59 protein-coding genes, 1 tRNA gene, 1 other RNA gene and 1 pseudogene (1 of these 62 cut by a window edge) are annotated in these 54,613 nt (G+C 60.8%); 29 read left to right on the top strand and 33 right to left on the bottom strand.

Annotation, left to right across the window (positions count from 1 at the left end; all coding sequences use genetic code 11):
- From ASE04_RS09810 to ASE04_RS09800, 3 genes are all read left to right on the top strand, one after another.
- A protein-coding gene (locus ASE04_RS09810; RefSeq protein WP_056815842.1) for a MerR family transcriptional regulator crosses the window boundary here: on the top strand, nt 1-514 show its 3' portion. 293 nt of this gene lie to the left of the window's left edge; only the last 514 of its 807 coding nucleotides appear in the window; its start codon lies beyond the left edge, outside the window; the stop codon is at nt 512-514.
- 74 nt (nt 515-588) lie between these two features.
- Nucleotides 589-1,215, top strand: a complete 627-nt coding sequence (locus ASE04_RS09805) for a ribonuclease D (protein WP_056815839.1) — start codon at nt 589-591, stop codon at nt 1,213-1,215.
- 226 nt (nt 1,216-1,441) lie between these two features.
- Entirely contained in the window at nt 1,442-2,983 is a 1,542-nt protein-coding gene (locus tag ASE04_RS09800) for a hypothetical protein (protein ID WP_056815836.1), read from the top strand.
- Between the two features lie 85 nt (nt 2,984-3,068).
- Here the strand turns inward: ASE04_RS09800 and rpsA are convergent, their stop codons facing one another.
- The 3 genes from rpsA to ASE04_RS09785 all read right to left on the bottom strand — a co-directional run bounded on the left by rpsA (nt 3,069) and on the right by ASE04_RS09785 (nt 6,235).
- Nucleotides 3,069-4,769 (bottom strand): 30S ribosomal protein S1, encoded by a 1,701-nt coding sequence (gene rpsA, locus ASE04_RS09795; protein ID WP_056815832.1) that lies wholly within the window; start codon nt 4,767-4,769, stop codon nt 3,069-3,071.
- Nucleotides 4,770-4,937: 168 nt separating this feature from the next.
- Nucleotides 4,938-5,585 (bottom strand): (d)CMP kinase, encoded by a 648-nt coding sequence (gene cmk, locus ASE04_RS09790; RefSeq protein ID WP_056815830.1) that lies wholly within the window; start codon nt 5,583-5,585, stop codon nt 4,938-4,940.
- Nucleotides 5,586-5,593: 8 nt separating this feature from the next.
- A complete protein-coding gene (locus ASE04_RS09785; protein WP_056815827.1) occupies nt 5,594-6,235 on the bottom strand; it encodes an FMN-binding negative transcriptional regulator in 642 nt (213 codons plus the stop codon).
- Between the two features lie 228 nt (nt 6,236-6,463).
- Between ASE04_RS09785 and ASE04_RS09780 the strand changes: the two genes are divergently transcribed.
- From ASE04_RS09780 to ASE04_RS09770, 4 genes and pseudogenes are all read left to right on the top strand, one after another.
- Entirely contained in the window at nt 6,464-6,856 is a 393-nt protein-coding gene (locus ASE04_RS09780) for a TIGR02300 family protein (protein ID WP_056815824.1), read from the top strand.
- A gap of 150 nt (nt 6,857-7,006) precedes the next feature.
- A tRNA-Ala gene (locus ASE04_RS09775) sits at nt 7,007-7,082 on the top strand.
- A gap of 172 nt (nt 7,083-7,254) precedes the next feature.
- Nucleotides 7,255-7,341, top strand: a pseudogene (locus ASE04_RS31490) (DUF1275 domain-containing protein); the annotation flags it as partial.
- 133 nt (nt 7,342-7,474) lie between these two features.
- Nucleotides 7,475-8,260 carry a YdcF family protein gene (locus ASE04_RS09770; protein ID WP_056815935.1) on the top strand — a complete coding sequence of 262 codons (786 nt, stop codon included), beginning with the start codon at nt 7,475-7,477 and terminating at the stop codon, nt 8,258-8,260.
- 5 nt (nt 8,261-8,265) lie between these two features.
- Here ASE04_RS09770 and ASE04_RS09765 read toward each other — a convergent pair whose 3' ends face one another.
- Complete coding sequence (locus ASE04_RS09765; RefSeq protein WP_056815821.1) at nt 8,266-8,748, bottom strand: hypothetical protein; 483 nt, start codon at nt 8,746-8,748, stop codon at nt 8,266-8,268.
- 121 nt (nt 8,749-8,869) lie between these two features.
- Here ASE04_RS09765 and ASE04_RS09760 point away from each other — a divergent pair, with 121 nt between their 5' ends.
- A complete protein-coding gene (locus ASE04_RS09760; RefSeq protein ID WP_056815817.1) occupies nt 8,870-9,505 on the top strand; it encodes a trimeric intracellular cation channel family protein in 636 nt (211 codons plus the stop codon).
- Between the two features lies 1 nt (nt 9,506).
- On the opposite strand, the gene irrA is transcribed toward ASE04_RS09760, so the two are convergent.
- Nucleotides 9,507-9,926 (bottom strand): iron response transcriptional regulator IrrA, encoded by a 420-nt coding sequence (gene irrA / locus ASE04_RS09755; protein WP_056815813.1) that lies wholly within the window; start codon nt 9,924-9,926, stop codon nt 9,507-9,509.
- Nucleotides 9,927-10,230: 304 nt separating this feature from the next.
- On the opposite strand from irrA, the gene fabA reads away from it, so the two are divergent.
- Genes fabA through fabI form a run of 3 tightly spaced genes read left to right on the top strand, consistent with a single transcriptional unit; the run spans nt 10,231 to nt 12,839 of the window.
- Entirely contained in the window at nt 10,231-10,746 is a 516-nt protein-coding gene (gene fabA, locus ASE04_RS09750; RefSeq protein ID WP_056815810.1) for a 3-hydroxyacyl-[acyl-carrier-protein] dehydratase FabA, read from the top strand.
- Between the two features lie 58 nt (nt 10,747-10,804).
- On the top strand, nt 10,805-12,028 hold the full coding sequence (gene fabB, locus ASE04_RS09745; RefSeq protein WP_056815807.1) for a beta-ketoacyl-ACP synthase I: 1,224 nt from the start codon (nt 10,805-10,807) through the stop codon (nt 12,026-12,028).
- Between the two features lie 4 nt (nt 12,029-12,032).
- Nucleotides 12,033-12,839, top strand: coding sequence for an enoyl-ACP reductase FabI (fabI, locus tag ASE04_RS09740; protein WP_056815803.1), 807 nt, complete (start codon nt 12,033-12,035; stop codon nt 12,837-12,839).
- A 27-nt stretch (nt 12,840-12,866) separates the two neighbouring features.
- Here fabI and ASE04_RS09735 read toward each other — a convergent pair whose 3' ends face one another.
- The 11 genes from ASE04_RS09735 to rimP all read right to left on the bottom strand — a co-directional run bounded on the left by ASE04_RS09735 (nt 12,867) and on the right by rimP (nt 25,861).
- Nucleotides 12,867-13,637: a sulfite exporter TauE/SafE family protein gene (locus ASE04_RS09735; RefSeq protein ID WP_056815800.1), complete on the bottom strand. Its 771-nt coding sequence runs from the start codon at nt 13,635-13,637 to the stop codon at nt 12,867-12,869.
- A gap of 24 nt (nt 13,638-13,661) precedes the next feature.
- Nucleotides 13,662-14,678: a class I SAM-dependent methyltransferase gene (locus ASE04_RS09730; RefSeq protein ID WP_056815796.1), complete on the bottom strand. Its 1,017-nt coding sequence runs from the start codon at nt 14,676-14,678 to the stop codon at nt 13,662-13,664.
- A 75-nt stretch (nt 14,679-14,753) separates the two neighbouring features.
- Nucleotides 14,754-16,895 (bottom strand): polyribonucleotide nucleotidyltransferase, encoded by a 2,142-nt coding sequence (gene pnp, locus ASE04_RS09725; RefSeq protein ID WP_056815793.1) that lies wholly within the window; start codon nt 16,893-16,895, stop codon nt 14,754-14,756.
- Between the two features lie 316 nt (nt 16,896-17,211).
- Nucleotides 17,212-17,481: a 30S ribosomal protein S15 gene (gene rpsO, locus ASE04_RS09720; protein ID WP_025659731.1), complete on the bottom strand. Its 270-nt coding sequence runs from the start codon at nt 17,479-17,481 to the stop codon at nt 17,212-17,214.
- A 157-nt stretch (nt 17,482-17,638) separates the two neighbouring features.
- Entirely contained in the window at nt 17,639-18,490 is an 852-nt protein-coding gene (locus tag ASE04_RS09715) for an alpha/beta fold hydrolase (protein ID WP_056815790.1), read from the bottom strand.
- Nucleotides 18,491-18,620: 130 nt separating this feature from the next.
- Complete coding sequence (gene truB, locus ASE04_RS09710) at nt 18,621-19,553, bottom strand: tRNA pseudouridine(55) synthase TruB (protein WP_056815787.1); 933 nt, start codon at nt 19,551-19,553, stop codon at nt 18,621-18,623.
- 12 nt (nt 19,554-19,565) lie between these two features.
- Nucleotides 19,566-19,976 carry a 30S ribosome-binding factor RbfA gene (gene rbfA, locus ASE04_RS09705; RefSeq protein WP_056815785.1) on the bottom strand — a complete coding sequence of 137 codons (411 nt, stop codon included), beginning with the start codon at nt 19,974-19,976 and terminating at the stop codon, nt 19,566-19,568.
- A gap of 75 nt (nt 19,977-20,051) precedes the next feature.
- Nucleotides 20,052-22,799 (bottom strand): translation initiation factor IF-2, encoded by a 2,748-nt coding sequence (gene infB, locus ASE04_RS09700; RefSeq protein WP_056815782.1) that lies wholly within the window; start codon nt 22,797-22,799, stop codon nt 20,052-20,054.
- Between the two features lie 102 nt (nt 22,800-22,901).
- Nucleotides 22,902-23,591: an RNA-binding protein gene (locus tag ASE04_RS09695; protein WP_056815779.1), complete on the bottom strand. Its 690-nt coding sequence runs from the start codon at nt 23,589-23,591 to the stop codon at nt 22,902-22,904.
- Nucleotides 23,591-25,195, bottom strand: coding sequence for a transcription termination factor NusA (nusA, locus tag ASE04_RS09690; protein ID WP_056815775.1), 1,605 nt, complete (start codon nt 25,193-25,195; stop codon nt 23,591-23,593). Before nusA ends, ASE04_RS09695 begins: the two co-directional genes overlap by 1 nt.
- A 60-nt stretch (nt 25,196-25,255) precedes the next feature.
- The gene (gene rimP / locus ASE04_RS09685) at nt 25,256-25,861 is read right to left on the bottom strand and encodes a ribosome maturation factor RimP (protein ID WP_056815772.1); all 606 of its coding nucleotides are present in this window, start codon (nt 25,859-25,861) and stop codon (nt 25,256-25,258) included.
- 223 nt (nt 25,862-26,084) lie between these two features.
- On the opposite strand from rimP, the gene ASE04_RS09680 reads away from it, so the two are divergent.
- The gene (locus ASE04_RS09680; RefSeq protein WP_056815770.1) at nt 26,085-27,716 is read left to right on the top strand and encodes an MFS transporter; all 1,632 of its coding nucleotides are present in this window, start codon (nt 26,085-26,087) and stop codon (nt 27,714-27,716) included.
- Nucleotides 27,717-27,724: 8 nt separating this feature from the next.
- Nucleotides 27,725-28,180, top strand: a complete 456-nt coding sequence (locus tag ASE04_RS09675) for a GNAT family N-acetyltransferase (protein ID WP_056815766.1) — start codon at nt 27,725-27,727, stop codon at nt 28,178-28,180.
- Nucleotides 28,181-28,182: 2 nt separating this feature from the next.
- Here the strand turns inward: ASE04_RS09675 and ASE04_RS09670 are convergent, their stop codons facing one another.
- Nucleotides 28,183-29,436, bottom strand: a complete 1,254-nt coding sequence (locus ASE04_RS09670) for a lytic murein transglycosylase (protein ID WP_056815763.1) — start codon at nt 29,434-29,436, stop codon at nt 28,183-28,185.
- An 8-nt stretch (nt 29,437-29,444) separates the two neighbouring features.
- Nucleotides 29,445-30,050, bottom strand: coding sequence for a recombination mediator RecR (gene recR / locus ASE04_RS09665; RefSeq protein WP_056815760.1), 606 nt, complete (start codon nt 30,048-30,050; stop codon nt 29,445-29,447).
- 57 nt (nt 30,051-30,107) lie between these two features.
- Here recR and ASE04_RS09660 point away from each other — a divergent pair, with 57 nt between their 5' ends.
- Complete coding sequence (locus ASE04_RS09660; RefSeq protein ID WP_056815757.1) at nt 30,108-30,728, top strand: MOSC domain-containing protein; 621 nt, start codon at nt 30,108-30,110, stop codon at nt 30,726-30,728.
- On the opposite strand, the gene ASE04_RS09655 is transcribed toward ASE04_RS09660, so the two are convergent.
- Complete coding sequence (locus ASE04_RS09655; RefSeq protein ID WP_056815755.1) at nt 30,725-31,261, bottom strand: RBBP9/YdeN family alpha/beta hydrolase; 537 nt, start codon at nt 31,259-31,261, stop codon at nt 30,725-30,727. The two genes, ASE04_RS09660 and ASE04_RS09655, sit on opposite strands and share 4 nt — an antisense overlap.
- A 112-nt stretch (nt 31,262-31,373) precedes the next feature.
- Between ASE04_RS09655 and ASE04_RS09650 the strand changes: the two genes are divergently transcribed.
- Together ASE04_RS09650 and ASE04_RS09645 are read left to right on the top strand one after the other, a co-directional pair.
- Nucleotides 31,374-31,856, top strand: coding sequence for an Lrp/AsnC family transcriptional regulator (locus ASE04_RS09650; protein WP_056815932.1), 483 nt, complete (start codon nt 31,374-31,376; stop codon nt 31,854-31,856).
- 69 nt (nt 31,857-31,925) lie between these two features.
- A complete protein-coding gene (locus ASE04_RS09645; RefSeq protein ID WP_056815752.1) occupies nt 31,926-32,456 on the top strand; it encodes a DUF992 domain-containing protein in 531 nt (176 codons plus the stop codon).
- Here ASE04_RS09645 and ASE04_RS09640 read toward each other — a convergent pair whose 3' ends face one another.
- The 4 genes from ASE04_RS09640 to ffs form a co-directional block, all read right to left on the bottom strand.
- A complete protein-coding gene (locus ASE04_RS09640) occupies nt 32,457-33,068 on the bottom strand; it encodes a LysE family translocator (protein ID WP_056815749.1) in 612 nt (203 codons plus the stop codon).
- A 66-nt stretch (nt 33,069-33,134) separates the two neighbouring features.
- Nucleotides 33,135-33,458, bottom strand: coding sequence for a YbaB/EbfC family nucleoid-associated protein (locus tag ASE04_RS09635; RefSeq protein WP_007799011.1), 324 nt, complete (start codon nt 33,456-33,458; stop codon nt 33,135-33,137).
- 22 nt (nt 33,459-33,480) lie between these two features.
- Complete coding sequence (locus tag ASE04_RS09630; protein ID WP_056815745.1) at nt 33,481-35,349, bottom strand: DNA polymerase III subunit gamma/tau; 1,869 nt, start codon at nt 35,347-35,349, stop codon at nt 33,481-33,483.
- A 46-nt stretch (nt 35,350-35,395) separates the two neighbouring features.
- Nucleotides 35,396-35,492, bottom strand: an RNA gene (gene ffs, locus ASE04_RS29890) — signal recognition particle sRNA small type.
- An 89-nt stretch (nt 35,493-35,581) separates the two neighbouring features.
- Between ffs and ASE04_RS09625 the strand changes: the two genes are divergently transcribed.
- The 5 genes from ASE04_RS09625 (at nt 35,582) to ASE04_RS09605 (ending at nt 38,425) form a co-directional block, all read left to right on the top strand.
- Nucleotides 35,582-35,992 (top strand): HIT domain-containing protein, encoded by a 411-nt coding sequence (locus ASE04_RS09625; RefSeq protein ID WP_156408746.1) that lies wholly within the window; start codon nt 35,582-35,584, stop codon nt 35,990-35,992.
- Complete coding sequence (nudC, locus tag ASE04_RS09620; RefSeq protein WP_056815743.1) at nt 35,989-36,951, top strand: NAD(+) diphosphatase; 963 nt, start codon at nt 35,989-35,991, stop codon at nt 36,949-36,951. Before ASE04_RS09625 ends, nudC begins: the two co-directional genes overlap by 4 nt.
- 21 nt (nt 36,952-36,972) lie before the next feature.
- Nucleotides 36,973-37,656 (top strand): helix-turn-helix transcriptional regulator, encoded by a 684-nt coding sequence (locus ASE04_RS09615; RefSeq protein WP_056815740.1) that lies wholly within the window; start codon nt 36,973-36,975, stop codon nt 37,654-37,656.
- A gap of 71 nt (nt 37,657-37,727) precedes the next feature.
- Nucleotides 37,728-37,952, top strand: a complete 225-nt coding sequence (locus tag ASE04_RS09610) for a hypothetical protein (RefSeq protein ID WP_056815738.1) — start codon at nt 37,728-37,730, stop codon at nt 37,950-37,952.
- A 104-nt stretch (nt 37,953-38,056) separates the two neighbouring features.
- Nucleotides 38,057-38,425 (top strand): VOC family protein, encoded by a 369-nt coding sequence (locus ASE04_RS09605; RefSeq protein ID WP_056815735.1) that lies wholly within the window; start codon nt 38,057-38,059, stop codon nt 38,423-38,425.
- 36 nt (nt 38,426-38,461) lie between these two features.
- Here ASE04_RS09605 and ASE04_RS09600 read toward each other — a convergent pair whose 3' ends face one another.
- Nucleotides 38,462-39,328, bottom strand: a complete 867-nt coding sequence (locus tag ASE04_RS09600) for a prephenate dehydratase (RefSeq protein ID WP_056815732.1) — start codon at nt 39,326-39,328, stop codon at nt 38,462-38,464.
- Nucleotides 39,329-39,338: 10 nt separating this feature from the next.
- Nucleotides 39,339-40,094 (bottom strand): 3-deoxy-manno-octulosonate cytidylyltransferase, encoded by a 756-nt coding sequence (locus tag ASE04_RS09595; protein ID WP_056815730.1) that lies wholly within the window; start codon nt 40,092-40,094, stop codon nt 39,339-39,341.
- 154 nt (nt 40,095-40,248) lie between these two features.
- Between ASE04_RS09595 and ASE04_RS09590 the strand changes: the two genes are divergently transcribed.
- Nucleotides 40,249-40,824: a c-type cytochrome gene (locus tag ASE04_RS09590; RefSeq protein WP_056815727.1), complete on the top strand. Its 576-nt coding sequence runs from the start codon at nt 40,249-40,251 to the stop codon at nt 40,822-40,824.
- A 55-nt stretch (nt 40,825-40,879) separates the two neighbouring features.
- On the opposite strand, the gene ASE04_RS09585 is transcribed toward ASE04_RS09590, so the two are convergent.
- A complete protein-coding gene (locus ASE04_RS09585) occupies nt 40,880-41,827 on the bottom strand; it encodes an AEC family transporter (protein ID WP_056815724.1) in 948 nt (315 codons plus the stop codon).
- 391 nt (nt 41,828-42,218) lie between these two features.
- Here ASE04_RS09585 and ASE04_RS09580 point away from each other — a divergent pair, with 391 nt between their 5' ends.
- Together ASE04_RS09580 and ASE04_RS09575 are read left to right on the top strand one after the other, a co-directional pair.
- On the top strand, nt 42,219-42,989 hold the full coding sequence (locus ASE04_RS09580; protein ID WP_056815925.1) for an adenylate/guanylate cyclase domain-containing protein: 771 nt from the start codon (nt 42,219-42,221) through the stop codon (nt 42,987-42,989).
- A gap of 173 nt (nt 42,990-43,162) precedes the next feature.
- The gene (locus ASE04_RS09575; RefSeq protein WP_056815721.1) at nt 43,163-44,155 is read left to right on the top strand and encodes an adenosine kinase; all 993 of its coding nucleotides are present in this window, start codon (nt 43,163-43,165) and stop codon (nt 44,153-44,155) included.
- Here ASE04_RS09575 and ASE04_RS09570 read toward each other — a convergent pair.
- Nucleotides 44,148-44,687, bottom strand: coding sequence for an SH3 domain-containing protein (locus ASE04_RS09570; RefSeq protein ID WP_056815718.1), 540 nt, complete (start codon nt 44,685-44,687; stop codon nt 44,148-44,150). The two genes, ASE04_RS09575 and ASE04_RS09570, sit on opposite strands and share 8 nt — an antisense overlap.
- Nucleotides 44,688-44,873: 186 nt before the next feature.
- Here ASE04_RS09570 and ASE04_RS09565 point away from each other — a divergent pair, with 186 nt between their 5' ends.
- Nucleotides 44,874-45,875 carry a 2-hydroxyacid dehydrogenase gene (locus ASE04_RS09565; protein ID WP_056815716.1) on the top strand — a complete coding sequence of 334 codons (1,002 nt, stop codon included), beginning with the start codon at nt 44,874-44,876 and terminating at the stop codon, nt 45,873-45,875.
- Here ASE04_RS09565 and ASE04_RS09560 read toward each other — a convergent pair.
- From ASE04_RS09560 to recF, 3 genes are read right to left on the bottom strand one after another with little or no spacing between them, the layout of a single operon-like run.
- Nucleotides 45,872-46,345, bottom strand: coding sequence for a GNAT family N-acetyltransferase (locus ASE04_RS09560; protein WP_056815713.1), 474 nt, complete (start codon nt 46,343-46,345; stop codon nt 45,872-45,874). The two genes, ASE04_RS09565 and ASE04_RS09560, sit on opposite strands and share 4 nt — an antisense overlap.
- On the bottom strand, nt 46,342-47,166 hold the full coding sequence (locus ASE04_RS09555) for a molybdopterin-synthase adenylyltransferase MoeB (RefSeq protein WP_056815710.1): 825 nt from the start codon (nt 47,164-47,166) through the stop codon (nt 46,342-46,344). The genes ASE04_RS09560 and ASE04_RS09555 overlap by 4 nt, the downstream gene beginning before the upstream one ends.
- Nucleotides 47,163-48,287, bottom strand: coding sequence for a DNA replication/repair protein RecF (gene recF / locus ASE04_RS09550; RefSeq protein ID WP_056815707.1), 1,125 nt, complete (start codon nt 48,285-48,287; stop codon nt 47,163-47,165). The genes ASE04_RS09555 and recF overlap by 4 nt, the downstream gene beginning before the upstream one ends.
- Before the next feature lie 187 nt (nt 48,288-48,474).
- Here recF and ASE04_RS09545 point away from each other — a divergent pair, with 187 nt between their 5' ends.
- The 3 genes from ASE04_RS09545 to ASE04_RS09535 all read left to right on the top strand — a co-directional run bounded on the left by ASE04_RS09545 (nt 48,475) and on the right by ASE04_RS09535 (nt 50,647).
- On the top strand, nt 48,475-49,188 hold the full coding sequence (locus tag ASE04_RS09545) for an LssY C-terminal domain-containing protein (protein WP_056815704.1): 714 nt from the start codon (nt 48,475-48,477) through the stop codon (nt 49,186-49,188).
- A 60-nt stretch (nt 49,189-49,248) separates the two neighbouring features.
- Nucleotides 49,249-50,085, top strand: coding sequence for a carbon-nitrogen hydrolase family protein (locus ASE04_RS09540; protein WP_056815700.1), 837 nt, complete (start codon nt 49,249-49,251; stop codon nt 50,083-50,085).
- 94 nt (nt 50,086-50,179) lie between these two features.
- Nucleotides 50,180-50,647, top strand: coding sequence for a group III truncated hemoglobin (locus ASE04_RS09535; protein WP_056815921.1), 468 nt, complete (start codon nt 50,180-50,182; stop codon nt 50,645-50,647).
- Between the two features lie 6 nt (nt 50,648-50,653).
- Here ASE04_RS09535 and ASE04_RS09530 read toward each other — a convergent pair whose 3' ends face one another.
- Nucleotides 50,654-51,175 carry a GNAT family N-acetyltransferase gene (locus ASE04_RS09530; protein ID WP_056815697.1) on the bottom strand — a complete coding sequence of 174 codons (522 nt, stop codon included), beginning with the start codon at nt 51,173-51,175 and terminating at the stop codon, nt 50,654-50,656.
- Nucleotides 51,176-51,195: 20 nt separating this feature from the next.
- A complete protein-coding gene (locus ASE04_RS09525) occupies nt 51,196-51,765 on the bottom strand; it encodes a helix-turn-helix domain-containing protein (RefSeq protein WP_056815693.1) in 570 nt (189 codons plus the stop codon).
- A gap of 137 nt (nt 51,766-51,902) precedes the next feature.
- Between ASE04_RS09525 and lepA the strand changes: the two genes are divergently transcribed.
- Nucleotides 51,903-53,735: a translation elongation factor 4 gene (gene lepA, locus ASE04_RS09520; RefSeq protein ID WP_056815691.1), complete on the top strand. Its 1,833-nt coding sequence runs from the start codon at nt 51,903-51,905 to the stop codon at nt 53,733-53,735.
- A gap of 54 nt (nt 53,736-53,789) precedes the next feature.
- Here the strand turns inward: lepA and ASE04_RS09515 are convergent, their stop codons facing one another.
- Nucleotides 53,790-54,242: a GFA family protein gene (locus ASE04_RS09515; RefSeq protein WP_056815688.1), complete on the bottom strand. Its 453-nt coding sequence runs from the start codon at nt 54,240-54,242 to the stop codon at nt 53,790-53,792.
- Between the last annotated feature and the right edge of the window lie 371 nt (nt 54,243-54,613).

Here is a 54,613-nt window from a genome sequence, read left to right as displayed (position 1 = left end):
CCTGCGTCATGGGGCTGGAAAAACGCTCGATCAGGTTGCCGGTGATGTCGGCATTGCTACCTCGACCCTGTCGACGCTCGAACGAACTTCGCAGGGCGTGAGTTTCAAGACGCTGCACGACCTCGCCGAATATTACGACACCACCGTTTCCCGCCTCTCCGGGGAGGAGCGTGACGACGTGGCCGAAGTCGTTCGCGCCGGTGCCTGGCGGACATGGCCGGAAACGACGCCCGGCGTCACTGTCCAGCTTCTGGCCGAGGGGCGCACGATGATGGATTGCCACCGTTTCGTGCTCGCGCCGGGTGCTGCAAGCGAAGGCGCCTATCGACATGAAGGCGAGGAGTTCATGCACGTTCTCTCCGGTCGGCTCGAACTGGTGCTCGATTCGGACCAGTTCTTCGACCTTGGACCGGGCGACTCGCTTTACTTCGAAAGCCGCCGTTACCATTCCTGGCGCAACCGTCACGACGGCGAAACCATCCTCATCTGGATCAATACGCCGCCGACATTCTGAGCCTTGGCGGTATCGTCCGCGCCGCCTTTACGATATAGCGCCAGACGTCGCAGTTTGAGTGAGAGACGAAATCGATGGCAGCCACCATACGTTACCATGAAGGTGATATCTCCGCGGCGGATGCCGCGCGCTACACCGGAGCCATCGCCATCGACACCGAAACGCTCGGCCTGGTGCCGCGCCGCGACAGGCTTTGCGTCGTGCAACTCTCCTGTGGCGACGGTTCGGCGGATGTCATCCGCATTGCCGCCGGCCAGAAGGACGCGCCCAATCTCGTCGCCATGCTCGCCGATCCCGCGCGCCAGAAGATCTTCCACTACGGCCGCTTCGATATTGCGGTTCTGTTTCACACGTTCGGCGTCACGGCACAGCCCGTCTTCTGCACCAAGATCGCCTCGCGCCTCTGCCGGACCTACACCGACCGGCATGGCCTGAAGGACAATCTCAAGGAAATGCTTGAGGTCGACATTTCCAAGGCGCAGCAGTCGTCCGACTGGGCAGCAGCGACGCTGTCACAGGCGCAGCTGGAATATGCCGCCTCCGACGTGCTGCATCTGCATGCCCTGCGCGGCAAGCTGACAGAGCGCCTGCTGCGCGACGGTCGCATGGACCACGCCACTGCCTGCTTCGAGTTTCTCCCGACACGCGCCAAGCTCGATCTGCTCGGCTGGGAAGAAACCGACATCTTCGCACATAGCTAAGAAACCGCGATGCCGCTGCAGCCAAGCCGGCCACGGTTGCCCGTGTGTCGGCCATTAATGTTTTCTTAACGTCGTTTCGCTAGGATGCTTATTAATTTTTATGCATCCGTTGGCGCGATGCAGGCGTCAGGCAGGCAGGAGGAGCTGCCATTGAATGCAGAGAGCCGGATGAGCGCGGCTGTCCTGTAACCTGCTTTCATCGCACTTTACGAAAGAGGAGCATGCCATGTTGACTCCGGTTCGTGCAGCGTCAAATGCAAGCTTTTCATCCCAGAGCCAGCCCGTGGCCATCGCCGCCAATGGCACGATCCGCGTCGTGGATGCCGTTCCCCCGGTCCATCAGGTACAGAGCTCCGACCTGAACTCGGCCATCGCAGGCAAGCTCAACATATTGCTGCTGGCCGTGCGCGCCCGGATGGTGGAAGCGCTTCTCGATGTTCTCAAGGCCGCAGGCGACGCGCTCTCGCAGCCGCGCGGTGAAGATGAAACAGATCTCGCCTTCGCCTCCCGTCTTGCCTCCGCAATTCAAAAGCTGCCGCCGGCAAAGATCGAACAGTTGGAGCGCCAGCTGGCGGCGCAAGGCCATGCCGTGCCTCTTCGGCTGCTGGCGGAAGCGCTCAAAAATCCGGCCGGACCGGAAGCCGCACGTATAACCGCCTATCTGGAGAGCATGCGATACAAGGATCGCGACCTCGCCACCGGTGCTGTCGTCCGTTCGTATCGACAGAACGATGCATCGCCCCTGCGGCAAGAGCAGAAACCCGAAATCAATCTTCAGCGGGAGACGCTCTCCAACGTCTCTCCGAACGAGGCAGAGCCATCGGCCCCGACGGCCGCAGCCGTGACGGCCCTACCGCCATCCGAGGCGGAGCAGCCCCACCAGGCCACACCCCCTCCGCAACAATCGACCGTTATCGTGGAAGCGGAGGACGTCGCCGTCGTTCAACAGGAAACGATTGTCGATCTCTCCGACGATGAACAGGCTCCGACTGCAGCCCCCACCGAAGCGGAAACGAGCATACCGGGCAGCACCGTTGAGGACGTTGTTATCGCGGCACCGGATATCGATGCCAGCCGTACAGGCATCAAGGCCGACCCAGTCGTTCCCAAAATATGGCCCGGCATTCCCGCATCGATCACCGAGGAAACCACCGACCTGATCGTCGCGATAATACGTGATCAGGAAACCGAGACGCTGCTTGATGCTGCGGATGGCTCGCCGGTTGAGATCGATGTGTTCGCAGGCGATGCTCTTGCCGCGGATCTACCCGATAATCCGATGGAGCTGCCGGTTCAAACGCTGGCACAGGGTGCCGCTCGCCAGTCGACGCTGGTCAATCCGCAACAGGCTGCGGCCATGACGGACGCCGCTGCTCGCCAGGCGCAGGAGCAAGTTGAGCAGCATGACGTTCCGGATGCCGTCGAGGCAGCCTATGCGCCAATTCTGATGAGAATTGTCGAGGGCATTCCATATGCGCCTCGCGCCTACGATTTCGCCAAGGACGAGATCGAAGACGGCGGTTCCCACTCGATGAATCGCGAAGATCACGACGGCGGCATGCCTTCCGAGGACGAAGAGGAAGCGCCTGATGATGAAGACCGTTCCGAGCCGGAGGCCGTAGTGATGGCGGAAAGTTCGCAACAGGCGGGCGTGGACGAAAAGGCTGCTTCCAGCAGTGTGCCGCTCCTTGCAGCGCCGGGGCTCGCCATGCCGCAGCAGACCGAGGAAGCCTATGCGCTCTATCGGCGAATGGCGGGTTGGGAATAGTCGCCTCTCGCATCTGTCCAAAACAAAAGAAACCCGCCGGATCGCTCCGGCGGGTTTCTTCATTCTTCAAGCCTGAGGCTGACGATTATTCGCCGCGGTTCTTCAGAGCCGCGCCGAGGATGTCGCCGAGCGAAGCGCCAGAGTCGGACGACCCGAACTGAGCAACAGCTTCCTTCTCTTCTGCGATTTCCAGAGCCTTGATGGACAGCATGATCTTACGGTCCTTCTTGGAGAAGTTGGTAACGCGAGCGTCAACAACCTGGCCAACCGAGAAACGCTCAGGACGCTGATCGTCGCGGTCGCGTGCGAGGTCAGCACGGCGGATGAACGAGGTGATGTCTTCGTGTTCGACGAGCTTCACTTCGATGCCGCCATCGTTGACTGCGGTGATTTCGCAGGAAACGACTGCATTCTTGCGCAGGTCGCCAGAGGCAGCGGCGTCGCCGACTGCATCCTTGCCGAGCTGCTTGATGCCGAGCGAGATGCGTTCCTTTTCGACGTCAACATCGAGAACGACAGCCTTGACGACGTCGCCCTTGTTGAACTCTTCGATGACCTGTTCGCCCGGACGGTTCCAGTCGAGATCCGACAGGTGAACCATGCCGTCGACATCGCCGTCGAGGCCGATGAACAGGCCGAACTCGGTCTTGTTCTTGACTTCGCCTTCGACTTCAGTGCCGGCCGGATGGTTGCGAGCGAATGCCGCCCACGGATTTTCCAGCGTCTGCTTGAGGCCGAGCGAAATACGACGCTTGGACGGATCGACTTCGAGAACGACGACTTCGACTTCCTGCGTTGTGGACAGGATCTTGCCGGGGTGTACGTTCTTCTTGGTCCAGGACATTTCCGAAATGTGGATCAGGCCTTCGATGCCCGGCTCCAGCTCGACGAACGCACCGTAGTCGGTGATGTTCGTGACGGTACCGGAAATCTTCTTGCCTTCCGGATACTTGGCCTGGATGCCATCCCAAGGATCAGACTCGAGCTGCTTCATGCCGAGCGAGATACGGTGGGTTTCCTGGTTGATGCGGATGATCTGAACCTTGACCTGCTGGCCGATGTTCAGGATTTCCGACGGATGGTTCACACGGCGCCATGCCATGTCGGTGACGTGCAGCAGGCCGTCGATGCCGCCGAGGTCAACGAACGCACCGTAATCGGTGATGTTCTTGACGACGCCGTCAACAACCTGGCCTTCTTCGAGGTTCTGAACGATTTCAGAACGCTGCTCGGCACGGGATTCTTCCAGAACCGTACGACGCGATACGACGATGTTGCCGCGACGCTTGTCCATCTTGAGGATTTCGAAGGGCTGCGGGTTGTGCATCAGCGGAGTGACGTCGCGGATCGGACGGATGTCGACCTGCGAACGCGGCAGGAAGGCGATGGCACCGTCGAGGTCAACCGTGAAGCCGCCCTTGACCTGGTTGAAGATAACGCCTTCAACGCGCTCACCAGCTTCGAACTTGGCTTCGAGCTTGACCCAGCTCTCTTCGCGGCGAGCCTTTTCGCGCGACAGAACAGCTTCGCCGAGCGCGTTTTCGATGCGCTCAACGTAAACTTCGACTTCGTCGCCGACCTTGAGCGTGCCGTCCTTGGCCTTGGCGCCGAATTCCTTCAGCAGAATGCGACCTTCGACCTTGAGGCCGACGTCGACAACGGCGGAGTCCTTCTCGATTGCCGTTACGATGCCCTTGGTGACGTAGCCTTCGGCCAGGTCGTGCTTGGCAAAGGACTCTTCCAGAAGGGCCGCGAAATCTTCGCGAGAGGGAGTAGCTACTGACATGAAATCTCCTGCATATCCGAATCCGGATATGTATGCGCCGGTTGGTTCGTGTTGAACGGGCCTGAACCCAGTCCGCTTCCTCATCGGGAAGCAATCCGGCGCTTGGACGGAATTTCAGGCTTAGTCTTCAAAAGCGACCCAGGCATGGCCCGGGCAAATCGCTCGAATTCAGTTATTTCGGCTCAAAGCCGCATCGATGATCGATTTCGCAGCTTGAAACGCGGCCTCTATACTCATTTCCGACGTATCAAGCAAGTGCGCGTCTTCCGCTGGTTTCAAAGGGCTATCGGCCCGTCCCATGTCGCGTTCGTCGCGCCGCTTCACATCTTCAAAAATTGCGTCGAAATCGGCCGGTGCGCTCTTGCTGATAATTTCGTCGTAACGGCGCTTCGCCCTGACTTCGGGACTGGCTGTTACGTAAAGCTTCACCGGCGCCTGCGGGCAGACGACGGTGCCGATGTCGCGGCCGTCGAGAACGGTTCCCGGCGTCTTTTCCGAAAACCGGCGCTGCGCCTCGACCAGTGCGCGGCGCACGGAAGGCATCACGGCGATCTTCGAGGCAGCCTCGCCGATCTCATGTTGCGAGAGTATGTCGCGATCGAGCCCGGCCAATTCAACCTCGCGGGCCATCTTTTCCGCCACGATCTCGTCATCGAGCGTCTTGCCGGCATCGAGCAGGGCCTTTGCCGTCGCGCGGTATGTAAGGCCCGTATCGAGGTGATGGAAGCCGTAGGTCTCGGCTATCAGGCGTGAAAGCGTTCCCTTGCCTGCCGCAGCCGGCCCGTCGATGGCAATCGTGAAGTGTCTGGAATTCATCTAGCTGTTCATTTCTCCGTCAGTCCGCCATAGCGGCGGACAAGATCGATCATATCGGCCTGGCCTGCTTCGTGATCGAGGCCCGTTGCAACGCCCTGCCGATCGGCGACCGGTCGGTTCTGGCTTACCTTCCATTTCCCCTCGATCGCCGCAATGTCGATCTCGACGCCGATGATGCCCTTTATCTGCGCACGAATGAAATCGTCGGGAGCGTCACCGACGGCCCAAGGCCTGTCGCGCGGCTCCTCCTGCTGCGTCGTGAGTGCATCGATCTGCTGCAGAAGCCAGGCCGGATCGTCGATGACACGGCCCTTTCCGCGCGCCTGAACGATCGCGTAGTTCCAGGTCGGCACGACCTTCCCGGTCTCCTGCTTCGTCTGATACCAGGATGGGGTGATATAGGCATCGGCTCCCTGGAACACCGCAAGCACCTCAACGCCGGCCTCGATGTCGCGCCATTGCGGATTGGCCTTGGCGAGATGGAGGCGCAAAGTTCCCTTTTCGGATGCCGCGGGATCGAGATGAACGGGAACAGCGTTGGCCATCAGGCCCGAGGCGCCCGCCGTGATCAACAGGCTCAGCGGATGAGCGCGGATCAGGGCATGCTGGACATCAAGGTCTTCTTCGCGAAAATGCGGTGGCTGATACATCGTCCCGTACCCATTCCGGCAGCCGGCACCCCGCCGACCCGCCCTGCAAATGAACAATCGGCGGGTCACTATCACAAATGGCCGCGCCGCGCATCAGCGATACATAAAGTTTGGCTTTGACATGCCGGGCTGCAACGATTATGGGGACCGGCTTATAAATTCCGAATAGAACGCCGGTTTTCACGGCATTTGCCGAATCTTGATTCGGCCATTCTCATGAGGCTTACAGTGGCGAAAGCTGAACTTGGAACGAAGCGTACCGATCCGGAAACCGGCAAGAAGTTCTACGACCTGAACCGGGATCCGATCGTTTCCCCTTACAGCGGCAAGTCCTATCCCTTGTCCTTCTTCGAAGAAACTTCGGCTGCAGCCGCAGCGGAAGCCGCTCAGGACGAAGAAGAAGTGACGGAAGTCGATACCGAAAACACGGAAGTCGAAATGGTTTCGCTCGAGGATGCCGATGAAGGCGCATCCGGCGACGACATCCCTGACATGGGCGATGACGACGTAGAGATCGAAGGCGATGACGACGACGACACCTTCCTCGAAGCCGACGAAGATGACGATGACGATGACATGAGCGACATCATCGGCGTAACCGGCGACGAAGACGAAGCCTGATCGAATTAAGTGTCGGCCCGGACGATAAAAATTCGCCGGGCCGATCTTTTTGGCTTGCTATCTCCAAAAACCGGAAGTAATAAGCCGCCACTCCGCGAGGCAAGCGCTTCGCGAAGCATCCCAGGACCGGCCTAGCCGGACCGCCTTGATGGGGCTATAGCTCAGCTGGGAGAGCGCTTGCATGGCATGCAAGAGGTCAGCGGTTCGATCCCGCTTAGCTCCACCAAATTTTTTTCCACAACAGTCACAAAAATCGTACGTCTCTAGCGGCAGTTCGTCACCGCGAGCGCTCCGTTCCTTCGAACGCTTTGCCAATTCCTTAGCAAGGCAGGGTATGCCGGTAACAGGCCGGGCTGCTCGGTGGATCGGGTTCTCGTCGATGACACGACAGAAACGACATCATTCAGACGCGCAGAACCGCAGCGGGGCTCGTGCTCGCCGCTGCCATCTCATTTCTGGCGGGTATGACGGATGCCACGGGGCTTACGTGACGGGAGCGCTTTCGCGCTTTGGAAGAGGCATCGGGCGCGGCTCGACGCCTTGCGCCAATTGGCTATCACAATAAAGCCCTATCGAATCAGATAGAGGGCATCGCGCAATCGTGGAAAGGACGTGTTCTTGTTTCTCTTCTCAAAACTCGTCTGGGTGTTCGGGCAGCCCCTGTCGCTCGCTTTTCTTTTCGTCGCGCTTGCCCTGATCACCGGCCTTTTCCGCTGGCGCGCAACCAGCCTCGCCTCCTCGGCCGTTGCCGCCCTGATCTTGTTCGTGACGCTCTACACGACCGTCGGCAACTATCTTCTGCAGAACCTAGAGGATCGCTTCCCGAAGCCGCAGGACCCGGACAGTCTGCAATGCATGATCGTGCTCGGCGGCGCATTCGAGAACGAGGTGAACACGGCCCGCCACGGGATCGAACTCAATGCCGGCGGCGATCGTTTCGTCGAGGCGCTTCGACTGGCGCAGAAATACCCGCAGGCGCAAATCCTGATTTCCGGTGGTGACGGCTCCATGTCGGGCATCTACGAGGGGGATGCGGTCATTTCAGCGCGCTTCTTCCCTCTCTTCGGCGTGCCGAAGGAACGATTGCTGGAAGAAAAGACATCGCGCACGACGTTCGAGAACGCCGTGAACACCAAGGACCTTCTCGCAAGCCACGGCCTGTCGAACTGCCTGCTGATCACCTCGGGCTATCACATGCCGCGTTCGGTCGGCATCTTCCGAAAGCAGGGGATCGATGTCGTCCCCTGGCCGACAGACTACCGCACCGACGGGCATGAGGGCCTCGGCATCGACTTCACGCAGCCGAGCCGCAACGCCCAGAACCTTGCAACCGCCATTCGCGAATGGTTCGGCCTCGTCGGCTATTATTTCGCCGGCCGAACGTCCGAGCTTTATCCCGGCTGAACCCGCTATTTCTTGGAGATCGTCACGAACTTGGTGCCCCGCACGCGCGTCGTGACGATGCAGGGCTCCTTTTCCTTGTCGGCATCGGGACGATCGCAGAAGCGCGGGTTCATCTTCATTGCGAGCACCATGTTTCCGAAGCGCTTCTGGAAATCGTAGCCATATATTTGCGCGGTCGCGATCATGAAGTAGCCGCCTTCGGCGACCTGAAGGTAGAAATTGTAGGTGCAGCCGTCCTCATTGCACTGCGGGCCTTTTTCACCGTCGCAGGTGAGTTCGCCCTCGTTAACGACGGCATCGATCAGTCCGTCATTGTTGATGTCCTGGCGCGTGACGAAGCTGTCTGAAAACTCCGCCTTGGTGCACTGCTCCTCGAAATGCTTCTTCTCGTACATCTCCGGATCGGAGATCAGATCCTGCTGGGCGAAGGCCGCAACCGGGACGCAGAGCAACGCGGCAATGTTCAGGGCAATCAGGAGCGTTTTCACGGGGCTTCTCTTTTGGTCGGATAAGGACGCTGTTGGCCGCGCAGTTTGCATGATCCGCCTTGCGCCGCCCTTGCCGCCGTGATTCATTTTGAAAATCTAAGCGTCGGCTCTGGAGCACCGCATGCCGCTGTTCGTCTACCTGGATTATGCCGGCGTCGCGCTTTTTGCGGCCACAGGCGGGCTTGCGGCCTCGCGCAAACAACTCGACCTGATCGGATTCCTGTTCTTTGCCTTCGTCACCGGCACGGGCGGTGGCACGGTGCGCGACATTATCCTCGGCCGTGTGCCAGTGTTCTGGGTTTTGAACCCTGTTTATGTCCTCATCTGCTGCATTGTCGGCATCGTCGTGTTTTTTACCGCGCATCTTGTCGAGTCGCGCTATCGCTGGCTGATCTGGCTGGATGCAGTCGGGCTCTCCGCCTATTGCGTGATGGGTGCAGCAAAGGGCCTTGCCGCCACCGGTTCGCCCATAATCGCCATCGTTACCGGCACGCTGACGGCCACCTTCGGCGGTATCCTGCGCGATCTCATCGCAAACGAGCCTTCCGTGCTCTTACGGCCGGAAATCTATGTCAGCGCGGCGCTCGTTGGTGGCGGCCTGTTCACGGCCGCGAATGCGCTTGATCTGCCGCTCTACGCCGCTTCGGCGATTGGCGTTATGGCAGCATTCTCGGTGCGTGGCGGCGCTCTGTATTTCGGCTGGACCTTTCCAACCTACAAGGCAAAGCCCGGCCGGCATCCTGATGATGTGATGTAAATCAGCGTCGCTTCGCACGCAGGCGGATCACCACGTCGACATGGGCGATTTCCATGCCTTCCGGGGGCTCCGGCAGATTGCCGATCGTGAGGTTGCTCACCGGAATATCGAGCACGTCGTTCTGGCCTTCGACGAAGAAGTGATGGTGATCGGAGACGTTGGTGTCGAAATAGGTCCTGGCGCTTTCGACAGCGAGAACGCGGATCATCCCGGCTTCGGTGAACTGATGCAGCGTATTGTAGACGGTCGCCAGCGATACCGGTACGCCTGCGTGCACGGCCTCCTCATGGAGTTCTTCGACCGTCAAGTGTCGATCGCCTTTGGCGAAAAGGAGGTCGCCAAGCGCGACGCGCTGGCGCGTCGGACGAAGGCCGGCGTGTCTCAGCCGTGCCTCAATGGTAAGCGGGGCTTCTGCCACCATCCAACGAACTCCGGGTTAATCTAGCGTCAAGCAATCAGGTTTCATTAGCCATATAACTTTTGCGCAAAAGCGTTTCAATAGTTTCAATGGGGACAAAGAGAGTGAAAGCGCCGCAAAATCGGGCTTTTGGCGCAATTAGTGCTGGCCGGGGGCTTGGCCTTCCTGTATGCGACCACCAAATAAGGCGCGCAGCCGGTCCTCCGAAGGTGGGTGAAGCTCAGTCATGCTTATGCTTCATTTTCCGCTGAACTTGGACTAGACGTTCACATCCATCGGCAAAGTTGCGGGGGGAATTAGAGTTTTCATGGCGACGAAACAATCCAGCTTCAACTATGAGGAAATTCTGGCCTGCGGCCGCGGAGAACTGTTCGGCCCGGGTAACGCACAGCTTCCCCTCCCGCCGATGTTGATGGTTCATCGCATTACCGACATTTCTGAAACCGGCGGTGCTTTCGACAAGGGCTACATCCGCGCCGAATACGACGTGAAGCCCGATGACTGGTATTTCCCCTGCCACTTCCAGGGCAATCCGATCATGCCGGGCTGCCTCGGCCTCGACGGCATGTGGCAGCTGACCGGCTTCTTCCTCGGCTGGTTGGGCGAGCCCGGCCGCGGCATGGCACTCTCGACCGGCGAAGTGAAGTTCAAGGGCATGATCCGCCCGACCACGAAGCTCATCGAATACGGCATCGACTTCAAGCGCGTCATGCGCGGCCGCCTGGTGCTCGGCACCGCCGACGGCTGGCTGAAAGCCGATGGCGAAACTATCTACCAGGCAAGCGACCTGCGCGTCGGCCTGTCCAAGGACAAAGACGCCTGATTGCACCGGGCTTAGCTGCCCGGTTTCCAAGTTAGAAAAAACGAAAAGGTCGAAACACATGAGACGGGTAGTTGTTACGGGTCTGGGTGTTGTCTCCTCGATCGGCAATGATGCCACCGAGGTCACTGCGTCGCTGCGCGATGCCAAGTCCGGCATTTCCTTCTCCAACGATTTTGCCGAACACGGGTTCAAGTGCCAGGTGTGGGGTCGCCCATCGCTCGATCCGACCGATCTGGTCGATCGCCGCGCCATGCGCTTCCTGTCGCAGGGTGGCGCCTGGAACCATGTCGCCATGAAGCAGGCGATCGCCGATTCCGGCCTCGAAGAAAGCGACATCAGCAACAACGAGCGCACCGGCATCATCATGGGCTCGGGCGGTCCTTCGACGCGCACGCTGATCGAAGCAGCCGAGATCACCATCAAGAACAACAGCCCGAAGCGCATCGGCCCGTTCGCCGTGCCGAAGGCAATGTCCTCGACGGCATCCGCCACGCTCGCCACCTGGTTCAAGATCCACGGCGTCAACTACTCGATCTCCTCGGCCTGCTCGACGTCCGCGCATTGCATCGGCAATGCCGCCGAAATGATCCAGTGGGGCAAGCAGGACATCATGTTCGCCGGTGGCCACGAAGACCTCGACTGGACGATGTCGAACCTGTTCGACGCCATGGGCGCCATGTCCTCCAAGTACAACGACACGCCTGAGACCGCTTCGCGCGCCTATGACGCCACCCGCGACGGCTTCGTGATTGCCGGCGGTGCTGGCGTTCTGGTTCTCGAAGAGCTGGAGCACGCTAAGGCCCGCGGCGCCAAGATTTACGCCGAAATCGTCGGCTACGGTGCGACTTCCGACGGCTACGACATGGTCGCTCCGTCGGGCGAAGGTGCGATCCGCTGCATGCGCCAGGCGCTCTCGACGGTGAAGGGCGATGTCGACTACGTCAACACGCACGGCACCTCGACGCCTGTCGGCGACAGCAAGGAAATCGGCGCGATCCGCGAAGTGTTCGGCAACAAGATCCCGCACATCCAGTCGACCAAGTCGCTGACCGGCCACTCGCTCGGCGCTGCCGGCGTGCAGGAATCGATCTACTCGCTGCTGATGATGCAGGCCGGTTTCATCGGCGAAAGCGCTCATATCACCGAGCTCGACCCGGAATTCGACGGCGTGCCGATCGTGCGCAAGCGTATCGACGACGCCAAGATCGACATCGCGCTTTCCAACTCCTTCGGCTTCGGCGGCACCAACGCCACGCTCGTCTTCCAGCGCTACAACGGATAACAATATGACGGGAATCATGCAGGGTAAGCGCGGGCTTATCATGGGCGTTGCGAACAACCATTCCATCGCCTGGGGAATTTCGAAGGCGCTGGCAGCACAGGGTGCGGAACTTGCCTTCACCTATCAGGGCGACGCGCTCGGCAAGCGCGTCAAGCCGCTCGCAGCTGAAGTCGGGTCGGAATTCGTTCTGCCGTGCGACGTCGAGGACATTGCTTCCGTCGACGCAACAGTCGAGGCGATTAAGGAACGCTGGGGCACGCTCGACTTCGTCGTGCACGCCATCGGCTTCTCCGACAAGAACGAGCTCAAGGGCCTTTACGCCGACACCACGCGCGAAAACTTCAGCCGCACGATGGTGATCTCGTGCTTCTCGTTCACCGAGATCGCCAAGCGCCTGGCGCCGCTGATGACCGAAGGCGGCTCTATGCTGACGCTGACCTATAACGGCTCGACGCGCGTCATCCCCAACTACAATGTCATGGGCGTCGCCAAGGCGGCTCTCGAGGCCTCCGTGCGCTATCTGGCCGCCGATTACGGCCCGCGCGGCATTCGCGTCAACGCGATCTCCGCTGGCCCGATCCGCACGCTCGCCGGCGCCGGTATCTCGGATGCCCGCGCCATCCTGTCGTGGAACCAGCAGAACTCGCCACTGCGCAAGACGGTGACCATCGATCACGTCGGCAATTCGGCCCTCTACCTGCTCTCCGACATGGCGGCAGGCGTCACCGGGGAAATCCACTTCGTCGATGCCGGGTTCAACATCACCTCGATGCCGGCGCTTGATGCGTTACGCAAGGCAGACATGGAGTAAGACAAAAGGCGGCCATTGGCCGCTTTTTTACCTCTGAGAGTCGACAATGTGGGCAGCGTCGTGACCGCTGAAAAAACTCGGCACCTCCGAAGCGATCATTCCTGCTCCAGACACTGTCAGTAGTCCGAGAACGATCTTTCTAAAGGTCGCCTCGCTAATCCGCAGATAAAACCGAGCTCCAAGGATTGTTGGAAGCAACAACGCCGCTGCCACGATGGCAAACATCGGCAGCATTTTTGCTGTCACCATTCCCATGCCCACATAAGTGGCCATGGTGAAAGCAAGGGCCGCCAGATTGAAGTTCTGGATAATGGCCCGCTGCTCGTCCTTCTCCATTTGCCGCAGAGTGCACCAAAGCGTTGGTATAGGGCCTGAGAACCCGCCGATCCCGGCCATGATGCCGCCGATCACGCCAACGGCGCCATCGGCGATTTTGACTCCGATACGGACCGGCGGAATCTGACGCGCAAACAGCATAACCGGGCACCACATAATCAGCAGCAAACCAAGGATGGTCTTGAAAAGATGCGTGTCGAGCGACGGTAGAGCCGCGACTCCTATGGGTATGCCTGCGATACCGCCCAGAAGAAACGGCAAGAAGACCTTCAGGTTGAAGCAGCGCCGAACTGATATCATACCGGTGATTTGACCGGTAAGCGCACCAAAGACCACCAGCACTGCTGCCAATTGGGGCTCAATAGTCCATGCCCAAAAGGACATGGCTACGAGACCGAAAGCGAAGCCCGAGAGCCCTTGAACAAAACCTGCAACAACGGCTCCCAGCACGATCACTGCCATAGATTCTGACAACGGCCCCGGAGCCTACTTCTTCGCCCAGAGGACCTTGAAACGGGCATTGCGGCAGGTCTCGCCGCTCTCCTTGAAGTTCGCGGCCAGCACCGGCTCGTAAGGCAAGCCGCGATTGGCGACCAGCAGCAGGCGACCGCCGCCACGCAGCGCCGACGCGGCCGTCTTGATCATCGCCTGGCCGAGCGAGGGTTCTGCCGCATGGCCTTCGTGGAAGGGCGGATTCATGATCACGATATCGTACTTGTCCCTGACCGGTTCGCCTGCCAGATCATGCCAGAAGAAGCGCGCAGGCACGTCGGGGCAGTTCTCCTCCAGATTGGCCTTCGCTGCTTCCAGAGCGGCGTAGTTGGCTTCATAGAGATCAAGGCGGCTGACCCCGGGAGACCGCTGCGCCAGCGCGATGGAGAGATACCCCCATCCGGCGCCGAAATCCGCGACGTCGCCGGTGAAATCGGCAGGCAGGCGCGAGGCAAGCAGCTCCGAACCGTCATCGATGCGATCATGCGAGAACATGCCGGCTGAGGCCAGGAAGCGGCCGTCGACGCGCACGGGCGGCTTGGCAAACTTCCCGACGATCTCGCTGATATCGGCCGGGCGGCCAAACCATAGCGCGACACCGTGATACTTCGGCATGTACTCGATCTCGAGACCAAAGCCTTCCATGCGCTTGCGCAGAGACTGGATGCCATCCTCCTTGCCGCCAGCGATGACGATCAGGCCACCCATCTTCACGCGCTGAAGCGCGGCGGCGATGTTGGCCTCGTTCTCGCCCTTGTGCTTGCTGCAGAGGATGAGTGCCGCATCATAGTCCTCGCCTTCGATCTCAGGCGTGGTTTCGATGCGCTGGGAGAGCAGTTGCCGGTACAGCGATCGGAAGCCCTGTACGGCGTTCAGCGAGGCGGTAAAGCCCTCCGGCAGGGCGAAGCCTGCCTGAGCGCCGAGGAAAAGCACGCGCTCGCCCTCGCCGGGCGCCTCGACGGTGCCGCTTACAAAGGGGTGGAACAGTGTTTTCAGCGTCTCGCTGCTCATGGTTCTATCTCGTTCTTGAATACAAAAAGGGCGCGGAAACTACCCCGCGCCCATGAAGTCTCGGGAAGGCGCAGCTTACTCGGCCGCAGCTTCTTCCTTCTTCTTGTCGGCAGGGATTTCCTGGCCGGTTGTCTGGTCGACAACCTTCATCGACAGGCGGACCTTACCGCGCTCGTCGAAGCCGAGGAGCTTGACCCAAACCTTCTGGCCTTCCTTGACGACGTCCTGGGTCTTGGCAACGCGCTCGGAAGCGAGCTGCGAGATGTGGACGAGGCCGTCGCGGGCGCCGAAGAAGTTGACGAAAGCGCCGAAGTCGGCGGTCTTGACGACCGTGCCTTCGTAGATCTGGCCGATTTCCGGCTCGGCAACGATCGAGTGGATCCACTTGCGGGCCGCTTCGATTTCCTTGCCCGACGAAGAAGCGATCTTCACGGTGCCGTCGTCTTCGATGTTGATCTTGGCGCCGGTCTTTTCGACGATTTCGCGGATGACCTTGCCGCCGGAGCCGATGACTTCACGGATCTTGTCGACCGGGATGTTCATGACTTCGATGCGCGGAGCGAATTCGCCGAGCTGCGAGCGGCCTTCGGAGATCGCCTTCGACATTTCGCCAAGGATGTGCGTACGACCGCCCTGTGCCTGGCCGAGAGCGACCTTCATGATCTCTTCGGTGATGCCGGCGATCTTGATGTCCATCTGCAGCGAGGTGATGCCGTCGGCAGTACCTGCAACCTTGAAGTCCATGTCGCCAAGGTGGTCTTCGTCGCCGAGGATGTCGGAGAGAACCGCGAAACGGTCACCTTCGAGGATCAGGCCCATGGCAATACCGGCAACCGGCTTAGCCAAAGGAACGCCAGCGTCCATCAGAGCGAGCGAGGTGCCGCAGACGGTCGCCATCGAGGACGAGCCGTTCGACTCGGTGATCTCGGAGACGATACGCAGCGTGTAGGGGAACTGTTCAGCGGATGGCAGCATCGGGCGGATAGCGCGCCATGCGAGCTTGCCGTGGCCGATTTCGCGACGGCCCGGGGAGCCCATACGGCCCGTTTCGCCAACCGAGTAGGGAGGGAAGTTGTAATGGAGCAGGAAGCGCTCCTTGTACATGCCCGTCAGGCTGTCGACATACTGTTCGTCTTCGCCGGTGCCGAGCGTGGCAACAACGATCGCCTGCGTTTCGCCGCGGGTGAAGAGTGCCGAACCGTGGGTGCGCGGCAGGATGCCGACTTCTGAGACGATCGCACGAACGGTCGACAGGTCACGGCCGTCGATGCGGCTCTTGGTGTCGAGGATGTTCCAGCGAACGATCTTCGCCTGCAGGTGCTTGAAGGTCGCGCCGATGACTTCGGCGGTGTACTTCGGCTCAACGCCTTCAGGGAAGAAGTGTGCCTTGACCTTAGCCTTAACGGCGTCGACGGCAGCGTAGCGCTCAGCCTTCTGGGTGTTCTTGTAGGCGGTGCGCAGTTCAGCTTCGAACAGCTTCAGCATTTCGGCTTCGAGCTCGGAATGATCTTCCGGCTGGAAATCGCGAGGCTCCTTGGCGGCAACTTCAGCGAGCTTGATGATCGCGTCGAGAACCGGCTGGAAGCCGCGATGACCGAACATCACAGCACCGAGCATGACTTCTTCGTTGAGTTCCTTGGCTTCGGATTCAACCATCAGAACGGCGTCGTGGGTACCGGCGACAACCAGGTCCAGAACCGATTCTTCCATCTCGTCGAGATGCGGGTTGAGAACGTATTCGCCGTTGATGTAGCCGACACGTGCGCCGCCGACCGGGCCCATGAAAGGAACGCCGGAGAGGGTGAGCGCTGCGGAAGCGGCAACCATCGACAGTACGTCGGGGTCGTTCTCGAGGTCGTGCTGGACGACGGTGACGACAACCTGGGTGTCGTTCTTGTAGCCTTCCGGGAACAGCGGGCGGATCGGACGGTCGATCAGACGCGAAACCAGCGTTTCCTTTTCGGACGGACGACCTTCGCGCTTGAAGTAGCCGCCGGGGATCTTGCCGGCTGCGTAGGTCTTTTCCTGGTAGTTAACGGTCAGCGGAAAGAAGTCCTGGCCTGGCTTCGGCGACTTGGCCGAAACGACGGTGGCGAGAACCACGGTCTCGCCGTAGGTCGCGAGAACGGCACCGTCAGCCTGACGGGCGATCTTACCGGTTTCGAGCTTCAGCGGGCGGCCTGCCCACTCGATTTCCACACTATGGGTATCGAACATATGTCTTGTCCTTCAATGCGGGAGCATGCGCCTCGCCTCCAGGGCACGACGCACGGTCAACCGCAATCGGTGTGACGCATCATGGGCAAGACAACGGGAGGCTTTGCATTACCAGTCTCTCAGGGAGACCGGGCCAAAGCCTGTGAGGCTCTGGCCGAAAGCATCCGGCAATCCTGCCCCATGACAGGTCAACGGTTGGTTTAGCAGAACCGGCCCATCCGGGTCCGCCGGGTAATCCGCCACGCGTGGCGGGTGGGGAAATCTCCCCGGAAAAAATCCGGCGGGCGTCCCAAGGGGAGCGCCCGCCGAAAAATCATTAGCGGCGAATACCCAGGCTGGTGATCAGCTTGGTGTAACGGCCTTCGTTCTTCTTCTTGAGGTAATCAAGAAGCGAGCGGCGGCTGGAAACCATCGTCAGCAGACCACGGCGGGAATGGTTATCCTTCTTGTGGTCCTTGAAGTGGCCGGTCAGGTTGTTGATACGCTCGGTCAGGATTGCGACCTGAACTTCCGGAGAACCGGTGTCGCCTTCGAACGTTGCGTATTCCTTGATGAGAGCCGTCTTACGCTCAGCAGTAATCGACATCGGATGTTCCTTTCCATGAGAGGAGAATAGGTCGCCAAAAGCCGGGATGTCGTCCAGCTTTGGCCGCGAATGCATTCAAGCCATGCCTGATGCTGGCGCTGCGTATAAACCAAATGCGTTGCGATGGAAAGAGGCATGGCCGCACATGGCCGATTCGTCAGTTTCCAGCCATGGCATCGCGGATCATGGCATTGTACCCGTCTGGGTCCTGCAGCATGGCGAAATGGCTCGCATCCTTGAGGATCACCAGCTTGGCACCCGGAATCTGCTTGGCCATCATCTCGGTATGGTCGAGCTTGACGGCCTCGTCGTGATCGCCGATCGCCACAGTGACGGGCACCTTGATCTTGCCAAGGTCGTCGGCCGTCCAGGCGGGCTGGCTTGCCCACATGCCGGAAATTTGGGTGACGAAGGCATCATACTCGCTCGGCGTCGGCGACAGCTTCTTGTAGGTTTCGCCAGCGGCGTTGATATAGTCGCTGAAGGTCTTGTTGTTCATGACGTCGGCTTTGACGCCGTCGGTCGTCACGTTCGCCGCCTGCGCGATCACGCGAGCCAGCTTCTCGGGGTTCTTCATGGCCATGTCGATGCCGATGATGCCACCATCGGACCAACCGACCAGCGTCACCTTGTCGAGCTTCAGATAGTCCAGCAAAGCGACGTAGTCAGAGGTCATAAGATCATAGCCGAACGGCTGCTGGCTGCGCGTAGAGCGGCCATGTCCCCGGCTGTCGGCGACGATCACCCGATGATCTCTAGCGAACTCGGTCACCTGGTAGCCCCATACGTCGGCGCTGCCGAGCCCGCCGTGGATGAACAGGATCGGCTCACCCTCACCATACTCGGCGTAGTACATCTTGATGTCGTTGACGGGCGCCATGCCGCTCGTCTTAGGGGCCGGCATCGGCGGGAAGGCTGGTAACGTCGCCCAGCGCTCTCCCGAGGAGGCGCTTGCGTTCATCAAGACCGCCGAGAAGAACATGAGGATGCCGGCTGCAAGTCTGCGCATGACTATCTCCCTGATCCAAAGAGCTCCAAGGCCCGGATCAGGGAAACATATCTCAATGGCAAGGGCTGACAACTGCCATCTATGGTTTGCGCGGCCCTCGATCGAGCCGAAACCAGGGGTTTATCGAAGATCAGCCGAAGACGCGCTTCGGGCGGAATTCACCCTGGCCGATCTCGCCGATGGCGACCAGCTTGCCGCGGGCCGTCGCGTAGGCTTCGCTTTCCTCGACGGGCGCATCGCGGCCGCGCACGAGGATCGGGTTGCCCATCTTCAGGCGGTGGGCCTGGTCGTCGTTGACCACAAGATGCGGCAGCGAAGAGAGCGCTTCGCTGGTCTCGATCAGCATGGCATCCAGAGCTGCGAGCCGTTCGTCCGCATCTTCGACCGCCTCGAGCGCGATGAGATCGGCAAGCGGTATCATGGTCTCTTCGGCAAACGGAGCGACAAAGCTGCGACGCAGGCCGGAAATATGGCCATAGCAGCCGAGTTCGCGGCCGAAATCGCGTGCGAGCGCCCGTACATAGGTGCCCTTGCCGCACTCGACTTCGAAGTGCGCCGTATCGGCGTCCTGGCAGGACAAGAGCGTCAGACGGAAAATCTCGACCTCGCGGGACGGAATCTCGACCGCTTCACCTTCGCGCGCCAGATCGTAGGCGCGCTCGCCAGCGATCTTGATCGCGGAGAACTGCGGCGGAACCTGGCTGATGACGCCGGTGTACTTCGGCAGGAGATCACGGATCTGCTGTTCGCTTGGACGCGTGTCGGAGCTCTGCGTCACATCGCCTTCGAGATCGTCGGTCGCTCGCTCTTCACCCCACGTCACGGTGAATTCGTAGATCTTGCGGCCATCCATCACGTAGGGAACGGTCTTAGTCGCATCGCCAAGCGCGATCGGCAGCATGCCCGAAGCCAAAGGATCAAGCGTGCCCGCATGACCGCACTTCTGCGCCTTGAACAGCCACTTGATCTTCGAAACAGCTTCGGTGGAGCCGAAATCGACCGGCTTATCAAGGATCAGCCATCCCGAAATCGGGCGGCCCTTCGGTTTACGTGGTTTGGACATCAGTCTCTTCTACTATTTTTCTTCGGTATCGCCGTGGTCGAGATCGCGCTGGACCTCGGGCGAGCGCAGCAACTCGTCGATCTTCTTGTAGTTGTCGAAGCTCGTATCGTCGCGGAAACGGACTTCCGGCATGTACTTCATCTGCCGGAGTTGCGGGCCAAGACGGCCGCGGATGTATTTGGCGTGACGGTTCAGCGCCGCGATCACCGCATCGTGGTCAGCGACGCCGAGCGGCGTGACGAAGGCCGTCGCGACCTTCAGATCGGTCGACATGCGGACTTCGGAGATCGAAATCACGGTCTTCTCGATCACGTCGTCGCGCACTTCGCCGCGCTGCAGAACCTGCGTGATGGCGGCGCGAACCTGCTCGCCGACGCGCAGCATGCGCTGCGAAGGTGCGGAGGTTGTTGGTCTTGTTGCCATTGTTCTTTGCCTCAAAAGGTTCGGGCGCCGGCCTCATGTGATCCGGCGCCCGTCCAAAATTCTAGTCTCGCACGATCAGAGCGTACGGGTGATATGCTCGACGCGGAAGCATTCGATCGTATCGCCGGCACGGATGTCTTCGTAGTTTTCGAAGGCCATACCGCATTCCTGACCGACCGGGACTTCCGATACTTCGTCCTTGAAGCGCTTGAGCGTCTTGAGCTTGCCTTCGTGGATGACGACGTTGTCGCGCAGCAGGCGAACGCCCGCACCACGCTCGACCTTGCCTTCGACGACGCGGCAACCCGCGACCTTGCCGGTCTTCGTGATGTTGAACACCTCGAGGATTTCGGCATTGCCGAGGAAGGTTTCGCGGCGCTCCGGCGAGAGCAGGCCCGACATCGCTGCCTTCACGTCATCCACCAGATCGTAGATGATGTTGTAGTAGCGGATTTCGGTGCCGGCACGTTCAGCGGCGAGACGTGCCTGTGCGTTTGCACGGACGTTGAAGCCGATGATCGCGGCGTCTGAGGATTCGGCAAGCGCCAGATCCGACTCGGTGATGGCGCCGGCGCCCGAATGGACGATACGGGCCCGCACTTCGTCGGTGCCGAGCTTGTCGAGAGCACCGATGATCGCTTCGATGGAACCCTGCACGTCGCCCTTGATGAGCAGCGGGAATTCCTTGTAGCCGGTGTTCTGCAGCTTGCTCATCATCTGTTCGAGCGAACCGCGCTGGCCGGTCTGGCGGGCAACCGCCTTGTCGCGGGCCAGACGCTGGCGATATTCGGAAATCTCGCGAGCACGGCTCTCGTTTTCGACGACGGCGAACTTGTCGCCGGCAGCAGGCGTGCCGGACAGGCCAAGCACCTCGACCGGGGTCGCCGGACCGGCTTCCTTGACATGGTCGCCCTTGTCGGTGACGAGCGCGCGAACGCGGCCCCACTGATCGCCGGCAACGATGATCTGGCCAGGCTTCAGCGTGCCCTTCTGGACGAGAACGGTCGCAACCGCACCACGACCACGGTCGAGCTGGGCTTCGATCACGATACCTTCCGCGGTACGCGTCGGGTCGGCCTTGAGGTCGAGGATTTCGGCCTGCAGCAGGACGGCTTCGAGCAACTTGTCGAGGTTCGTCTTGTTCTTCGCCGAAACTTCGACGTCGAGAACTTCGCCGCCGAGCGATTCAACGAAGACTTCGTGCTGCAGAAGCTGCTGGCGGACCTTGTCCGGCTTGGCTTCATGCTTGTCGATCTTGTTGATCGCCACGATGATCGGAACACCGGCCGCCTTGGCGTGGCTGATGGATTCGATCGTCTGCGGCATCACGCTGTCGTCGGCCGCGACCACGAGGATCGCGATGTCAGTCGCCTGTGCACCACGGGCACGCATGGCCGTGAAGGCGGCGTGGCCGGGGGTGTCGATGAAGGTGATCTTCTGACCGTTCTGTTCGACCTGATAGGCACCGATGTGCTGGGTGATGCCACCGGCTTCACCAGAGACGACGTTTGCCTGACGGATGGCGTCGAGCAGCGAGGTCTTGCCGTGGTCGACGTGACCCATGATCGTGACGACTGGCGGACGCGAAACCATTTCGCCGGCATCGTCGGCCTTGTCGAAGATGCCTTCTTCAACGTCGGATTCCGAAACGCGCTTGACGGTGTGGCCGAATTCGCCGGCGATGATTTCGGCGAGGTCGGCGTCGATGACGTCGCCCGGCTTCATCATCTGGCCTTCCTTCATCAGGTACTTGATAACGTCGACGGCGCGTTCAGACATACGCTGCGACAGTTCCTGAATGGTGATGGTCTCCGGCAGGATGACTTCGCGGATAACCTTCTCGCGGGTTTCCTGCATCTGGCTGCGGCGGAACTTTTCCTGGCGACGGCGCATAGCGGCCATCGAACGGCCACGTGCGTTGCCGTCGTCATCCGTGCTTGCAGCGGTGATCGTCAGCTTTCCCTGGCGGCGACCATCGTCGCCCTTCGGACGCGCGGTAACAGGCTTTGCCGGTTCCGGACGCACGACGCGGCCACGCGCCGGAGCACCGGAGCGCGGTGCGCCACGATCATCTTCATCATTCTCACGGCGACCACGACCGGCAGGTCCAGGTGCAGCAGCACCCGGCGCAGGACGCGCCTGAGCCGGCGACGGGGCGCCATCGGGACGCCGTGCGGCGGGAGCCGAGGGCTGAACGCGTGGAGCTTCGGCGCGAGGCGCGGCGGCAGGCGCTGCAACTTCAGCCGGAGCCGCAGCAGCGGCAGCAGCCTCCGCCACACGGGCGGCAGCTTCTTCGACAGAGCGGCGCTTGGCTTCTTCAGCCTCGGCAGCCTGGCGCACGACTTCTTCAGCGGCACGACGCTTTTCTTCTTCGGCGCGGCGAACCGCATCTTCGGCATCGCGAACCTGCGCCATGGCAAGCGCGCGGCGGCGTGCATCCATTTCCTCAGGCGACAGATGGTTCAGAACCACCGGACGGGGGCGATCCTGCTGACGCGGAGGCTGAGAGGATGGCTGCTGCGGACGCGACTGCTGACCGCCGGCCGGCTGGATACGCGGCTGCGGCGCCTGCGGGGCGCGCGGCTGGTGCGCGCTCGGAGCGGCTTCGGTGCGTACCGGGGCGGGGGCGGAGCTTACGGGGGTGATCGGGCGCTCGTCTTCCGGACGCATCGGACGCCGCTTGCGGGTCTCGACAACGACCGCCTTGGTGCGGCCGCGGCCCATATCCTGGCGCACGGTGCCCTGGCTCATTCCCGACGGCTTCAGGCTCAGAGTCTTCTTGCCCGGTCCGTTCAGTGTCTTGTCGTCATTGCTATCGGTCATTCGTTCCCGTTCCTTCGGACAGGGAGCGATGACGTCATCAAGCCCTGTCGTTCAAATACTGTCGATCAATGATGTAGCAGCCGGACGATGCCGGTGACCGTATCATTGTTTTTGCCGGCCAGCGCCGCCCGGTGCCCGGGACTGACCGCCATTACGGTACTGTTCGAGCATCTTTGCGCGCTTCACTACACCCTCACCCGCCTGCCCTGCAAGCACTGCAGCATGGATAAAAGTGTTCTGGCCCATCACCCCTTCCATTTCGTCCTCCGAGAAGAGACGTAAGGAAGGTATTTCGTTCTCGGTTTCCATTCCGAGATGCCAGGCCTTGCGAGCCTGGTCTATTTTTCTCACGCCATCTTCGGCGGCATTCGTGGCGTGGAAGACCGCAATTGCGGCTCCACTTCTAACCGCGGCATCCACTTTCGCGGAGCCGGTAACGAACTGGCCTGCCTTGCGGGCCATGTTCATCATCTGCATCAGCTGCTGCGAAAGCAGCTTCTCAACAACCTCGCCAAGATCGGCGGACACCTTGACGTCCGCCTTCAGGGCACGGGCGAAGAGCTTCTTCGCCACAGCCTTCTCGACCAACAAGCGGTCGATCTTGACCCAGCAGCCGCGCCCCGGAAGCTGTCGCTTCAAGTCGGCCACCACAGTCCCATCGGGAGCAGCGACGAAGCGGATCAGCTCATCCGGCGATCCGCTTTCGCGCGTCACGATGCACATGCGACCGTTCGCGTCATATCCTGCAAGATCATCGTCTTCAGGCGAAACGGCCGGCTCATGCGCGGACATCACACTTCTTGCTCGACCTCGGAAGCTTCTTCAGCTTCCGTGTCCTTTGCGAGGTCCTCTTCGGTGATCCAACCGGCAGCAAGGCGAGCCTGAACGATCATCTGCTCAGCCTCGACGCGCGATACGTCGAACTTGGAAAACAGACCTTCGAACTTCTTCGTCTCACCGTTCTTGCGTTCGCTCCAGCCAACGAGATCGTCAGCTGCGCAGCCTGCAAAGTCCTCGATCGTCTTGATGCTGTCCTCGCCGAGCGCGACCATCATCTGGGCAGTCATGCCGTCGATGGTGCGCAGCTCGTCGGCAACGCCAAGCGACTTGCGCTTCTCGTCCATCTCGGCTTCGAGCTTTTCGAGAAACTCGCGGGCGCGGGTCTGAATTTCCTGCGCCGTGTCTTCGTCGAAACCATCGATCGAGGCGATTTCGTCGAGATCGACGTAAGCCAGTTCTTCAACGGCTGCGAAGCCTTCCGAGGCCAGAACCTGGCCGACCATTTCGTCAACGTCGAGCGAGTCCATGAACAGGTTGGTGCGCTCGTTGAATTCCTTCTGACGGCGCTCCGACTCTTCGGCTTCCGTCATGATGTCGATGTCCCAGCCGGTCAGCTGCGATGCCAGGCGAACGTTCTGACCGCGGCGGCCGATGGCCAGCGACAGCTGCTCGTCCGGAACCACGACTTCGATGCGCTCGGCATCTTCATCGAGAACGACCTTGGCGACTTCAGCCGGCTGCAGGGCGTTGACGACGAAGGTCGCCGGATCCTGCGACCACGGAATGATGTCGATCTTTTCGCCCTGGAGCTCGCCGACAACGGCCTGAACGCGCGAACCACGCATACCGACGCAGGCGCCGACCGGATCGATCGAACTGTCGTTCGAGATCACGGCGATCTTGGCGCGCGAACCCGGATCGCGGGCGACCGACTTCACCTGGATGATGCCGTCATAGATTTCCGGCACTTCCATGGTGAAGAGCTTGACCATGAACTGCGGATGCGTGCGCGACAGGAAAATCTGCGGGCCGCGCTGTTCACGACGAACATCATATACGTATGCACGGACGCGATCGCCATAGCGGACGTTTTCGCGCGGGATCATTTCGTCGCGGCGGATGATGCCTTCGCCACGGCCGAGGTCGACGATGACGTTACCGTATTCGACGCGCTTGACGGTGCCGTTGACGATTTCGCCGACGCGATCCTTGAACTCGTCGAACTGGCGATCACGCTCGGCTTCGCGAACCTTCTGGACGATGACCTGCTTGGCGGACTGAGCGGCGATACGGCCGAAATCCATCGGCGGCAGCGGATCGGCGATGAAATCGCCAAGGGCTGCGTCCGGGTTGCGGTCGCGGGCCAGCTCAAGCGGAATCTGGGTCGAATAGTCTTCGGCCTTTTCGACAACTTCGAGCAGACGCTGAAGACGGATTTCGCCGGTCTTCGGGTTGATGTCGGCGCGGATGTTGGACTCGGTACCGTAGCGGGAGCGCGCTGCCTTCTGGATCGCGTCTGCCATTGCGGCAAGCACGATCTCGCGGTCGATGACCTTTTCGCGCGCCACTGCATCTGCGATCTGCAGAAGTTCGAGCCGGTTCGCACTGACTGCCATTGTCTTTTCTCTCCGTCTAGGCGTCCCGGGTTCCCGTCCCTGGCGCCACAAGTTGATCGGTTATTCTTGGTCTTCAGCGTCGTTCTGGTTCGCGGCCTCTGCCTTCGCCAGCTTATCGGCGCGCAGGGCATCACGGATCAGATCGTCGGTCAAAATGAGCTTCGCATCGGCAAGCGCCGTGAACGGAATGACGATATTCTGTTCCTCACCCTCGGAAACCTGATCACGCTCAAGCGTGAAACCGTTTTCGTCGGTGGCGACGATCTTGCCACGGAAGCGCTTGCGATTGCCGACCATGATCGACGTTTCGCACTTCAGCAAATGTCCAGTCCAGCGCACGAAATCGGACTTGCGCACCATCGGCCGGTCAATACCCGGCGAGGACACTTCCAGATGATACTCTTTATCGATCGGATCTTCCACATCGAGAACTGGAGAAACGGCCACCGAAACCTCTTCGCAGCCCTCGACGTCCATGGTTCCATCGTTGCGCTCGGCCATGATCTGCATAGTGGCGCCGTTCTGGTTGAGCATGCGCACACGGACCAGACGGTAGCCGATGTCAACAAGCACGGGCTCGATAATGTCGGCAAGACGCTGATCGAGACCGGTCTCGATGATCAGCCGTGGCTCAAGTTCATTGTTGGCGTTCGTCGGATCCGACAAGCGATGCGCTCCTAGCAATTTCATGCATGGTGGGTGATCGCGGTAATAAAAAAGAGCGGGTCCTTGCGGCCCACTCCTCATCAAACGATCAAGATTTGAGAGCCATATAGTCCCGTTTTTCCCAAAATGCAAGCTCCGTCGGCAAGCTCGGGATCCACCCCGGCGCTAGCCAGAGACAGCTTTCGGAATATATTGGCTTCGAGGGACCGCTGAGGGAGGGATCGTGCCTTACACATCGTCGACACTGGCGCCGTTGCGGCACGAGACGTACCGGACGATCTGGTTCGCAAGCATCGCCTCGAACTTCGGGGGGCTTATTCAGGCCGTCGGTGCGGCCTGGATGATGACGACCATCACCTCGTCGGAGAATATGGTCGCGCTCGTGCAGACATCGACAGCGCTGCCAATCATGCTTTTCTCGCTGGTTTCAGGGGCACTCGCCGACAGTTTCGACCGGCGCCGGGTGATGTTGGCGGCACAATACTTCATGCTCGGCGTCTCCGCGCTGCTTAGTGTTTCGGCCTATTTCGGCTGGCTTTCGCCGTGGCTGCTGCTTTTCTTCACCTTTCTGATCGGCTGCGGCACCGCACTGAACAATCCCTCATGGCAGGCTTCCGTCGGCGATATGGTGCCGCGCGCGGACCTGCCCGCGGCCGTCACGCTGAACAGCGTCGGCTTCAACATCACCCGCAGCGTCGGCCCGGCGATCGGTGGCGTGATTGTTGCGGCAGCGGGCGCGGCGGCGGCCTTTGCCGTCAATGCGCTCAGCTACTTCGCGCTGATCTACGCGTTGGTGCGCTGGAAACCGAACCTGCCGGTCTCCACCCTGCCGCGGGAGACGCTCGGCAGCGCGGTGTTTGCGGGCCTCCGCTACGTGTCGATGTCGCCCAACCTTCAGAAGGTGCTGCTGCGTGGCCTCATCTTCGGGATCAGCGCCAGCTCCATCCTGGCGCTGCTGCCGATCGTGGCAATCGACCTCGTTGTCGGCGGTCCACTCACCTACGGCCTGATGCTCGGCTCCTTCGGGATCGGGGCGATCGGCGGTGCGATGCTGAACGATCGGCTGCGCGAACGCTTCTCGAGCGAGACGATCGTGCGCATGTCCTTCACCGGCTTCGCGCTGAGCGCCACGATCGCCGCTTTCAGCCCGATTGCCGCGCTGACCTGCGCCGGACTGGTGATATCGGGCGCCTGCTGGGTCCTGGCCTTATCGCTGTTCAATACGATCGTGCAACTCTCGACGCCGCGCTGGGTCGTCGGTCGCGCCCTGTCGCTCTATCAGACGGTGACCTTCGGCGGCATTGCCGGCGGGAGCTGGATCTGGGGCGTTGCCGCCGACCAATACGGCGTTTCCAACGCCCTGCTGATCTCCGCCCTTGTCATGCTGTTCGGCATCGTGATCGGCCTGCGCTTTTCGATGCCGGCCTTCGCCTCGCTCAACCTCGATCCTCTAAACCGCTTCACCGAGCCGGCGCTCGGCCTTGATATCACACCGCGCAGTGGCCCCATCGTCGTCCAGATCGACTACGAAATCGCGGATGCCGACGTGCCGGAGTTTCTGTCGCTGATGGGCGAGCGGCGGCGTATCCGCATTCGCGATGGCGCCCGCAACTGGGCGTTGATGCGCGACCTCGGGAAGCCGGGACGGTGGACGGAGACCTACCACACGCCGACCTGGGTCGAATATATCAGGCACAATCAACGCCGCACGCAGGCCGATGCCGAGAACATCGAGCGGCTGCGCGAGCTGCACCGTGGCGAAGACCTGCCGCAGGTGCACCGACTGATCGAGCGCCAGGCGATCCCGCCGAATGACGACGTCTTCTACAAGGCGCCGATCGACCTCCACCATTGAGACAAGCCATGCATTCCTTCCGCCCTGCCCGCTCTTCCGATCTGGCTGATATCATCGACCTGCTTGCCGACGACGCTCTTGGAGCTGTGCGGGAAGTCGTCACGAATCCACCCGATGCCAGATATATCGACGCATTCGCGGCGATCGCGGCCGATGCCAACCAGTTGCTGGCCGTTGCCGTGGATCAGGGTGATCGTGTCGTCGGTTGTCTGCAGCTGACGTTCATTCCCGGCCTTTCGCGGACCGGCATGTGGCGCGGGCAGATCGAAAGCGTGCGCATCGCCAAGGACGAGCGCGGATCCGGTCTCGGTTCTGACTTCATCGAATGGGCGGTGGCGCGCTGCATCGAGCGCGGCTGCGGTCTGGTGCAACTGACCTCCGACAAATCGAGGGCGGACTCGATCCGCTTTTACGAGAGGCTGGGGTTTGTCGCGAGCCACGAAGGTCTGAAGCGCAGCCTCTAGACCTACTTCAGCTTGCCGATCATCGACGCCTCGGGGTAGCAGGTCGGCTTCATTCCATTCTTTTCCTGCCACTGGCCGATGGACCTGCGCGTCTTGTAGCCTGGCAACCCGTCGGAACCGCCGACATCGTAGCCCTTCTTTTCAAGCGCCTTCTGCATCGTCGCGACGTCGGATCTGAGCATCTTGCCGACATCGCCCCACGGCCCCTGGAAGGCCCCGGAGCCATAGGCGATCCGATCGGCGAGGTTGCCAATGTAAAGCGCATAGAGATCGGAGTTATTGTACTCCTTGATCACGTAGAAATTCGGCGTAACGACGAATTCCGGCCCATCGCGACCGGCCGGGACGAGCATCATCCCGGATGCCTTGCCTTCATCGGAAGGGAAAGCCTTGCCCGATATTCTGACAATGCCGAGCGATGCCCAATGCGATACAGGCTTGGCGAGATCCGGCCCCTCCTGCGCGCAGGACACCTGCGCCGGAATCGTCACCTCGTAGCCCCATCCTCGGCCGCGCTGCCAACCCTTCTGCACCAGGAAATTGGCAATCGAGGCAAGGGTGTCGGGCACCGACGTCCAGATATTAGGATGGCCGTCGCCGTCGAAATCGACCGCATATTTCAGATAGCTGGTCGGCATGAATTGCGGCTGGCCGAGCGCCCCGGCGGATGACCCCTTGAACTCGGCCGGCGTTGCGTCGCCGCGATCGATGATGTGCAGGGCCGCGAGAAGTTCCGTGCGGAACATCTCCTTGCGCGTCGACATGAAAGCCTTGGTGGCCAGCACCTCAATTGCCGAGTTCGGGATCTTGGCGGCACCGAACCCGGTTTCGCGACCCCAGACAGCCAGGACGATCGATCCCGGAACCCCGTAAGTCTTCTCGATCCTCTTCAAGGCGGAGGCATATTGCGAGGCAAAGCCGCGGCCGGTGGCAGCCAGCCGCTTCAAGCGGTCATCATTGAAATAGGGTGCCGGAGAGGAGAATTCGGCCTGCGTCTGCTTCTGCTCCCTCGGCGGCGGAAAGCCGGGAGGCGCGAGATCCGTCAGGCTCCAATTAAGTTCGACACCGGCGAACGACGCACGAAACGCCCGTTCCGAAATGCCGTTCTTCCGTGCTTCCGGCCAGAGATCGTTCTGCACCCATTTCTCGAACCGCGCTTCGACATCGGCCTTCGACGCGGAAAGTGCCGGCGTGCACGACAGCGCCAAGAGCGCTGCCGTCGCGGTCAAAAGGCGGCCGAAAATGCGCTTGCTCATGTTTCCCCCTAGATTGCCGTGCGTGCCCTGAGCGCCGCCTGGAGCGTTCCCTCATCGAGATAGTCGAGCTCGCCGCCGACCGGGACGCCGTGGGCAAGTCGAGTGATCTTGACGTCCAGCCCGGTCAGCTGGTCTGTTATATAGTGTGCTGTCGTTTGTCCCTCGACCGTCGCATTGACGGCGATGATGAGCTCGCGGATGCCGCCCGCAGTGACGCGCTCGATCAGGCCGCGAATGTTGAGGTCATCGGGCCCGACCCCATCCAGTGGCGACAGGGTGCCGCCGAGAACATGGTAGGCCGCGTTCAGCGCAGCGGCACGTTCCAGCGCCCACAGATCGGACACATCTTCGACGACGATGATGACGGACTGGTCGCGTCGGTCGTCCGTGCAGACGGTGCAGGGATCGACCGTATCGACGTTGCCGCAGCGTGAGCAGATCTTCACCTTGTCGTAGGCCTCGCCCATCGCATTCGACAAGGGGCCAAGCAACTGGTCCTTCCTCTTGATGAGATGCAGCGCGGCGCGGCGCGCTGAGCGCGGGCCAAGGCCGGGCACCTTTGCCAGAAGCTGGATCAGTTTTTCGATTTCGGGGCCGGTGACTCGCTTTGCCATGAGCGGTTATTAGCCCATATGCTGGAGAAACGGAAACAGGTTGGGAGAGCCGATCGAATGAAAATCCTCGCCGTCTGCATCGGCAGTGCCGAGCGACTGCCCGGCAAGAGTTACAAGACGGGCATCTACAAGCATCCCATCAACGGCAGCGTGCCGGTTGATGCCGAAGGGCTGGTCGGCGATGCTATCTGTAACCGCAAGCACCATGGCGGCGTCGACCAGGCGGTCTATCTCGAGGGGTCGCTGACGCTCGACTGGTGGTCGGCGGAACTGGCACAACGGGTCCAGCCGGGCACATTCGGGGAGAACCTGGTAATCGACGGCCTCGAAAACCGCATCGTTTGCGTCGGAGATCAATTCATAGTCGACGATCTTGTTCTAGAGGTCACCAGTGCGCGTATTCCATGCGCGACCTTCGCCGCGCGAATGGGCGACCCTGGCTTCGTCAAGCGCTACACCAAAGCCGCCCGGCCGGGCATCTACTGCCGTGTGATCAAAGGTGGGGCGATTGCCGCCGGGATGGCCGTCGAGCATCTCCCCTACAGCGGTGAAAAGGTGACCATGCCGGAAATGATCGCCACCTTCGGCAAGGTGCTCGGGCCGCAGGATCGTGACCGCTATCTCTCAGCTCCTGTTCATTACAAGCTTCGCGATATACTGAACGCCCAAGCCGGCTAGGCGAGTGTCGCCTCGAACGCGGCGACCATCTCCCTGCCTTCGGCCCAATCGCCAAGTCCGCTCTTGCCGTTCAGATGGCCGCGCGCGCCTACCTCGGTAAACACACTACCCCAACCGGCCGCCAAAGCACGAGCATGCGCGATTGAACCATAGACATCATTGGTGCTCGCGATGACGAGCGACGGAAAGGACAAAGCGCGCCGTTGCGGGAATGCAAAACCGGACGCCTCAGCGGGGAAGACGGTTTCCGCGGGATCCGGTGGTGCAACAAACACGGCACCCGCCACGCGACGAGTTGTTCCGGCCGCCCAATGGGTCACGAGAAGGCAACCCAAGCTGTGCGCAACAAGCAGCGGTGGGGTATCCGATCGCTCGACCTCACTCTCCAGCGCCGCGACCCAATCGTCCAATTCCGGCCGCTCCCAGCTCGACGGCTCAAAGCGCCGTATCCTTCGATCCGCCGCCTGCCATCGCGATTGCCAGTGCATACCGTCCGAGCCACCGATTCCCGGCACCATAACTATGTCTCTCATCCGACTTTCCTTCTCGCTGCCAATCGCCAGACTGGCACGCGAATGCGCTGCTTGACATATGAATGTATCGGGAAAGACTTATCGCATCCGATGAATGATAGGTGACGACCCCATGAATGAGCCGATAGACCGACAACTGGACCCGACGGACTTTTCGATCATCGAGATCATGCAGGAAGATGGCCGGATCTCCGTTTCCGAACTTGGCCGGAAAATCGGCCTGTCGCAGCCCGCGACATCGGAGCGGCTGAAGCGACTGGAGGAGCGCGGCATCATCGGAGGTTACGGCGCCCGTATCAACGCAGCAGCCGTTGGGCTCGGAATGATGGCAGTCATGCGATTGCGTACAACGCACGAGCACATCGGTCCCTGTCTCAAGCTATTTTCCGAGATGCCGCAGGTGATCGAAGTGCTACGACTGACGGGAGAGGATTGTTTCATCCTGAAGGTGCTGGTTCCGACGCCATCCGATCTGGAGGCGATCGTTGATACCGTTGCGCGGCACGGTTCGGTGACGACGTCACTGGTTCTCAGAAGCGAACCGGCAAAGCCGATCGGTCGTGATCTCATCCGGCAAACGAGGAATGGACGATAGCTTGCCCTTGCTGTGACGGGCTATCCGCCTAAATCCCTTCGAACGGAATGCCAATCGAAGGAGGCTCGCATGTCCGTTTTCAAAATCACCGTTGCCATATTTGGCGTTGTCATCGGGGCGGGCGTGTCCGCGACGCCAGCGGCGGCGGCCACGCGCGTCCAGGCCGGCTCTCTGACCTGCGATATTTCGGAAGGTTTCGGTATGATCCTCGGATCGAAACGAGACATCAATTGCATGTTCACGCCATCGCAGCCCGGTCCGGTGGAACACTACAAGGGAACGATCACCAAGATCGGCGTCGATATCGGCGTGCTGAAGGGCGGCTCGCTGATCTGGTATGTCTATGCCCCGACAAACCACACGGATGGCGTTCTGCAAGGCAGCTATTCCGGTGTCGCGGCCAATGCCACGCTCGGGCTTGGGCTCGGAACGAACGTCCTTGCCGGCGGTCTCGACGGTTCGGTTGCCCTACAGCCGCTATCGGTCGAGGGGACGTCGGGCCTCAATGTCGCGGCAGGTATCGCCAACATGAAATTGACCTACGAGCCGCCGCCGAAAGCGAAGCCCGCGAAACACCACACTCAAAAACACACCAAATAGTCAGCGCATCGCGATTGCAACAGCGGCGCCGGCCATCGTGCCGGCGCTCGCGCGGTTTGCCATGCGAACTGCGCGGCGGCTTTTCAGAAAACCGCGCGCCTTGGCAGCAAGCAGCGTCCAGCCGATATCGATGACGATCAGCACCAGGAACATCGTCGCGACAAGCTCGGCCCAACCGACAACAGTTACAGCGCGAACATCGATGATGGATGGCAGGAGCGCCATGTAGAACATCATGATCTTCGGGTTGCCGAGCGTCACCGTCATTCCGGCGAAGAAAAGCTTTAGAGGCGATTGCGCGTTCGGTAGCGCCTCGCCTTCCCCGTCTGGCGAGGCGAACCACATCTTCAGTGCGAGATAGAGCAGATAGCAGACACCGAGCCATTTGATGACTACGAAGGCGTAGTGGAAGGTTTCCGCAATCGCGGCCAAGCCGGCGACAGCACAGGTCAGCCAGATGGCTTCACCGACCCACATGGCGGCCAGAAAGGGAAGAACGTCGCGCGCGCCCTTGGAAATGACACGCGCAACAAGTGCCGCGACACTCGGCCCCGGAGAGCCTGCTGCCACGAATAGCGCGCAGGCAAAAACCAACAGGCTGGTCAAACTCATATTCAACCTCCTACGGCGCGGCGAACCGCTTCGCCGGCCAGCATCGCCCAGTCTTCCGGCGACAGATCAGAACGGCATCTTGAAGCCGGGGGGGATCGGAAGGCCTGCGGTCAGCGCCTTTGTCTTCTCCGCAGCCGCGGCCTCTGCCTTGTCCTTGGCATCCTTGTGAGCGGCGACGATCAGATCCTCAAGAATCTCGACATCATCTTCCTTGAACAGCGACGGGTCGATCTTCAGGCTCTGCATCTCGCCCTTGCCGTTGAGGATCACGGTCACGAGGCCACCACCCGACTTGCCTTCGGCATGGAGCTCGGCGATCTCCGCCTGCATCTTCTCCATCTTGGCCTGCATTTCCTTGACTTTGCCCATCATTCCCATGATGTCGCGCATCGTCTCGCTCCTTCTCGATACTTTAGAAAATTATATCGTCGCCCGGCAGAATATCACCTTCTTCGGATTCGGCAGCGGCAGGCGCGGTGGCCTCCTCTTCCTCCTCCGGTTCGGGCGCCCGCACGCGCACGTCAATGATCTTGGCGCCGGGAAACTGGGCCAGAATTGCCGCGACGTCGGGATCCTGGCGCGCGTCGCTGACCTGTTGCGCCTTGGTGTTGGCCTCCGCCTCGACCATCGTCGGCTGGCCCGGCTCGCGGCTTAGGCTGACGATCCAATGGATGCCAGTCCACTCCTTGAGCTTCACCGCCAGCTCATTCAGCAGCGTACCCGGAGCGCCTTCGGTCAGATTGACATCGAGGCGGCCGGGTTCGATCCGAACAGGTCGCACGAAATTGCGCACCAGCGCCTTGAGCTTCACATCGCGCTTGTCGCCGGCGAGGTTCGCAATGTCGGCGATCGAATTGACGACCACCAGAGGCTTCGGCGCCTCGGCCGGCTTCGTTTCGGCGCGGCCAACCGGTATGTTCCGCGGATCGGGGTTCGGCACCGCGCGCAACATGGCGGTCGGGCCTGCGGGCTGTGGGCGCGGAATAGTTTCCGTCGATCGTGCCGCCAGGTTGCCCTGATAGTTTACCGTTGCACCGCCACCGCCATTGCCGGATGGCGTCGACGGGCGACCGCCGCCACTCGTCTCGGAGAATTCCGCAAGACGACGGGCAGCATCCTCGGGTGCAGGCAGATGCGCCGCATGTGCCAATCGGATCAAGACCATTTCGGCCGCACCGGCCGGGCGCGAGGAGCCTTCCGCTTCGGGAATGCCCTTCAGCAGCATCTGCCAGATGCGCGACAACGCCGTGACGGCAACGCCCTGGGCGAATTCCGCGGCCTTGGTCCGTTCGATCTCACTGAGCGAAGGGTCGTTGGCGGCGTCAGGCACGTATTTCAGGCGCGTGACGAGATGCGTGAAATCGGCAAGGTCGGTGAGCACGGCAACAGGATTGGCGCCTGCCTCATACTGGCTCTCGAATTCGCGGAGTGCCGCGGCGACATCGCCCTTGATGATGTGATGAAAGAGATCGACTATGCGGGCGCGGTCGGCAAGGCCGAGCATGCCGCGAACAGCTTCGGTCAAGACGGCGCCGCCGCCATGGGCGATTGCCTGATCGAGCAGCGACAGACCGTCGCGCGCCGAGCCTTCGGCGGCACGGGCGATCATCGCCAGCGCGTCGGGCTCTGCCTCGATGCCTTCCTTCGATGCAATCGTGGTGAACAGACCAACGAGATCCGAGGCGCTGATGCGGCGCAGGTCGAAGCGCTGGCAGCGCGACAGGACCGTAATCGGCACCTTGCGGATTTCGGTCGTCGCGAAGATGAACTTCACATGCTCCGGCGGCTCTTCGAGCGTCTTCAGCAGGCCGTTGAAGGCCTGCGTCGAGAGCATGTGCACTTCGTCGATGATGTAAACCTTGTAGCGCGCAGACACCGGGCGGTAACGCACCTGCTCGATGATCTCGCGGATATCGTCGATACCGGTATGCGAGGCGGCGTCCATCTCGATAACATCGACATGGCGGCCTTCCATGATCGCCTGGCAATGTTCACCGGGGATTCGCAGATCGATCGTCGGCTTGTCGATGTCAGATGTCTTGTAGTTCAGCGCGCGCGCCAGGATACGGGCAGTCGTCGTCTTGCCGACTCCGCGAACGCCGGTCAGCATGTAGGCTTGCGCGATGCGGCCGGTCTCGAAGGCGTTGGTCAGGGTCTGGACCATCGGCTCCTGGCCGACCATCAGATCCGTAAAATCCTTGGGGCGGTATTTGCGTGCCAGCACCCGGTATCCGGTGCCCGTCGAGGCGGCATCTTGTGATTGTCGCTCGGTGTCGCTCATCGCCCTGCTTAGCGCCCGGACTGCCCGGGCAAGAATGGAGAGAAGGGTGGGAGGCTGGCACGATGACCCGTGCCTGGCTCGTTAGGGCTGCTTCCTTCCGGACCTGACCCGGTTGGCGAGTGGCTCGTCCACCACCAACCTCCCGAAGGCACATATCGGCAATATCGCGATCAAAAGCAAGCCAAGGCCGAAAAAAACTGCTAGCCTGAGGAAAACTCTGGAGGAATGCCTGTTGGACGAATTCAAGCTCGACCGCCGGTTGGAAAGCGACAGCGACCCCGTCATGCGCACGGGGCTGTGTGAGCTTCGGTTGTCGAAGGATGCCCGCTGGCCTTGGCTGATACTCGTGCCGCGACGCGTCGATATCACCGAGGTCTTCGAACTGACGCCACTCGATCAGGTGATGCTGACATTCGAGACCGATATGGTCGCGTCGGCGTTGAAGAAGACGACGGGCGCGACAAAAATCAATATCGGGGCTCTTGGCAATATCGTCCGCCAGCTTCATGTTCACGTCATTGCCCGCTTCGACGGCGATGCCAACTGGCCGAACCCGGTTTGGGGATTCGGCAAGGCGGAGCCCTATGTCGCGGATAAAAGAGATGCATTCATAGAGACGTTGCGGGAAGCCCTTTCATCATGAGCCGTTCGCTTTTCGATTCGGATGTTCCGCATCCGGAACCCAGTAGCCTGACTGCCTTCGCCGCCAACGACCTCACGCGCGATTCCGAACATCGCGACGAGACATCCGTCGACAAGGCGCTTGCAAAGGAAGGGACGCACATCTTCGCCTTCGCCGGAGACAAGCTGGTCCTGAAGCATGACGGACAAGTGCTGGATCCGCTGTTTGCGCGATATGAGCTGAAGGACCTGCGTCCGAATTGGGACGAGACGGTACTGCTCGGCTACCGCAAGACGGGCGAGCCGCGGCTTGCTGTTCCGGTCGGCATACCCGAAGAAGAGCTTACCAGCCAGTATAAGCCGGCGGACGGGCGTTCGCTGTTTCGCGAAATGCTGATCGACGACGTCTTGCTCGGCGAGTTCGCGCAAGGGGCCAGCCTGATTCGCTGGAACCGCGACAACCGGTTTTGCGGCCGCTGCGGTTCAGCGATGGAAACCCACATCGGCGGCTACAAACGTGTCTGTACGGCCTGCGGACATGAAATCTTTCCACGCACCGATCCCGTCGTCATCATGCTTGTTGTCGATGAGGAGCGCGATCTCTGCCTGCTCGGCCGCAGCCCGCATTTCGCGCCGGGCATGTATTCCTGTCTCGCTGGTTTCGTCGAGCCTGGCGAAACGATCGAAAACGCAGTCAGACGCGAGACGCTGGAAGAGTCCGGAATCCACACCGGGCGGATCCGCTACCATGCCTCGCAGCCCTGGCCTATGCCGCATTCGCTGATGATCGGCTGCTATGCCCAAGCAAAATCGCAGACCATCAAGTTCGACGGGCAGGAGCTAGAGGACTGCCGCTGGTTTACCCGAGAAGAGACACTGGAGATGCTCGAGCGTCCCGGCTCGACCGGCAAGGCGCCGCCGCCCAAGGGCGCGATCGCCCATCGGCTGATGCGCGACTGGATCGAGTGGAAGAAGCCCTAAGCGCCAGCAGAGGCACGTGACATGGCACGTTCCGAACGCCTTCTGACCTTGCTGCAAACGCTCCGGCGCTACCGTCGGCCCGTCAGCGGTGCCGTGTTGGCAACCGAGACGGGCGTCAGCATCCGCACGCTCTATCGCGACATTGCCAGCCTGCAGGCGCAGGGCGCCCTCATCGAAGGAGAGCCGGGGCTCGGTTACGTGCTGAAACCGGGCTTCATGCTGCCGCCGATGATGTTTTCCCAAGACGAGATCGAGGCATTGGTTCTCGGATCGCGATGGGTTGCCCGTATCGCCGATCCGCGCCTGGCCGCCGCGGGTGCCGATGCGCTCGCGAAGATCGCGGAGGTTCTGCCCCGCGAAATGCGCGATGATCTGGAGACGTCGACCCTTCTGGTGCACATGCGCCCCCCGGTCGCCGACAAGGCCGATCTCGACGCCATTCGCAAAGCAATCCGCAGCGAACGGATCCTCAAGCTCACCTATTCCGACGAAAGCGGAGCGGTCTCTGTCCGCAGTGTCTGGCCGTTCGCGCTCAGCTATTTCGAACACGTGCGCGTCATCGTCGCCTGGTGCGAATTGCGTCAGGATTACAGGCACTTCCGTACCGACCGTATCGTCGAAATGAGCCCGCAGGACGGGCGCTATCCGCGCCGCCGCGCCGTGCTTCTGAAGGAATGGCGGGACCAGCAAGACATCGCTCCATGAGGACGCTTGATACTGCCATAAACTGACAGTGGCCAGCGCTATTATCGGTGCCAATCCAAACAGGAGCACCGATGATGACGAACCTGCACTTCACCCAAGCGACACACGAAAATCGCGCTGACGAGCATGAAGCAGCCGGCTATCCGCATTCGCCGCTTCTGCGGATGATGCTGAACGCATCGCGCCGGATGGCACAAAACAGATATCCACGCCTTGATCCGGAAGCCATGTCCGAGTCGATGAAACGGGATCTCGGTTTCGTCGACTGGGGCCGTCGCCCCTGCCAAGAAGGCTAGCGGCAACCGATAACCACACATCTCCCGGGACAACGACCCAGCGCGCCGCGGCAAACGCAGCGGCGCTTCGCTCGAAACCGTTACATCAATGCGAGGGACATCCGATGAACAGCCCCAACCTTATCATCCTCTACGTCAAGAACCCGGCCGAGAGCGCCGCCTTCTACCGATCTCTCCTCGGTCGCGATCCCGTTGCCGAAGCACCCAACTTCGTGGCATTCGCGCTTGACGGCGGCTTCACTCTCGGTCTCTGGCGGCTGAGCAAGGTTGCACCCCAGCCATCCGCCACCGGCAGCCGGGCGGAGATCGCCTTCATGGTTCCAGGCGAGAACGGCGTATCGACGCTCTACCAGGATTGGCAGAAGCGACAGCTGCCGATCGCCCAGGAACTGACGGATCTGGATTTCGGCCCGACTTTCGTCGTGCTCGATCCCGACGGCCATCGCTTGCGGGTCTGTGAGCCGGATAAATAAACTATAAACAAGAAGGGCGCCCGAAGGCGCCCTTGCTCATTTCTGTAGCTGCAACTGGCCGCGCATCGGGTGCCCCTTGTAGACACCGAGAATGCGTACCTTCTCCGAGAAGAAGCGCAGTTCCTCGAGCGCACGGCGCACGTTGGCGTCGTTCGGATGCCCTTCGATATCAGCATAGAACTGTGTCGCGACGAATTTTCCGCCAAGCTGATAGCTTTCAAGCTTCGTCATGTTGATGTTGTTCGTGGCAAAGCCGCCGAGCGCCTTGTAGAGGGCTGCGGGGATGTTGCGAACGTTAAACACGAACGTCGTCACGAGCTTTTCTTCCGCCGAGCTGCGGTGCGCCCACTCCTCATCCCTGGAAAGAATGACGAAGCGGGTGACGTTGTCCTCGGTGTCCTCGACGTTTTCAGCAACGATATCGAGGCCATAGAGGTCAGCGGCCAGACGCGGCGCAAGTGCCGCCATTGAACGATCACCGGTTTCCTGGACGAGCTTTGCCGCGCCGGCCGTGTCTCCGGCGATGACAGGTTTCCAGCCATGCGACCGGACGATCTTGCGGCACTGACCAAGCGCATGGATGTGGCTGTGAACCGTGCGGATCTCGTCCTTCGTGACGCCGGGCAGCACCATCAACTGGAAGCGAATCGGCATGAAATACTCGCCGATGATATGCAGCCGCGATTCCGGCAGCAGATGATGAATATCGGCGACGCGGCCGGCGATCGTGTTCTCGATCGGAATCATGCCGATATCGGCATCACCGTTTTCGATGGCCACGAACGCGTCTTCAAACGTCTGGCACGGCAACGGTTCCATGGTCGGAAACATGTCGCGGCACGCCATGTCGGAGTTCGCGCCGAACTCGCCCTGGAAGGCGATCCTGTTGGTCTTGATATTCATGGAAGATCCGTCACTTCGTTCTAGTGGCAAGAATGCGCCGCGCCTTTTCTAGGTCGGCGGGAGTATCGACACCGAGCGGAACCGTGTCAACGATCTCGACATCGATGCGCATGCCGGCTTCGAGCGCGCGAAGCTGCTCGAGCGACTCGCGCTTTTCCAATACCGAAGGCGTGAGCGTCACGAAACGCTCCAGAGCCGAACGGCGGTAGGCATAGAGCCCGATGTGATGATAGAGCGGTCCGTCGCCGTAGGGTGCGGTGGCGCGCGTAAAATAGAGCGCCTTCAGGCGGCTCGCGGAAAGAGGCGAGCCGACGATCTTGACGATATGGGGCGCGGTCTTATCCGCCTCATCCTCAATCTCGATCGTCAGCGTGCCGATATCGACTGCCGGATCCTCCAACGGCCGCAAGGCGGCACGAACGGTTTCAGGCTCGATCGTCGGCAAATCGCCCTGCACGTTGACGATGAATTTCGCACGTCCCTCGGGATCGACCTTCATTAGCGCTTCGTAGATGCGGTCCGAACCCGACTGGTGATCCTGCCTCGTCATGATGACTTCGAAGCCGGCAGCGGCGACCACATCGAACACCTCCTGCTCGTCGACGGCGACGACGACGCGTCCGATCTCGGCTTCCTTTGCCCGCAATGCCACCTGCACGATCATCGGTAGACCGCAAATATCGGCCAGCGGTTTGCCGGGAAGGCGGGTCGATGCCATGCGCGCAGGTATCAGAACGAGCACGTCATCTAAATTTGGACTTGTCATTGTTCGGGCCTTCTAATCCGGGCGGAAAAGTGTCAAAAAGTCTCACGCAGCAGCCGATTAACACTGTTGCAACAGATAGCCAAAAGACATAGGTTCCGCGCGATTTCAAGATGGTCCGGTGTTATGTCTGCCGGCTGCGAGGGGAGCATTGCAGATGAATTCTTACGTGAATACCGCGGTGGGGGCGCTGCTTGGGACGGTGTTCGTCCTGATGTCGGTCTCCATCGCATCGGAGGGGATCTTTCACTCGGAGACACCGGAGAAGGAAGGCTTTGCAATCGTAGCCGAAGAGGCGTCCGCCTCGGGTGGTGGCGAAGCAGCGCCGGCAGCAGCCGTTCCGATCGCGCAATTGCTTGCCAAGGCCGATGCGAAAGCCGGCGAAGCTGTTTTCAAGAAGTGTCAGGCCTGTCATGACGCGACCAAGGGGGGGCCGAACAAAGTCGGGCCGAACCTCTATGGTCTCGTCGATCGTCCAATCGCGACGCATGAAGGCTTTGCCTATTCGTCGGCTATGAAGGACTTCTCCAAGGGCGGCAGCGAAAAGTGGACATTCGACCACCTGAGCCACTTCCTGACAGCACCGAAGAAGTACGTCGCGGGCACGGCCATGGGCTTTGCCGGTCTTCCGAAAGATGCGGATCGCGCCAACGTCATTCTCTATCTTCACACGCTGGCTGACTCGCCGGTTGCGCTTCCCGATCCGAACGCACCCGATAGCGCCACGCAGTAAGCGTCATTCTGCTTCGCAGAAGAACATCAAAGCCCGGCTCATGCCGGGCTTTTTGCTATGCGCCCAGAAGATAAGCCCAGAACGATACCGAGATTGCACCAAGGGCGGTGGTCAGCGTGATGGTCGATGCAGCCAGGCTGTGGCCGACACCGAAACGGTTGGCGATCAGCCAGGCATTGACGCCGGTCGGCACTGCGGAGATCAGCACCAGGGCGGCCGTCCAGTCGCTTTCCAGTCCGAGCAGGTTGCTTGCTGTCCAGACACAAGCCGGCAGCAGCAAAAGCTTGAAGGCCGAGGTGACGCTGGCGATACCGGCATTGCCGGAGATTCCGTATTTTTCGAGAGCCATGCCGAGCGAGATGAGCGCGACCGGGCCTGCGACACCGGCAATCTGATCGACGATCAGCTTTACCGGACCAGGAATTTGAAGCCCAAGGAGATGCATGGCGGCACCGGCCGCCAAGCCGATGACCAACGGATTTCTCACGAGGTTTTGCGCGATCTGCCCGACGACCTTGGCGATGCTGCGCTCCTGCTTGCCGCCCATCTTGTGCTCGGCACGCTCCATCATGATCGTTCCGATAATCATCATGACCGGCAGATGCACCGCGATCAGGATCGACAGGGGCACCAACCCCTTGTCGCCGACCGTTCGCTGGACGAGCGGCAGACCGATGAAGATGGTGTTGGCGAAAGCGGAGGAGACGCCGGCGAGGACCCCTATGCGGTCATCGCGTCCAAAAAACCTCGTCGCTGCGATATGCGCGGCGACCCACGTCACCGCCACGCCGGAAAAATAGGCGATCCAGAGACGAAAGGGCGATGCCCCGTGGAAGTCCGCAGCGGCGATTGTCCGGAACAGCAGAAGCGGCACTGCAATCTTGAAGACGAACTCGCTGAGGGCATCGCCGATCTCGGCCTTCATCAGCTTCGCCTTGACCGTTAGCCAGCCGATCAGGATCATGATGAAGATGGGGAGGACATCGAAGATTATGGCTGACATTCAGAACGGCTGCCTTGCGAGAGATCGCTATGCGTAACAGCAAACCGCCTTTGATGACAAACCGGCATCCGACAAAACAAAAAAAGCGGGGCTCGCCCGCTTTTCCGCATCCGGTCTACCGGATAGTCCGGTCCGCAAGGCTGCCAGTTCATCCGTGGTCAGCATCGCTTCCGGTATCGTCGAAGGGCTTCATTCCCCTCTCGACTGGCGACGACCGTCAAGCCGTCCATGCCAATCTCGTTGACAGCAGGTATAGAGGCCTCTGATGACATCGAGATGACGCGGAGGCGGCATTTTTGCGACGATACCGGGAGTTGCCAAAAGCGCCCGGATATCGGAAGCTCGGTTGTGCGCGCCGCACGCCATGTCGATCGAAATGGATTTGAGCCGCATGACGACAGTCTCCTCTACTGCAACAGGCAGCCAGCGAACCACGTCGATTTGCCGCGGCTGCTGGGACCAGATGCACGTGCCGATCCCGATCCGAGGCCCTCTGGCTCTTCCCTTCCGTGCGTTCGGCATCACCCGCAGCAAGATGAACCCCAACATCTGCACGATCTGCGAACGCTCGTTTCGCTATGTGAAGAAGCAACGTCACGTCACCGTGCAGGCAACGATCCTTTTTGCCGACATCAGGGGCTACACGGCCCTCTCCGAACGGATCGAACCGGTCAGGCTGAGCGAGATCGTCAGCCTGTTTCAGGACCGCTGCGCGCAGGCAATCTGGGCCCATGACGGTATCGTCAATAAGCAGATGGGCGATGGGTTGATGGCGATCTTCAATTTCCCGATCGCTCGGAAAGATCACGCCAGCGCAGCCGTCATGGCAGCGATGGATATACAGCGATATTGCACCACCGCGCTGAGTGGCCTTGCCGCCGATGCCGGTGTCCGAGACCGCAAGATTGGCGTCGGCGTCGGGATTCACGGCGGTGATGTCGAGATCGGCGAGTTCTCGAGCTTTCGCAGCGATTTCACCGCGATTGGCGGCGCCGTCAATCTGGCGGCGCGGCTGGAGTCTCAGGCGGACGCCGGCGAGATATTGGTATCGACCGACACGGCCGCTCGCGCCGAGACACTTCTTTCGGGCGCAGAAACGCGCCTGCTCACTCTCAAGGGGATAGAGCAACCGGTGCAGGCGCGCGTGCTTGCGGAACGATGATTGGCAATTGCAGCCCGCGAAGAGCCATTTCCGGTCATGATTGGTGCTGTCAGCACAGCGAAGACGTTATTTAGCCGTTGCTGCGGCGTGTCGACGCCATTTCCGCTTCCCATGCGGCGAAATTCCGCTAAGACCAGACACCGGCTATCACCAAAACCGGGACCCTCCCTTTCATGACCAAATTCGATGTTCTGACCGTCGGCAACGCCATCGTCGATATCATCGCGCGTTGCGACGACCAGTTCCTCATTGACAACAAGATCACCAAGGCGGCGATGAACCTCATCGATGCCGAACGCGCCGAGCTTCTCTACGCGAGTATGGGACCGGCGATTGAAGCCTCCGGCGGCAGCGCCGGTAATACCGCGGCAGGTGTTGCGAGCTTCGGCGGCAAGGCCGCCTACTTCGGCAAGGTGGCGGACGACCAGTTGGGCGAGATCTTTGCGCATGACATCCGCGCACAGGGCGTTCACTACCAGACGCAGCCGAAGGGCAAGTTCCCGCCGACCGCGCGCTCGATGATCTTCGTCACCGATGACGGCGAGCGCTCGATGAATACCTATCTCGGCGCCTGCGTCGAGCTTGGACCCGAGGATGTCGAAGCCGACGTGGTCGCGCAGTCCAAGGTCACCTATTTCGAAGGCTACCTCTGGGATCCGCCGCGCGCCAAGGAAGCGATCCGCGAATGCGCGCGCATCGCCCACGAGAACGGCCGTGAAATGTCGATGACGCTCTCTGACAGTTTCTGCGTCGACCGCTATCGCGGCGAATTCCTCGACCTGATGCGCTCCGGCACCGTCGACATCGTCTTCGCCAACCGCCAGGAGGCACTGGCGCTTTACGAGACCGACGACTTCGAAGTTGCGCTGAACAACATCGCCAAGGATTGCAAGATTGCAGCCGTGACGATGAGCGAGAACGGTGCGGTGATCCTCAAGGGCACCGAGCGTTTCTATGTGGATGCGATCACGATCAAGGAGCTCGTCGATACGACGGGTGCGGGCGATCTTTTCGCCGCCGGCTTCCTCTACGGCTATACACAGGGCCGGACGCTCGAAGACTGCGGCAAGCTCGGTTGCCTCGCAGCCGGCATCGTGATCCAGCAGATCGGTCCGCGGCCGATGAAGTCGCTTGCCGACGCCGGCAAGCAGGCGAAGCTTACTTAAAGGCTTCGCCCGGGTAAGCACCCCAGATTTCCGACTGCGCCACCCAACCCTCGGCGCCGTCGCTCTTGGCGAAGCACCAATCGCCATTGCATTCGCCGATGTTCATCATGGCGCCGGGCTCCAGCTTGGCAACCACGGTTGCCGATGGCAGGGCATCACGGCGCATGTTGACATAGACGGACTTGCCTTTGCCCTTCATCCATGGGGCAGCAATGGCCGCGCGCGAGCCCGACAGCAACGATTGGTTGACCCAGCCCTCGGTGCCATCGGCATCGCGGATCTGGCGCCAGTTGTCGTATTCCTGAATGATTTCGACCGGCAGGCCTGCTTTGAGATACATCCACGAGGCAGCGTAGTCCGTGCCCGGACCGATGCGCAGATTGACGCGCTTGGACTTCAGCGTCACGAAACGCGGCAATGGCAGGCCGCTCGGTCCCTTGGCCGCCTGCGCGGCGGCCATCTCAGCCGTTCCCGCAGAAAGCACGAAACCGATCGCAAGGGCGAGGCAAGATTTCAGGACTTTGCTATGCATGGGACTTCCGTTTGCTCAGTGGAGTGAAGGGCAGGACTGCTGCCTGGCGCCGGGAACTCGACATTCCTGCGCACGCTGAACGAGTTTTGTTTGTCTTCGCGTGCGGGTCTGGTAGAAATTGCCCGGAACGGGAAAATTATCCCGCGTCTTGGTTAAGGACCTCTTTACAAGTTAGCGCCGGCGCACATGACGACGAAGAAAAAACCGAAGGTCTACATCACGCGGAAGCTGCCCGATGCGGTCGAGACACGCATGCGTGAACTCTTCGATGCGGAACTCAATATCGATGATACGCCACGCTCCAAGGCGGAGTTGATTGCCGCCGTAAAGAGTGCCGATGTTCTGGTGCCGACCGTCACCGACAGGATCGACGCTGCCATCATCGAGGAAGCAGGCCCGCAGCTGAAGCTGATCGCCAGCTTCTCGAACGGCACCGACCACATCGATGTGGAGGCGGCGGCCCGCAAGGGCATCACGGTTACGAACACGCCGAACGTGCTAACCGAAGACACGGCCGACATGACCATGGCGCTCATTCTCGCTGTGCCACGCCGCCTGGGCGAAGGTGCGCGAGTATTGACGGACCAACCCGGTGAATGGGCCGGATGGTCGCCGACCTGGATGCTTGGACGACGCATTCACGGCAAGCGCATCGGGATCGTCGGGATGGGCCGGATCGGCACCGCCGTTGCCCGCCGCGCCAAAGCATTTGGCCTCTCGATCCACTATCACAACCGCAAGCGCGTGAACCCGGCGACCGAGGACGAGCTCGAGGCGACCTATTGGGAAAGCCTCGATCAGATGCTTGCACGCGTCGATATCGTTTCGGTAAACTGCCCTTCGACGCCGGCAACGTTCCACCTGCTTTCAGCGCGCCGCCTGGCCCTGCTGCAGCCGACGGCCTACCTCGTCAATACCGCGCGCGGCGACGTGATCGATGAAGCGGCGCTGATCAAGAGTCTGCGCGAGGGCAAGCTGGCGGGCGCGGGTCTGGATGTCTTCGAGAACGAACCGACGGTCAACCCGAAGCTGATCAAGCTTGCCAACGAAAGCAAGGTCGTGCTGCTGCCACACATGAGTTCGGCGACGATCGAAGGCCGCATCGACATGGGCGACAAGGTGATCATCAACATCCGCGCTTTCATCGACGGCCATCGCCCGCCAAATCGGGTGCTGCCCGGCCGCTAAGCCGAAACCGGCTTGCGCATCTCGATCGACGTCGTCATGGTGAAGCCGGGATGCGCGTTTTCGGCGGTCTTCTCGAATCCCCACCGCGCGAAGACGTCATGATTTTCGACGAGCTCTATGCGGGCTTCGAGCCGCAGGGATAACAGGGCTTGGTCTCGCGCCAGCTGTTCGGCAACGGTCAACAGCCGACGGCCTATGCCTCGGCCTTGCGCATTTGGCGTGACGGCCAGCTTGCCGACATATAGGCAACCTTCTTCCGGGCGCAGGAAGATGCAGCCGCAGAGGATATCCCCGTCCATCGCCACATAAGCGATTTCGGTGCGGGCCTTTTCCGCCAGCATCGCTGGGGTGAGCTTCAAGGCGGATGACGGCGGATCAATGCGATCGTTCATATAGGCGAACGACGACAGGATCAGCGCCAGCAGCTCGTCCCAGCGCTGAAAATCCTCGTCGATGCGGACGATGTTCATGATGCCTGGCTTTGCCTTGAGCGGCGGCGCTTGTAGCGGATTGTCTCGAAGCGGGCGGCGACCGCATCATAGAGCAAAAGCCGGCCAACCAACGGCTCCCCAGCGCCGGTTATCAGCTTTATCGCTTCCATTGCCATTAGCGTGCCGATTACCCCCGTCAACGCGCCGATAATGCCGGTTTCGGCGCAGGCGGGGATCAGTCCTGCCGGCGGCTTCTCGGGAAAAAGGTCGCGATAGGACGGGTTTGGCGTCCCGTCTTCGGCCGTCTCATAAGGCTTGAGAACGGTGACGGAGCCATCGAAGCGACCGACAGCGCCTGTGACCAAAGGGATTTTCGCCGCCTCGGCAGCGTCGGCCGCCGTATAGCGAGTATCGAAATTATCCGACCCGTCTATCAGCAGATGGAAGCCCGAGAGATGACGGCGCGCCGTATCCGGCGAGAAGCGTTCTTCAAAGCGGATCACGTTGACGTGCGGGTTCAGACGAGCGATCGCGAAGGCGGCGCTTTCCGTCTTCAACTCGCCGATCGTTCCGGAATCATAGATCACCTGCCGCTGCAGGTTAGAGAGCGAAACCCGATCATCATCGGCAATACCCAGCGTGCCGATGCCTGCCGCCGCCAGATACTGCAGGACCGGCGCACCCAGGCCGCCGGCACCAATGACGAGCACCCGAGCGGCTTTCAGTTTCTGCTGGCCTGCGCCGCCGATCTCGGGAAGCAGGATATGGCGCTGATATCGCGCGATTTCTTCCGGGCTGAGGGGTTCCATAGGCGGGATGCTAGCACGGCCTTTGGTTGAGGGGGAAGCAGCATCGGTCATTCGAAAACCTTTCCATCGGCAACGGTAAAGAACTGCGCGCGCTCGCCAAGTGCGGAGAACATGGCAGGATCGGTACCCGTCATGAAGGCCTGACCGCCGAGTGCGTCGATGAGGTCGAAGAGCGCGGCACGTCTGCTCTCGTCGAGATGCGCGGCGATCTCATCAAGCAGGAGGACCGGCGCGTAGCCTGTGAGATTGGCGACCAGGCGAGCATGAGCAAGGATCAATCCGACCAGGAGGGCTTTCTGTTCGCCGGTGGAACAGCGGGCGGCGTCCATCTGCTTTTGCCGGTGGCGGACAAGCAGGTCGCCTCGATGGGGACCGTCAAGCGTGCGACCGGCCGCAGCGTCGCGGTAGCGGCTCTCCGCAAGCATGGCTGCATACTCGTCCTCAAGGTCGACGGCCGGGCGCGAGAACTGACCCTCCATGAAACCGGCAAGCTCAAGCGCCGCGGCCGGAAAAGGCGAGGTTTCATGCGTCTCATCGATCAGACGGGCGAGCAGGCCGAGCATCTCCTGCCGCGCCATTGCCATCGCGATACCGAGGCTCGCCATCTGCTGTTCGATACCGGAAAGCCAGGCAGGATCGAAACGACGTTCGTCCAGCAGCTTGTTACGGCTGCGCATGGCGCGTTCGAAATCGCTGGCACGGCGGCCATGGGCCGGATCGAGCGACAACACAAGCCGATCAAGGAACCGTCTGCGTTCGGACGAGCCTCCGGTGAAAAGGCCATCCATGGATGGCGTCAACCAGAGGAGACGTAGATGGTCGGTCAGTTCGTCGGCCGATTTTGCGGGCGTGCCGTTGATACGCAGGCGACGGGAGGCGCTGTCGTCGGTGGTATCGACGCCGGTGCCGATCTCTACCTCGCCCTCCATTCCATCGAGTTCCGCGAAGATCGAAAAGCCTGCTGTCGCGCCGACGCGGGTGACGTCGCCATAGGTGGCACGACGCATCCCCCGCCCGGGCGACAGGAACGAGACGGCTTCCATCAGATTGGTCTTGCCGGCGCCGTTGTCTCCCGTCAACACCACATGCCTGTCGTCGAGCGGCAGCGAGACAGACGCATAGTTGCGAAAGTCGGTCAGCTTGAGACGGGAAAGAGAGACCTTTTGCGGCATTCGATATCCGGATTCGTGGTGCCCGAGAGCTAAGCGCTGCGAGCCCCGATGGCAAGGGGACTGAGGCAGTAACACCGTCAATCGCAGGCGGGACAGGCAACGGTAGGCCACGTCGCAGCGACCAAAGTGGATATTGGCGCTCTTCACCCTGACACCGTAGAATACATCGAGATCAGGGTGACACGCGATGGGACGTTTGCCGAAAATGCGGACAACAGTTGGCGGCGCGGCGATGCTGCTGCTTGCGTATCTGCTTGCTGCCTATTTCCTGATCCCGGAGGTATGGATCCATCACGACGCCGGCCGCATCGCAGAATTTGGGCCGATGGTCACAACCACCGAGCAGGATATCCCCGGCGACCCCATCAATGTCGGGCTCGTCGGCTCCAAGGAGGAGGTGCTGCATGCCTTCGCATCAGCTGGATGGGATCCCGCCGACAAGATCACACTTCGGACTTCGGCTGAGATCGGTTTAAGCGTCGTGCTTGACCGGCCTGATCTCGACGCGCCCGTCAGTCCCCTGCTGTTCGAGGGTCGGAAACAGGATCTGGCGTTTGAGAAGGCGGTCGGCAAGAGCGCCGACGAGCGCCACCACGTCCGCTTCTGGGAAACCAGGAGCACCGGCGCGGATAAGCGTCCTCTGTGGCTCGGCTCGGCGAGCTTCGACCGCGGTGTCGGCTTCAGCCACGATACCGGCCAGATCACCCATCATATCGCCCCCGATGTCGATGCCGAGCGAGATCTTGTTATTGGCGACCTTCAGACTGCCGGGCAATTGTCCTCCACCTACGAAATCCCGGGGATCGGTGCCACAAAGACCGGTCGCAACGGGGGTGGCGATCCGTATTTCACCGACGGGAAAGCACTGATCGGCGTGCTGCATGGCCCCGCTACACCGTAACCGCTTCCATGCCGTTTCAAATCGGCTGAAGATGAGCACCGAATCACAAAAAGGTGCGCCTTGAGAATCGCCGCAGCACAGACCCTGGTTTCTTCCGATATCGCGGCGAACGGCAGCGCAATCCGAAGCATGATCACCGCCGCGGCCGTCAATGGCGTGCGCGTCATCAATTTCTGCGAAGGTGCGCTTTCAGGGTACTCCAAGTTCCAGGTCAAGCATCCCGACGACTGGAGGAGCTTCGATTGGCAAAAGCAGGAGGCGGAGCTTCGGGCGATCGCCGATCTCTGCGGAGACCTTGGTATCTTTGCTGTTGTCGGTGGTGCGCATCGGCTGACAGAGAGCTGTCCGCCACACAACAGTCTCTACATCTTCTCCGACGAAGGCGCGCTTCTTACCCGCTATGACAAAAGGTTCCTGTCGAACAGCGAGCTCGGCGGCTGGTATTCGCCCGGCACTGCACCCGTCACGTTCGATGTCGACGGTTATCGATTCGGCTGTGCCATCTGCATCGAATCTCAGTTTCCGGAGGTGTTTCAGGAATACGAGATGCTTGGCGTCGATGCTGTGCTTTTTTCCTCTTACGGCATTGCCGAATATTTCCAGATTGCGCTTCGCGCTCATGCGGGGCTGAACTGCATCTGGATCGGCGCGGCTACACCGGTGCAGAAAGCCGCCAAAGGCCCGGCCGGTATCATCGGGCCGGATGGACAATGGGTGACGCAGTGCGCCGCAACGCGCGAACCGAAGCTCGTAACCGCCGTGCTCGATCGGGACGACCCTCTCTACGATATTCCACTGCAGAAGGCCCGACCCTGGCGGCGGAAGGCGCGGCAGGGCAAGATCTATCGCGAGAAGTTGGTCGATAACCCGAGAACCGAAGACAGAAGCGGCTATTGAAGCGCAATGCTGCCTTGCGCCGCGGCACCTTCATCTCTCGGTGTGAACTGCCTATATGAGGGAGGTCGCGGGTTGCGACATGCCGGAGTTCATGATGGATACCGAAATACAGGGTCGTGCTGCGCATGTGGCCGCCATTCGCGAGCGCGCGGAAGCCGACATGAAGGCGATGGGCATCGATGAAGCATTCATTGATCGGCTGGTCGATACGTTTTACGAGCGCGTGCTGCAGCATCCGGCGCTCGGGCCGGTCTTCGACGCCAGGCTTTCCGGCCGCTGGCCCGAACATATGCAGAAGATGAAAAGCTTCTGGTCATCGGTCGCTTTCCGCAGCGGCGCCTATGGCGGCAAGCCAGTGCAGGCGCATACCGGTGTCGCGAACATGTCGCCCGATCTCTTCCCGCAGTGGCTGGTGCTGTTTTCCGAGACGCTTGACGATATCGCTCCGAACCCGGAGGCCAAAGCCTGGTTCATGGCGACCGCCGAACGGATCGCCCGGAGCCTGACGCTATCGCTGTTCTACAATCCGGCACTCGACGATCCGCACCGGAAGCCTGCCTAAGCCATGTCAGGCAACCCGCTTGTAGAAAAGCGTCGTGGCACAGAGGCCGCCCTCAGGCCATAGCGCATAATCCGGGATCACGCCGACCCGCTCCCAACCGAGTCGTGGGTAGATCGCCTCCGCATCGCTTCCGGTTGCCGTGTCGAGCACCAGCAGCGTCATGCCGCGCGCCGCTGCTTCCCGTTCGGCGGCATTCATCAGCACGCGCGCCAGCCCCTTGCCACGTGCGGCACGATGCACGAGCAACTTCTTCAGATCGCCGCGATGTGGCTGGTTCGGCATCTGTGCCGCGCCGACCTGCACGGTGCCGACGATCCGGCCTTCGATTTCGGCAGCAACGAGCAGCGTCGCGCCTGATGCGACGGCGTCCGCAACACCCCGCCAATAGGGCTCGGCATCGACATTGGTGTATGGCTGCATGAAGCCGACCGAGGCGCCGCCGTTGACGCAGTCGCTCAACACCTCACAGAGGCCTGATATCGCCGCGCGGGCTTCTGCCGCGCCGAGAAGGCGGATCGTTGCTGTCATTACTTTTCTCCTGAAATGAACTAGCGCCCGCGCCGGTCAAGCACGACGCAATAGCGGGCGGGAATATTACCGGGGTTATGAAAGACATGGCCTTCACCGACCGGCATGAAGAGACAGTCGCCAGGCAGCAGGCGATGCAGCTGGTCGCCAGTCGTCATTTCCATCTCGCCATCGAACAGCCAGACGTGCTGGGTCATGCCGCTACTTGCCGCATGCGGCGGGAAACTGACCCGACCGCCAGGCGGGAACTCGACGTCGACGATGTCGACATCGGACAAAGTGCCCGGTGGCGAAACCGAGCGCCTGAGATAGCCCGTCTCCGGATCACGCCAGACCTGCTGATCCTGCCGGCGCGACAATGGCGAGACTTCGCCCTCTTCAGCGAAGAATGCTGAGAGCGACAGCCCGAGCGCCGCGCACACCCGCGCCAGCAAGGACGCAGTCGGGCTCGCTTCGCCACGCTCGATCCGCGAGATCATTGCACGGCTGACACCCGACGCATTGGCGAGGTCATCCAGCGTCAAATTTCTTTGCATCCGGAGTTTGCGAATGCGACTGGCAATCGCCTTTTCCAGTTCCTGTTCCGTCATTAGATCTCAATTTCCATTATCGTAGAGGTACATAGTCCAATGATGGAATCAAGACCTATCTTTCAATCTGAGAAACCGCCTCTTATCGTAAACGAACTCCTGCTTTTCTGCTTTGCGGCAAGGGGCAGCACTGCTATATGGCGCGCATGAGCACCAATCCGACCACTCCGCTTTCCCATATCCGCAACTTCTCGATCGTGGCCCACATCGACCACGGCAAATCGACGCTGGCAGACCGCCTGATCCAATCGACGGGCGGCCTGGCCGAACGCGAGATGTCCGAACAGGTGCTGGACAACATGGATATCGAGCGCGAGCGCGGTATCACCATCAAGGCTCAGACGGTGCGCCTGCACTACAAGGCAAAGGATGGTGACACCTATATCCTGAACCTGATCGACACGCCCGGCCACGTCGACTTCGCCTACGAAGTCTCGCGTTCGCTGTCGGCCTGCGAAGGTTCGTTGCTCGTCGTCGACGCCTCGCAGGGCGTGGAAGCGCAGACGCTTGCCAACGTCTACCAGGCGATCGACAACAATCACGAACTCGTCACCGTTCTCAACAAGATCGACTTGCCGGCGGCCGAGCCCGACCGTATCAAGGAACAGATCGAGGAAGTGATCGGCATCGATGCCTCGGAAGCGGTGCTGATCTCGGCTAAGACCGGCCTCGGTATCCCCGACGTCCTCGAGGCCATCGTCCAGAAGCTGCCGGCGCCTAAGAGCCCAGGTGGCGAAAAGGCGCCGCTGAAAGCGCTGCTCGTCGACAGCTGGTACGATACCTATCTCGGCGTCATGGTTCTCGTCCGCGTCATCGACGGCGTGCTGACCAAGGGGCAGACGATCCGGATGATGGGTACCGACGCCAAGTATCAGGTCGAACGCGTCGGCGTGTTGACGCCGAAGATGGTCAATGCCGATAGTCTCGGCCCAGGTGAGATCGGTTTCATCACCGCTTCGATCAAGGAAGTCGCGGACACCCGCGTCGGCGACACCATCACCGAAGACAAGCGCCCGACGGCGCAAGCCTTGCCGGGCTTCAAGCCGGCGCAGCCCGTGGTCTTCTGCGGCCTGTTCCCTGTCGATGCGGCGGATTTCGAAGATCTGCGCGCGGCAATGGGCAAGCTTCGCCTCAACGACGCGTCTTTCTCCTTCGAGATGGAATCATCCGCCGCACTCGGCTTCGGCTTCCGCTGCGGCTTCCTTGGCCTGCTGCACCTCGAAATCATCCAGGAACGCCTGGAACGTGAATTCAATCTCGATCTGATCGCCACGGCACCGTCGGTCGTCTATCAGCTGACGATGACCGATGGCAGCGAACGCGAACTGCACAATCCGGCCGACATGCCCGATGTCGTCAAGATCGATGAGATCCGCGAGCCCTGGATCAAGGCAACGATCATGACGCCCGATGATTATCTCGGCGGCATCCTCAAGCTCTGCCAGGACCGTCGCGGTATCCAGACGGAACTCACCTATGTCGGCACCCGCGCGATGGTGACCTACGAACTGCCGCTGAACGAAGTCGTCTTCGACTTCTACGACCGGCTGAAGTCGATCTCCAAAGGCTATGCCTCGTTCGACTATCACCTCGAAGGTTACCGTGAGGGCAACCTCGTCAAGCTATCGATCCTCGTCAACGGCGAGCCGGTTGATGCGCTGTCCATGCTCGTCCATCGTGCGTCTGCCGAAAAACGCGGTCGCGACATGTGCGAGCGGCTGAAGGAGCTGATCCCGAAGCACATGTTCAAGATTCCGATCCAGGCCGCCATCGGCGGCAATGTCATTGCCCGCGAGACGATCTCGGCGTTGCGCAAGGACGTGACGGCGAAGTGCTATGGCGGCGACGCCACCCGCAAGCGCAAACTTCTGGACAAGCAGAAGGAAGGCAAAAAGCGCATGCGCCAGTTCGGCAAGGTGGAGATTCCGCAGGAAGCCTTCATCGCCGCGCTCAAGATGGGTGACGAGTAAAGAGCCATTTCAGCCCGGCCGGAGCGCAACGCGTGGCCGGGCTACTTATAGGCCTCAGCTGCAGGCCATGTATTCCTTCACCAATCCTTCGTAGGCGTCCATCTCGGGTAGCGCCTCATAGCTCCTGACAGCGCCTGTTTCGGCGAAGGGCAGCTTTTCGCGTGTCCAGGTCTCGATAAACGGCTTGAACCAGCGCGGGTCGTCCAGCATCGTCGGGCGGATGTTGACGAACCATTCCATCCCTTCCGATCGCGTGAACATCCAGGTCATGCAGTGGCCGCAAAAATAGTGGTGCGCGTCGTCCCCGTGCAGGCCACCAATAACAGGCTCGCCCTCGGTGATTTCGAAGCCCTCAGCCGGAATGGCGGCGCTCAGCGAATAGGCGCTCGACGACATCTTCTGGCAGCCCGTGCAATGGCATGCCATGGTCAAGAGCGGCTTGGCGCTGATCGTCAACCGAACGCGGGCGCATCGGCACCCACCTGTCCAAGAAGGTTGATCATTCATCCGCTTGCTCCTTGTTAGATTGCTCCAATCTAGCGGGGACTGCGGGGCTGTCAAATTGCGGTCCGGCCTTTCAGCGCTGGCTCAACGACGGCGACCACGATTTCCGTCCACGCAAGGCTGTCTCGGGCTACACGCTGGCGGCTCACCTGCAGGGCTTGTCGTCTCGGGTTTCCGCATGGATTAGCGGCTTGCCCAGCTGGCCTGCCCCACTAGGCCTCGCTTTCGTTCTGTCTTAGCGTGTTGCGGAACGCAAGATAGCCCCATTCGGGGCTCTTGATGTTGTGTGTTTGTGCTGTGTGTTTTTGGAAGATTGGTTGCGGGGGCAGGATTTGAACCTGCGGCCTTCAGGTTATGAGCCTGACGAGCTACCG

It is taken from the genome of Rhizobium sp. Root708 (assembly GCF_001429725.1).
In the GTDB taxonomy this organism is placed as follows: Bacteria; Pseudomonadota; Alphaproteobacteria; order Rhizobiales; family Rhizobiaceae; genus Rhizobium.
Note: the sequence above shows the minus strand (reverse complement) of the source record. Positions and strands in the feature narration are given on the sequence as shown.

Excerpts from the sequence above, each read along its gene's own strand:
- ASE04_RS09805 (WP_056815839.1), top strand. The coding sequence starts at position 589 with ATGGCAGCCACCATACGTTACCATGAAGGTGATATCTCCGCGGCGGAT.
- ASE04_RS09800 (WP_056815836.1), top strand. The coding sequence starts at position 1,442 with ATGTTGACTCCGGTTCGTGCAGCGTCAAATGCAAGCTTTTCATCCCAG.
- rpsA (WP_056815832.1), bottom strand. The coding sequence starts at position 4,769 with ATGTCAGTAGCTACTCCCTCTCGCGAAGATTTCGCGGCCCTTCTGGAA.
- cmk (WP_056815830.1), bottom strand. The coding sequence starts at position 5,585 with ATGAATTCCAGACACTTCACGATTGCCATCGACGGGCCGGCTGCGGCA.
- ASE04_RS09785 (WP_056815827.1), bottom strand. The coding sequence starts at position 6,235 with ATGTATCAGCCACCGCATTTTCGCGAAGAAGACCTTGATGTCCAGCAT.
- ASE04_RS09760 (WP_056815817.1), top strand. The coding sequence starts at position 8,870 with ATGCCGCTGTTCGTCTACCTGGATTATGCCGGCGTCGCGCTTTTTGCG.
- irrA (WP_056815813.1), bottom strand. The coding sequence starts at position 9,926 with ATGGTGGCAGAAGCCCCGCTTACCATTGAGGCACGGCTGAGACACGCC.
- fabA (WP_056815810.1), top strand. The coding sequence starts at position 10,231 with ATGGCGACGAAACAATCCAGCTTCAACTATGAGGAAATTCTGGCCTGC.
- fabB (WP_056815807.1), top strand. The coding sequence starts at position 10,805 with ATGAGACGGGTAGTTGTTACGGGTCTGGGTGTTGTCTCCTCGATCGGC.
- fabI (WP_056815803.1), top strand. The coding sequence starts at position 12,033 with ATGACGGGAATCATGCAGGGTAAGCGCGGGCTTATCATGGGCGTTGCG.
- ASE04_RS09735 (WP_056815800.1), bottom strand. The coding sequence starts at position 13,637 with ATGGCAGTGATCGTGCTGGGAGCCGTTGTTGCAGGTTTTGTTCAAGGG.
- ASE04_RS09730 (WP_056815796.1), bottom strand. The coding sequence starts at position 14,678 with ATGAGCAGCGAGACGCTGAAAACACTGTTCCACCCCTTTGTAAGCGGC.
- pnp (WP_056815793.1), bottom strand. The coding sequence starts at position 16,895 with ATGTTCGATACCCATAGTGTGGAAATCGAGTGGGCAGGCCGCCCGCTG.
- rpsO (WP_025659731.1), bottom strand. The coding sequence starts at position 17,481 with ATGTCGATTACTGCTGAGCGTAAGACGGCTCTCATCAAGGAATACGCA.
- ASE04_RS09715 (WP_056815790.1), bottom strand. The coding sequence starts at position 18,490 with ATGCGCAGACTTGCAGCCGGCATCCTCATGTTCTTCTCGGCGGTCTTG.
- truB (WP_056815787.1), bottom strand. The coding sequence starts at position 19,553 with ATGTCCAAACCACGTAAACCGAAGGGCCGCCCGATTTCGGGATGGCTG.
- rbfA (WP_056815785.1), bottom strand. The coding sequence starts at position 19,976 with ATGGCAACAAGACCAACAACCTCCGCACCTTCGCAGCGCATGCTGCGC.
- infB (WP_056815782.1), bottom strand. The coding sequence starts at position 22,799 with ATGACCGATAGCAATGACGACAAGACACTGAACGGACCGGGCAAGAAG.
- ASE04_RS09695 (WP_056815779.1), bottom strand. The coding sequence starts at position 23,591 with ATGTCCGCGCATGAGCCGGCCGTTTCGCCTGAAGACGATGATCTTGCA.
- nusA (WP_056815775.1), bottom strand. The coding sequence starts at position 25,195 with ATGGCAGTCAGTGCGAACCGGCTCGAACTTCTGCAGATCGCAGATGCA.
- ASE04_RS09675 (WP_056815766.1), top strand. The coding sequence starts at position 27,725 with ATGCATTCCTTCCGCCCTGCCCGCTCTTCCGATCTGGCTGATATCATC.
- ASE04_RS09670 (WP_056815763.1), bottom strand. The coding sequence starts at position 29,436 with ATGAGCAAGCGCATTTTCGGCCGCCTTTTGACCGCGACGGCAGCGCTC.
- recR (WP_056815760.1), bottom strand. The coding sequence starts at position 30,050 with ATGGCAAAGCGAGTCACCGGCCCCGAAATCGAAAAACTGATCCAGCTT.
- ASE04_RS09660 (WP_056815757.1), top strand. The coding sequence starts at position 30,108 with ATGAAAATCCTCGCCGTCTGCATCGGCAGTGCCGAGCGACTGCCCGGC.
- ASE04_RS09655 (WP_056815755.1), bottom strand. The coding sequence starts at position 31,261 with ATGAGAGACATAGTTATGGTGCCGGGAATCGGTGGCTCGGACGGTATG.
- ASE04_RS09650 (WP_056815932.1), top strand. The coding sequence starts at position 31,374 with ATGAATGAGCCGATAGACCGACAACTGGACCCGACGGACTTTTCGATC.
- ASE04_RS09645 (WP_056815752.1), top strand. The coding sequence starts at position 31,926 with ATGTCCGTTTTCAAAATCACCGTTGCCATATTTGGCGTTGTCATCGGG.
- ASE04_RS09640 (WP_056815749.1), bottom strand. The coding sequence starts at position 33,068 with ATGAGTTTGACCAGCCTGTTGGTTTTTGCCTGCGCGCTATTCGTGGCA.
- ASE04_RS09635 (WP_007799011.1), bottom strand. The coding sequence starts at position 33,458 with ATGCGCGACATCATGGGAATGATGGGCAAAGTCAAGGAAATGCAGGCC.
- ASE04_RS09630 (WP_056815745.1), bottom strand. The coding sequence starts at position 35,349 with ATGAGCGACACCGAGCGACAATCACAAGATGCCGCCTCGACGGGCACC.
- nudC (WP_056815743.1), top strand. The coding sequence starts at position 35,989 with ATGAGCCGTTCGCTTTTCGATTCGGATGTTCCGCATCCGGAACCCAGT.
- ASE04_RS09615 (WP_056815740.1), top strand. The coding sequence starts at position 36,973 with ATGGCACGTTCCGAACGCCTTCTGACCTTGCTGCAAACGCTCCGGCGC.
- ASE04_RS09610 (WP_056815738.1), top strand. The coding sequence starts at position 37,728 with ATGATGACGAACCTGCACTTCACCCAAGCGACACACGAAAATCGCGCT.
- ASE04_RS09605 (WP_056815735.1), top strand. The coding sequence starts at position 38,057 with ATGAACAGCCCCAACCTTATCATCCTCTACGTCAAGAACCCGGCCGAG.
- ASE04_RS09600 (WP_056815732.1), bottom strand. The coding sequence starts at position 39,328 with ATGAATATCAAGACCAACAGGATCGCCTTCCAGGGCGAGTTCGGCGCG.
- ASE04_RS09595 (WP_056815730.1), bottom strand. The coding sequence starts at position 40,094 with ATGACAAGTCCAAATTTAGATGACGTGCTCGTTCTGATACCTGCGCGC.
- ASE04_RS09590 (WP_056815727.1), top strand. The coding sequence starts at position 40,249 with ATGAATTCTTACGTGAATACCGCGGTGGGGGCGCTGCTTGGGACGGTG.
- ASE04_RS09585 (WP_056815724.1), bottom strand. The coding sequence starts at position 41,827 with ATGTCAGCCATAATCTTCGATGTCCTCCCCATCTTCATCATGATCCTG.
- ASE04_RS09580 (WP_056815925.1), top strand. The coding sequence starts at position 42,219 with ATGACGACAGTCTCCTCTACTGCAACAGGCAGCCAGCGAACCACGTCG.
- ASE04_RS09575 (WP_056815721.1), top strand. The coding sequence starts at position 43,163 with ATGACCAAATTCGATGTTCTGACCGTCGGCAACGCCATCGTCGATATC.
- ASE04_RS09570 (WP_056815718.1), bottom strand. The coding sequence starts at position 44,687 with ATGCATAGCAAAGTCCTGAAATCTTGCCTCGCCCTTGCGATCGGTTTC.
- ASE04_RS09565 (WP_056815716.1), top strand. The coding sequence starts at position 44,874 with ATGACGACGAAGAAAAAACCGAAGGTCTACATCACGCGGAAGCTGCCC.
- ASE04_RS09560 (WP_056815713.1), bottom strand. The coding sequence starts at position 46,345 with ATGAACATCGTCCGCATCGACGAGGATTTTCAGCGCTGGGACGAGCTG.
- ASE04_RS09555 (WP_056815710.1), bottom strand. The coding sequence starts at position 47,166 with ATGACCGATGCTGCTTCCCCCTCAACCAAAGGCCGTGCTAGCATCCCG.
- recF (WP_056815707.1), bottom strand. The coding sequence starts at position 48,287 with ATGCCGCAAAAGGTCTCTCTTTCCCGTCTCAAGCTGACCGACTTTCGC.
- ASE04_RS09545 (WP_056815704.1), top strand. The coding sequence starts at position 48,475 with ATGGGACGTTTGCCGAAAATGCGGACAACAGTTGGCGGCGCGGCGATG.
- ASE04_RS09535 (WP_056815921.1), top strand. The coding sequence starts at position 50,180 with ATGGATACCGAAATACAGGGTCGTGCTGCGCATGTGGCCGCCATTCGC.
- ASE04_RS09530 (WP_056815697.1), bottom strand. The coding sequence starts at position 51,175 with ATGACAGCAACGATCCGCCTTCTCGGCGCGGCAGAAGCCCGCGCGGCG.
- ASE04_RS09525 (WP_056815693.1), bottom strand. The coding sequence starts at position 51,765 with ATGACGGAACAGGAACTGGAAAAGGCGATTGCCAGTCGCATTCGCAAA.
- lepA (WP_056815691.1), top strand. The coding sequence starts at position 51,903 with ATGGCGCGCATGAGCACCAATCCGACCACTCCGCTTTCCCATATCCGC.
- ASE04_RS09515 (WP_056815688.1), bottom strand. The coding sequence starts at position 54,242 with ATGAATGATCAACCTTCTTGGACAGGTGGGTGCCGATGCGCCCGCGTT.